Consider the following 55,746-nt stretch of genomic DNA (forward strand, 5'->3'; position numbering starts at 1 on the left):
ACGCGGCGCTCCAACAGGAGTCGATGGAGGAGCGCGGCGGACTCGGCGGTGCGACGGGCATCATCGGGAAGGCGCTGGGCGCGCTCGGCGCCACTGCGGGAGCGGTCGCGAAGAAGATGGGCTTGGACCCCAGCCGCGGCGCGGTCCACACCGAGGTCGAGATCCGCATCGAGAACGGCATCATCCCCCCGCAGATCGCCTTCCTCGCCACGGGCTTCGACGACGACCGGCTGGACCTGCGCTTCACCGAGAAGCACTTCATGTTCTACGACACGTGGCGCGCGTGGGAGCATGGAGACCGCTCAGACGACAGCTACGCGCGCGTGCAGCAGCACACGCTCGACCGCGTGCGACACATCGCCTACGCGGGGATCGCCTCCGGCGGCGGAGACGTCCTCGACGCGATTGGAAAGGTGCTCTCCGTCCTCGGTCTCGACTTCCCGTTCTCGAATGACTTCATCCGCGACTCCGTCCTCATCCGACACGTGAAGGACGACAGCACCGCCCCCTACGCGAGAGGCCGATATCCGACCCCGACGCCCAACGGAGAACGCCCCACTCGCACCGTGCCCGGAGACGTCCTCCAAGCCGCCTATTGGAAGAGCGATGACGAGGCTTGCTTCGGCGGCAGCTGCGAGCCGGATGAAATCCGATTCAAGCGCGGCCTCAAACCGAGCGGCGAGGACTCCTTCGACGACAACTGGCCGATGCGGGCCTACAACTGCCGCGGCAAGTTCTTCCAGGGAGCCACACGCTCCTCGGCGCCCGAATCCGTCTACGCGCAGTCCGAGACCGAGGGCAAAAGCTATCACTCCTACAGAGATGACGCATGCGCGGTGGTACTCAAGCAGAAACAGTGAGCCCCCCATGCGCGCCCAGGGACGGAACACCCCATGAGGCCACCTTCGGACAGGACGGGCGCGGTCACGCGCGTCATGGGGCTCGGCGGCCTGCTCTTGCTGGTGGCCACGGCAGCGACTTTGCGCGAACCGCCCCCCGCGAATCCATCGCCCGCGCCTGCCCCCGCGCGCGCGCTGGAGCCCGTGACGGCCCCCCCTCATGCGGAGGTGCTGTCGAAGCGCTTCCAAGGAGTCATCCCCGCCTATCCCCGCACGAAGCTCACCCCCATGGGCAGGATGTCCGCCAACGGCAACCCCATGGAGATGGCCTTCTTCGAGACGACGGATGCCGCGGACGACGTGCTCGAGTTCTACGCGCGGGAGTTCCGCAAGGCCGGTCACCACCTGGCCAACGAACCCGACGGAGCGGGAGGCGGCGCGGTGAGCTATTACGACGCGAAGCGGGGGGCCATCATCTCCGTCACCGCCATCGGGCTGGGAGGAGCCAAACCCCTCACCCAGGTCTTCCCGTCCATCGTCGAGGCACAGCAGGGCGTCCACCTCCAGGCCCGCGCACCGGCGTCGCTGCCACGTCCGCCCGGCGCCATGACGATGCTGCGTGTGGATGACCACACCCCGGGGCCCTCCAAGGACAGCATCACCGTCACCGAGGTGGCCCAGGGGACACCTCGAGCCCTGTCCGACTTCTATGTGAAGCAATTCGAGACGCGCGGCTACACGCTGACGGAGGCCCCCTCCTTCACCCAGGGCGTGGCGTACCTCGACTTCATCAAGCCAGGGGAACGCGTATCGCTCTCGCTCTCCCCGGTGGATACGGAAGGCGCCCCCCAGACCCTCGTCACCGTCGTCCTGGAACAAACGCCCGACAAGGAGCACGCCCCATGAACCGATGGATGACCTCCGCGTACGGCTGGCTGCGACGTCCTCGCTCGCGCGGTCAGGCCATGGCCGAATTCTCGCTGCTGCTGATGTCCATGATGCTCCTGGGGTTCGGGGTCTCTTCCTTCGCCCCGGACATGCTCGCCGTCTTCACGATGTACGTGGGCGGCTTCTACATCGTGCTCGGCTATCCCCTGGGGTGAGTCATCCAGGTGACTCACGGCTCGCTCAGGCGCGGAATCTGGATGGGGACCATGTCCAGGGAAGGCTTCGCGCCGGTCCCCGCCTGCTTCGCCACCCACGTGGTCTCCGGGTCGCGCACCGACTCCACACCGAACAAGGGCACGCGAGGCGTGGTCGTCACGACCACGGCGAGTCCCTCCTCCCGTGCGTAGGTCCGCTGGCGCGCCCTCCCCGCGAACGAACCCTCGCGCACCTGCGTCTCCTGCTCCTGGGTCAGGGTGCCTCGAAGCTCCTGTTGGTCCGCGTAGAGGTCCACGGGAATGGACAGCGGCGCATGCGGTGGCGCGGACACGGCAAGCCGCTCGACGAAGGGCCTCTCTCCCCCCACCACCCAGACCACCACCAACATGCGTGGGGTCGTCTCGTGGTCCAACTCCAACTGGTACAGCATGGCGCCATCCTCACGCTGGGACTCCCCCACCACGGCCACACGCGCGCGCACGGAGCCCTTCTTCGCGCGCAGCTCGTACTCCACCCACGTCCCCACGACGGGCTGGAGCTGGCCATAGAGCAGCGGGGCGGGCACCAACGCGCGCGCCTCCTTGAGGCGGGACGGATCCACCACCACGCCTGCGTCCACCTTGGGAGGAGCGCCCGCGTCGGCGGACTCCGCGCGCTCCACGGCGGGAGGCGACGCGGGTGGAGGCTTCAAGGGGACAGGAACCTCCGGACCGCTCTTCGGTTCAGCGCAGGCGCCGAGCATCAGCACGAAGCCGGCAACGAGCATCGGGAAGCGGGGCATGGCCAAATCCTATCTGCTCCGCCCCCCGGCCACGCAACGGGGCACGTCCCCCACGAAAAGGGAGTCCACGGATGATGAGTCTTTGGCGGGTGGGCGTGCTGCTGTCGTGCCTCGTCGCCACCTCGGCGCGCGCCCAGGAGGGAGCCTTGGGAGGGATGCTCGACCTTCCGCTCGTCATCCATGAGGGAGGCTGGGCGCGCTACGAGGGCACCTCCTCGGACGGCCCCTCGAGGTTCGTCTTCAAGGTCGGCGCCAAGGGCAGACATCGGGGTCAACGCGGACGGTGGATGCTGCTGGACGTGGAAGTCCCCTCCGTAGGACGTCTGTCCTTCCACTTCCTGGTGAAGGGCGAGCGCTTCGGCACCAAGGACATCCTGCTGATGAAGGTCTTCACGCCCGGCCAGCGGACGCGAGAGATTGCCCAGCCCTTCAAAGAGGACACCCCACCCAAACGCCAGGGCCGCTTCCTGCAGAAGCGGACGGAGACGGTCGCGGGCCGGACGATGGAGATCCTCGAGTACTCCTTCCCCTCCGGCGTCATGGCGGAGTGGTCCCAGTCCGTGCCCGGCATGGGACTCGTGCGGCTGGGCGGCGCCGACCCCTTCCACCTCGTCGACTTCGGCGTGGGCGGAGACCCGTGGAAGGAGAAGGCCCCCCCCGCGATGTTCCCCGTGGCGCCGAAGAAGCCCTGAGCCTCAGCGCGACGGGCCGCGCGAGGCCAGCCCCGCCTGGAGCAACTGACGCTTCACCTCGTCCGCGTCCTGGCCCGGCAGCCGCGTCTCCAGTCGCAGCGACGCGCCCCGCCCCGCCTGGAGCACCACACGGGGCGGCTCCCCGTCGCCACGCTGGAGGGTGAACCACTCCAAATCGCGGAAGCGGGTGCGCCGGCCCAGCGGGTCGATGAAGCCCTCCGTCGACAGGTACAGCCCTGGCACCAGGTTCAGCCCGATGCCGGCCAGCCACGCCCCCACGCCCAGACAGAAGACGCCGAACGCGGGGCGGGCCTCCGTGTGCAACAGGTGCACCCCCAGGAGCCCCAGGAGCCCCATGGCCCCGAGCACCTGCACGTAGGTGCCCACGCGTGAGCGCGAACCCAGCACGACGACCTCGCGCGCGCGGAGCAGCGACACCAGCGACGCCAGGGACAGGACCGCCAGGGCGCCCGCCGCCACGGCCACGCCCATCGACATCAGCCCGCGCTGGCCGCCGAGCACCCGCGCCTCCAGCAGGAGCCACGTCGTGCACCCGCCGAAGAACTTGAAGGACATCAACTGGAAGACGACGGGCAGCGTGGGGAAACGAGGCGTCTTCATGGGAGCCCGAGCGCACCACAACCTCCGCGCGCTTGGGAAGGGCCCCACCCTTCAGCGCTTGCGCCCGCGCCGCGCGGAGGCCGGCCCGGGGAGCGACTCGACGAGCTGCCGGTACTGCCGGGGGCTCAGCCCCGTCACCTGCTTGAACTGGCGCGACAGCGCGCTCTGGTCACAGAACCCCACCGCGAGCGCGATGGTGGCGATGGCCTGCGCCCCCTCCGACAGCCGCTCCGCCGCCGCGTCGATGCGCGTCTTCATGATGAACTGCCCGGCGGAGAGCTGGAAGATGCGCCGCATGCGCCGCTCGAACTGCGCCGCGGACATGCCCGCGCGCCGCGCCAGCGAGTCGATGCGCAGCCGCTCCGCGTAGTGCGCCTGGATGTGGTCGATGGTCGCCGCGAAGCGCTCGTCCACCAGCCCCGCGCGCCCCGGTTCGTGGATGTCCTTGGACAGACACGCCAGCCCCAGCACCTCGCCGGAGGCGTCGAACAGCGGCACCTTGCTCGTCAGGCACCAGCCTGGCTCCCGGTTGTTGAAGAGCGTCAGGTCCAGGTTGTCCACGATGGGGCGCCCCGTGCGGAACACCCGCTCGTCCTGCCGCACGTAGCGGTCCGCCATGTGCCGGGGGAACAGCTCGTGCGCGGTGCGCCCCACCGCCGCCGCCTTGCTCTCCAGGCCGCAGCGCTCCGCGCACGCCTCGCTGATGCACACGTACCGCCCCTGGATGTCCTTCACCGAGAAGACGATGTCCGGCACCCGGTCGAACAGCTCCTCCGCGAAGAGCGGATTCGCCACCCGGCCCATGAACTCCCTTCTCCAGGTCTCGAGGGTTTCGCGCGCTTTGGTGGTTTCCATTCGTCACCGCGAGGGAAAGACACAAGAAGGTCCTACTTGCTCACGAATACCTTGAACACCACGTGAAACCCACGTCGGTGTCACTCGGACGGAAGACACCGTGCCACAGCCCCCACACCCCGAGGAGTCGAAGCATGCGCCTTCCTTTCACGGATTGGTGTCGCTGTCACATCTCCCTCGCCGTCTGTCTCACGCTGTCCACCGCGGGAGCCCATGCCCGCCCGGGAGGCCCTTCGCCCGCCGGAGTCGCTCGCGTCCATGGGCAGGAGCACGCTTCTCGACGCATCCAGCCTGACGAGCGCGAGCCCGACGTCCCGCCCCAGCAACTGCGCCAGTCCCTGACGCAGCCCCCCTCCCGGCGCGCACGACTGGCCGCGTGTGACACCGCGGCCTTCGCGTCCGCCAGCGGCAGCGCGCTCGTCACGCTGGTGAAGGGCTCCACGGACGACTGCGTCAATTCGTTGTTCGGTGTCACGGGCACGCAGGCGGGCCAGGTGTTCGGCGAGGCGAAGATGGTCACCATCGCCAACGCGCTGACCAGCACCGCGGGCACCTACCCGGGCACCAACACCACGCAGGCGCTCCAGCTCATCCTCTTCCTGCGCGCCGGCTACTACGTGCAGTACTACCAACCGGACGTCGTGGGCAGCTACGGCACCGCGCTGCGCAATGCCATCCGTCCCGCGCTCGGCGCCTTCGTCGCCAACGCCCACTTCACCGACGTGAACGATGCCCACGGCGCGGTGCTCGGCGAGTTCGTCATCCTCATCGACAGCTCGTCGGAGAACGCGCGGCACCTGGGCACGTTCAAGGGACTGCTCACCCGCTTCGACGAGGCGGCGCGGGCCTCCTGGTACATGCGCAACGCCACCAACAACGTCTTCACCGGCCTGTTCCGGGGGCACTACAACGCGGACTTCGTCACGGCCGTGCAGGCCGACAGCTCCATCCTCGACACGCTGGAGTCCTTCGTCGCGCGCAACGAGTCCCTGCTGGGCACCGACGACCAGTACCTCCCGGTCAACGCCACGCGCGAGCTGGCGCGCTTCCTCCAGTACACCGGCGCGCTGCGCGACAAGACACGCCCCAAGGTGAAGGGCCTCATCGCGAGCCACGCCATGACGGGCCCCGGCGCGGGCGTCTGGGTGGGGGCGGCGGAGATGGCGGACTACTACGACGGCGCCAACTGCGCCTACTACGGCATCTGCGACTTCCGGCGCGCGCTGGAGCAGGCGGTGCTGAAGGTCAGCTACAGCTGTGGCGCCACGCTGCGGCTGCGGGCCCAGGACATGACGTCCGCGCAGCTCACCCAGAGCTGCTCCAAGCTGGCGACCCAGGAGTCCTACTTCCACGAGAAGCTGAAGACGGGGCGCGTCCCCGTCGCGGGTGACGGCAACACGTCGTTGGAGATGGTCGTCTTCGACAGCAGCACGGACTACCAGACGTATGCGGGCGCGCTGTTCGGCATCGACACCAACAACGGTGGCATGTACCTGGAGGGCGACCCGGCCGCGGCCGGCAACCAGGCGCGCTTCATCGCCTACGAGGCGGAGTGGGTGCGGCCCACGTTCCAGATATGGAACCTGGAGCACGAGTACGTCCACTACCTGGACGGCCGCTTCGACATGAAGGGCGACTTCGGCGCCAGCACCAGCCAGCCCACCATCTGGTGGATCGAAGGCCTGGCCGAATACATCTCGAAGAAGGACGACAACGCCTACGCCGTGGACCTGGGCACCAGCAAGGCGTACCGGCTCAGCCAGCTTCTGCGCAACGACTACAACAGCGGCACGGAGCGCGTCTATTACTGGGGCTATCTGGGCGTGCGCTTCATGTTCGAGCGGCACGCGAAGGAGGTGGCCACGATGCTCGGCCAGTTCCGCGCGGGCAACTACACCGGCTATCGCACCACGCTGGACGGTCTGGGGACGACGCTCGACACGGAGTTCCACGCGTGGATCGACTGTGTGTCGTCCGCGACCGACCCGGGCACCTGCGCCGGCGAGGGTCCGCTCCCGGGTCCTGGCTCCGGGACGAGCACGCCCTGCACGGACCCCAACCCCATGGCGCTGGGCAAGAACTGCTACCGGGACGCGCTGGCCCACGGCGACGTGCTCTACTTCTACCTGTGGATGCCCACCGGCACGCGCAACCTCCGCTTCCAGACGAGCGGCGGCACCGGCAACGCCGACCTCTACATCCGCGCGGGGACCTGGCCCACGACGACCACGTATGACCACCGGCCGTATCTCGCGGGGAACGACGAGACGGTGGACATCGCCTCGCCCGTCACCGGCGGCTACTACTACGTCATGCTCAAGGCACGGGCGCCCTATACGGGCGTGAAGCTGGAGTCCCGCTACGACGCGGCTCCTTGAGCAGCAGGAGCCACTTCACCTGCGGCCACCGGAGCGCCGAGAGAACCCGGCGCTCCGAACCACCCGCGGACCGGTGAGGAGTCACGCGGACGCGTGCCACTGCTCACTCCCGCTTCAGCACGCCATCCACGGTGCGCCACAGGCTCAGCGGGTTCGCCTCGCGAAGCTCCGCCGGCAGCAGCGCGTCCGGCACGTCCTGGAAGCACACCGGCCGCGCGAAGCGGCGGATGGCGCCCGTCCCCACCGCGGTGAAGCGGCCATCCGAGCTGGCCGGGAAGGGACCGCCATGCACCATCGCGGGGCAGACCTCCACACCGGTGGGCACGCCGTTCACCAGCACCCGCCCCACGCGGTCCGCCAGCACGGGCAACAACTGCGCCGCGCACTCGTGGTCCGCCGCGTCCACCATCAACGTGGCCGTGAGCTGGCCCTCCAGGCGCGAGGCCACCCGCGTCAGCTCCACCACGTCCCGGGCCCGCGTCAGCACCGCGCAGCTCCCGAACACCTCCTCGGTCAGTGCACCCTGCGACAGCACCACGCCGGCCTCCGCCTCGAACAGCGCGGCCGCGCCATGCGCCCCCGTCGACGCCCCCTGCACACACGTCCGCGTGTCCTGACGCGAGGCGAGCCGCTCCACGCCCTCGCGGAAGCGCGCGGCGATGGCGGGCGTCAACATGGGCGCGGCGGGAGCGCCACCCAGCTTCTCCACGAGGCGCGCACGGAAGGCCTCGTAGCCCGGCCCGTCCACCGCGACGAGCAACCCGGGCGACGTGCAGAACTGGCCCGCGCCCTGGAGGATGGACGCGGCCAGCGAGTCCGCCAACACCTGCGGACGCGCGGCCAGCGCCTCCGGCAACAGGAACACGGGGTTGATGGAGCCCATCTCCGCGAACACGGGGATGGGCACGGCGCGCGAGGCGGCCAGCTCCATCAACGCGCGCCCTCCCGCGCGGGAACCCGTGAAGCCCACGGCGCGGATGGCGGGGTGGCGCACCAGCGCCTGCCCCACCTCGATGCCCGCGTCGAGGAGCAGCGAGAAGACCCCCTCGGACAGTCCACAGGCGGCCACGGCCGCGCGAATCTTCAGGCCCGCCAGCTCGGACGTGGCCGGGTGCGCCGGGTGCGCCTTGGCGACGACGGGACACCCCGCGGCCAGCGCGGACGCGGTGTCGCCCCCCGCAACGGAGAAGGCGAGCGGGAAGTTGCTCGCGCCGAACACGGCCACCGGGCCCACGGCGCGCAGCATGGAGCGCAGGTCCGGGCGCGGCGCGGGGCGACGGTCGGGCAGCGCCCGGTCGATGCGCGCGTCCACCCAGCTCCCCTCCTCCAACAGCCGGGCGAAGAGCCGGAACTGGTTGGCGGCGCGGCCCAGCTCGTTCTGGATGCGCGCCGGAGGCAGGCCCGTCTCCTTCGGGGTGATGGCGAGGAACTCCGCCTCCGCGCCAGCCAACGCCTCCGCGACGTGCTCCAGGAACACGGCGCGCTGGCGCGCGGACAGGGCCGCGAAGGCCGGCGCGGCCTCCTCCGCCAGTTGGCAGGCCCGCGCCACCTCGTGCGGCAGCGCGCCATGGAAGCGCGGCTCGAGCGCCACGTTCTCCGTCGGGTTCCAGCCCGTGAAGGTCGGCCCACCGGGTTCCCCACGTCCCGCGCCAATCAGCGACAATCCCGTCCCACTCATTCCCGTGTCCTCTCCAGCGTAGGGTCCGCCCGCGTCCCGCGCACTCCCACGCGGGACGCCTCACTCGCCTCGGTGGCGCTAGAGGGCCGGCCGGTTCGCCAGCGCCTCGCGCAGCACACGCAGGCACTCCTCGCGCTCCGCGCCCACCAACTCCAGCCGGGGACCCCGCACCCGCTCGTGGCCCCAGCCCACTTCCTGCTGCACCAGCTTGATGAGCTGCACGAACTTCGTCACGGTGTCCAGCCGCAGCAGCGGCAGGAACCACCGGTACAGTTGGAAGGCGGCGTCCTTCTTTCCGGCGAGCGCCAGGTCGAACAACCGGACCGACTCCGCCGGGAAGGCATTCACCAGTCCCGCGACCCAGAAGCGCGCGCCTGCCTCCACGCCCTCGACGAGGCAGTCATCCACGCCCACGCCCAGGGCGAGCCGGTCGCCCAGCAGCGCGCGGATGGCGGTGACCCGGCGAGCGTCCGTGGAGGACTCCTTCACGGCGACGGCGTTGTCGTGCTCGGCCGCCAGCTCCGCCAGGTGCGGCGGCGTGAAGTCCGTCTTGTACGCGACGGGGTTGTTGTAGAGCAGGCCCGGCAGCTTCGTGGCGCGCAGGACGGCGGACATGTGGGCCTTCATCTCGCGCCAGTCGCTCGAATAGACATACGGCGGCAGCACCATGAGCCCGGCGCACCCGGCCTCCTCCGCCGCGCGCGCCAGCCGCACGGCCTCCGCCGTGGAGAGCGCGGCGATACCGGGGATGACGGGCGCCTTCACCGCGTCCACGCACGTGCGCATCAGCGCGACCTTCTCCTCCACGCTCAGCGTGGCGCCCTCGCCCAGCGAGCCGCACGGGATGATGCCGGTGCAGCCCTGCGAGACGAGCCACTGCACGTGCGCGCGCACCGCGCCGTGGTCCACGGACAGGTCCGCGTTGAAGGGGGTGGTGATGGCGGGAAGGACACCATTCCAAAGGGTCATGACGCTCTCGTGTGGGGTGGAGGAGAAGGAAGTCTCAGACTGCCGATGCGCGCGGGGAGGCAGGGCGGACGCACGTCCTCCCCCGTCCAGCCGAAGAGGACCTCGGCCGCCGCGCCGCAGGTGCGCCCCTGACAGGCGCCCATGCCCAGCCGCGCGTAGAGCCGCGCCTCGCGCAGGTCGCGGCATCCGTCGAGCGCCTGGAGCGGCACGTCCTCGCAGCGGCACACCAGCGTCTCCGGAGTCGCCAGTCGCCGCAGCTCCTCGCGAGGCGCATCGTGTCTCGCCAACTGGTCCGCGAAGGTCCGGACCGCGCGCCACGAGCGCTCCAGCCCGGTGGGGACGGGCTTGCCGGCGGCGACGTGCCCGACCAGCTCGCCGGTGACCAGCGCCTGGTCCACGCCGCCGATGCCCAGCAGCTCACCCACGGCGTGGACGCCCTTCACGCGCGTCTCCAGGCGCTCGTCCACGACGACCGCGCCGGAGGCCACCTCGCAGCCCAGGAGCTTCGCCAGCTCCAGGTTCGGGACGAGCCCGTAGGCGGCGCCCAGGTAGTCACAGGGCAGGGTCTCCTCGTGGCCGCGCACGGACAGGCGCACGCGCTCGACGCGCGCCTCGCCCTCGGCGGCCACCACCCACGCGTCCGTGGCGGTGGGAATCCCGACCAGCGAGGCCGCGAGCGCGGCGCCCTGGAGCAGCTTGCCCGGGTGGCGCCAGAGCTGGAGCGCGAAGCCCCAGTGCCGCGCGGCGGGAGCCTGCTCCGCGATGAAGAGGACCTCGGCGCCGTGGCGGTGGAGGGTCGCGGCGGCGGCGAGCAGCAGCGGGCCCGTGCCCGCGAGCACCACGCGCTTGCCTCGCACGGGCAACCCGTCCTTCACCAGCACCTGGAGCCCGCTGACGCCGAGCACGCCGGGAAGCGTCCAACCCGGGAACGGGAGGAAGCGCTCCCGGGCACCGGTGGCGAGCACGGCGCGGCCGTAGCGCACGGCCAGGGACGACGTGCCCTCCTCGACCAGCAGGAGCCCCGGCTCGGGCGCGGCGACGACCCGCGCACCGGGGCGGAACCTCGCGCCGGACGCGGCGAAGCGGTCGAGCCAGCGGCGCGCGAGCCGGTTCTCCCGCTTGCGCGCCTCGCCCCTCCACACCTGACCTCCCGGCTGGGATTGCGGGTCGAGCACGAGCACGCTCAGCCCCGCCTCGGCCGCGTGACAGGCGGCGGCGAGCCCGCCCGGGCCCGCGCCGACGACGACGAGGTCACAGGCCTCACGCATCGGTCACCACCTCCTGCCCCTCACGGCAAGGCACGAGGCACGTCAGCACCTCGGGCACGCCATCGACGGTGGCCCGGCACTCGAAGCAGACCCCCATCCCGCACAGCGGTCCACGTGGCCGGCCGCTCAGGTCGGCGCGGCTGACCAGCGCGTCCCCGGTGCCGAGCGCGGCGGCCACGGACGTCCCCTCCGGCACCGTGACGACGCGACCGTTGATGCGCAGGGTGACGACCTCCGACTTCGGAGCGCTCATGAGCGCAGCTCCCGGGCCTCGCGGCGACGCTCATGCATGGGCCACCTGCCTCGGCGTCCGTCCCAGGAATCGCTCGGGGAGATAGGGACGCGCGTCGATGGCGGAGGAGCGCCCCAGGAGCTGGTCCGCCACCAACCGGGCGCTGCCCGTCGCGGTGGTGATGCCCAGTCCTTCGTGACCACACGCCAGCCACAGCCAGGGCTGCTCCGGGTGGGGCCCCAGCAACGGCAGGCCATCCGGCGTCGCGGGGCGCAGACCGGTCCACGCGCGCAGGGCCTGCATGCCATCGAGCCCCGGGAGGAAGTCCGCGGCGCGGCGGAGCATGCGCTCCAGGATGGCGGCCTCCACCTCGCGTGTCCCCACGCCGGGCTGGCGCGAGGAGCCGAGCAGGAGCTGCCCGGTGACACGCGGCTGGGCGTTGAACGCGACGGAGGCCCCCTCGGTGCCGTGGGCGCTCTTGACGTATCCCAGCTCCACGAGCTGGTGCTTCACCACGGGCGCGCCGCGCCGGGTGATGAGCAGGTGTCCCTTGCGCGGGGTGATGGGGAGACCGGGACAGAGCGAGGGGCTGGCCACGCCCGCCGCGAGGACGATGTGTCGCGCGGCCAGGACGTCGCCATTCGCGAGGACGACCTCTCCGGGGCGCAGCGCCTGGGCGGGGGTGCCCGTCATCAGCCGCGCCCCACGCGCCTGGGCTCGCAGCGCGAAGGTGCGGGCGGCGAGCGGCGGATACACGACGGCGTCCCCTGGGACGCGCAGCGCCCCCACCAGCCCCGGGGCCAGCGCGGGCTCGGCCTCGTAGAGCGCGGCGGCGTCGAGCACCTCGACCCGCACTCCCGCGGCCCGGTAGTTGCTCACCTTGGAGTCGACCGCGGCCATCTCCTCGGCGTCGGCCGCGAGCCACAGCGTCCCGCACGCGTCGTACTCGACGGCGCGAGGCAGCCCCTCCGCCAGCGCCCGCCACAGCGAGACGGACCAGGACGTGAGCGCCAGCTCCGCGGCGTTGTCGTCCATGGCCACCAGGTGGCCCATGCCACACGCGGTGGTGCCCGTGCCGATGGAGCGCGCCTCGACGAGCGCGACGGACATGCCCGCCTCGCTCAACGCGTCCGCGAGCGCCGCCCCGACGATGCCTCCACCGACGATGGCGCAGTCGACGGCGCTCACCCGATGCCCCACGCGAACGGGTCCGTCGGGTCGACGAGCAGCGTGCCCTCCGCGTTCACCGAGGCCGTGCCGGTGATGGTCGGCAGGATGCGCTGCCCGTCGCGGACGTAGCGCCCCTCGAAGCGGCTGCCGATGATGCTCTCCTGCACCCAGGTCGCGCCCTCGGCCAGCGCCCCCTCCGCCGCGAGGCAGGCCAGCTTCGCGCTCGTCCCGGTGCCACAGGGGGACCGGTCATACGCGAGCCCCGGACACAGGACGAAGTTGCGCGCGTTCGCGCCCGGGGAGCCCGAGGGCGCGTACAGCTCGACGTGGTCGACCTCCGCGCCGTCGGCGCCGGTGATGTGCTGGTCGGAGAGCGCCTGCTTGATGGCGGAGGTGTAGGCCGTGAGCGCGGGGATGTTCGCCAGCTCCAGGGCGACGTGCCGCGCGCGGGAGAGGAAGAACCAGTTCCCACCCCAGGCGATGTCGCCGCGCACCTCGCCGTGGCCCGGCACGGAGACGGCCACATCGTGCGCCAGCCGGTAGCTGGGCACGTTGGCGATGCTGACGCGCCCGTCCGGGTGCAGCGTGGCCTTCACCACGCCCACGGGGGTCTCCAGCGCATGGCCCCCCGGACCGATGCGCCCCAGGTACTCCAACGTCTTCACCACGCCGATGGTGCCGTGGCCACACATGCCCAGGTAGCCCACGTTGTTGAAGAAGATGACGCCCGCCACGCTCGACGGATGGACGGGTGGGCAGAGGAGCGCGCCCACCATGACGTCCGAGCCCCGGGGCTCGCAGACGATGGCCTTGCGGAACGCATCGAACCGCTCGCGGAAGCGCTCGCGCAAGGTCGCCAGGTCCCCCTCGCCCAGCTCCGGTCCCCCCTCCGTCACGACGCGCGTGGGCTCTCCACCGGTATGACTGTCGATGACACGAATGCGGCGCATGCGAGCGACTCCCTCGACCCGGGCGTTCCAGGCTCCGACCCTAGGGACATCGGCCCCAGGGTTCTTGGGAGATTCGACCACACCCGCGTGGGAATCATGCAAATGCCAGGGAGCGAGGCCCCCTCACGACGGCAGTCTGGCGATGTTGAGGGTGACGGCCCCACAGGCGCCCTCGAACCCTTCGATGATGATGAGCAGCTGCACGCCCTTGACGAGCCCGTTGAGGGTGACCCGCGACTGGGGGGTCGTCGAGGTGTCGTCGTTGCACCCCATCACGCTGGACGTCGAGGTGAAGTGCCGGATCTCCATGACGGTGTCGAAGTTCGAGTTGATGGTGGAGAAGGTGTACTTCCCCGTCTCGGGGACCGTCCAGACGTAGGAGATGTCGCGGGAGGAGCCCGAACCACACGTCGTCCGCCACTGGTTGGACGCGGTGCAGGTCGACGGATGGGTCGCGATGGGGCTGCCCAGCGCGCGGCCCAGGTCTCCCACGAAGGTCATCTGGCTGACCTCGCTCGGCTCCCCGAGCACCTCGCTCCCAGTCCCTCCGGAGCCCTCGGGCCCCCACTCACCGAGCCCCTCCTCCTCCGGGGGCACCGGACCACAGGCCCCCGACATGACCACCGCGGCGACCGCACCCATGACAGACCCGACCGTTTTCGACATGGCGTACCCGACCCTGTTCGTGTCCCAGCGCAGCCCCGCCCGAGGTATCCGGCCGGGGCGGGCAGACACGGGAGGTTGTGCCTGCCTGCCCACAACGTTGGTTCGAGGTCATCGGGCGACCATTGCCTGCGCGGTCCGGGTCCCCATTCCGTTCCGGATACTTTCATTCTCGAAAACCAAGCCGCGCGTGGGGAGACGACCGCGGCACGTCGAAAGAGAGGATTCGCAACTTTCCCGGCGGGCCCGTGTTCGAGGGACCCATGCGAATCCACCACCTCCTCCTGATGACGACGTTGCTGTCCGCCTGCGGTCCCGCCTCCGCGCCGCGGGCCCCCTCCGCCGAGGAGGCCCCCGTCGACCAGCAGCAGTCGGAGCTGGCCGGCTGGGCCGCCGTGCGCGCGTTGCTCGTGCAGCGCGCGGCCGCCGGGGGTGTCTCGGACCTGGGGCTGATGGTGTTCGACGCCCAGGACGACCTCGTCTTCCAGCACATGGTGGGCACCTTCACGCCCACCACGCGCGTGGCCGTGGCGTCCGCGTCGAAGTTCGTCTCCGGCATCGTGCTCTTCGAGCTGGTCAAGCGCGGACAGTTGAGCCTCGACTCGACGACGGGCGCGGTGCTCGGCTGGACGGGGCCCAAGGCCTCCATCACCCTGCGCCACCTGCTCTCGTTCACCTCGGGCATGAACCCGGAGAACGTCTGCACCACCAACCCGGACATCACCCTGGCCACCTGCGTGGCCATCCTCTCCGCGCAGGCGCCCGTCGCCGCGCCCGGCACGCGCTTCGACTACGGCAGCACGCACCTGCACGTCGCCGCGCGCATGGCGGAGGTCGTCACGGGCAAGACGTGGAACACGCTGTTCAGCGACATCCTCCGCGCGCCGCTGGGGCAGGCCACCGCCGTCTCCTACTACTCGCGCCCCCGGCAGGCCCTGGGCACGCAGAACCCGCTCATCGCCGGCGGCCTGCGCGCCTCCATGTCCGAGTACGCGGACTTCCTCCGGCTCGCGTTCCACAAGGGCCAGACGCCCGCCCTCACCGTGGGCACGCCCGCGCTCTTCGACACCCAGGCGCGAGAGCCCTACGACGTCGTCATCGGCAACTCGCCCATGCAGGGCATCGGCCTGCCCTTCCACTACGGCCTCACCGCGTGGCTGGAGTGCCTGACGCCCGCGCAGGGCTGCACGCGGCTCAGCTCGCCGGGCGCCTTCGGCTTCACGCCGTGGATGGACCGCGAGAGCGGCTACTACGCCATCCTGGGCATGGAGCTGACCGTCACCGCGGGCGAGGGCGGCGTCGCGGAGTTCTCCGTCAACCTGGAGCGCGACCTGGCGCCGCTCATCCGCGACGCGCTCGCGCCCTGAGGCCGCGCCTCACGCGTCGAGCGTGCCGGACGCGAGCGAGCGCTTCGCCGTGCCCGACATGCTCTCCGCGAGCGTCTGCACCGAGCGCGTCACCTTCTGCGTCTCCTCGACGACGCGCAGCGTCTGCTGCATCTGCCCGGACAGGTCCTGGATGGCCACGGCGATCTGGGACGTGCCCGCGTCCTGCTGGGCCACCGCCGCGGAGATCTGCCGCACGCTGCTGCTCGTCTCGCTGATGATGCCGGTGAGCTTCTGCAACTGCGAACCCGACACGCGCACCGCGTCCAGGCTCACCCGCACGCGCTGCTCGCCCTGCTCGCTCACCTTCGCGGCCTCGCGCATGCTGGCGCTCACCCCGTCGAGCACCTCGCGGATGCGCTGGGTCGCCAGGATGGACTGGTCCGCCAGGCTGCGCACCTCGCGGGACACCACGCCGAACCCGCGGCCATGCTCCCCCGAGCGCGCCGCCTCGATGGCCGCGTTGACGGCGAGCATGTTGGACTGGTCCGCCAGCGCCTTCACCGTGTCCACGATGCCGGAGACCTCCCGCGTGCGCGCATCCAGCGCGAGGATGCGCCGGGCCATCTCGGACACCTCGGAACGGATGGCCTCCAGGTTGGTCAGCGTGCGGGAGATGGCGGCGCCACCGTCGCGGCCCGCCTCCTCCGCCACCACCACGGAGTTCGACAGGACGCGCGCCTTGTCCGCCGTCACCATGGACCCCTGGCGAATCTCCTGCACCGTCTGCTCCAGCTCCTTGAGCGCCGTGGCCTGACGGCTGATGCCGGCCGTCTGCTCCTCGCTCGACGTGCGCAACTGCTGCACCACCGTGGCCAGCTCCCCCGCGCCGCTGCCCATGCCCTGGGCCAGCTCCCGCACGTCGTTGCGCCGCGCCTCCAACTGCCGCATGTGCTGCGCCAGCGACCGCACCACCAGCGAGGAGCGCCGCGCGACGATGCCCACCAGCGACAGGGTGAACGCGAGGAAACCCCAGTGGACGTAGGAGTCCACCGAGTCCATCAACCCCAGCAGGGGCAGCATGCCCAGCAGCAGCACGCCCGTGAGGATGCCCAGGCCCACCACGAAGATGCGCGCGTCGGGGTTGCCTCGCCAGGCCGCGACGGCCGCCACCACGACGCAGAGGAACAGGCTGGGCAGCGACAGGCCCGAGAAGGGCTGGAGCAGCCGCAACGCCAGGCTCACGTCCACCAGCGCGAGCGCCGCCAGCAGCGACGTGGGCACGGAGAAGGCCACCGCGAAGCGATGGAACCAGACCTTGCGCCCCTCCAGGATGCTGTCGGAGATGAACCAGGCGAGCCCGGGTAGCAGGCCGTAGGCGCCCACGAGCAGGAGCTGGGTGCCCAGCGCGTCGGCGGACCAGAGCGCGGAGCACAACCCGCTGGCCCCCACCAACAGCAGGCCCGAGCTCGCGGAGAACATCGCCAGCGCCACCAGCATCCGCCGCTGGCGCTCCTGCAGGAACATGGCCGCCACCGCCACCAGCGCGATGGCCCCCAGCAACACGCCCATGACGAACGGCGCCAGGCCCTCGCGCGTCGCCTCCGTGAGCAGCGCGTGCCGCGCCCCGACCCGCGCGTCGCGCGTCACGCCAATCGTCGACCCGGTGCTCTGGATGCGCAGCAACACCCGCTTGCCCGCCGTGCCCGGAGGCAGCGGCACCAGGTGCCACCCCATGCTGTCGACGACCTCGCTCCCGCCCGGTCGCACCTTCCCGCTCGAGTGGATGCGCCGCCCGTCGAGGTAGACCTCGTACGCGTTGGCCACCGCGCCCAGGAAGAGCGCGGGCTCCAGCCACGCTCCCTCCGGCATCGGCAGGCTCAGCCACAGGAGCGTGTCGTCGCCCCGCCCCGGCGGCTCGTGCAGCGCGTCCGTGGGGGCCCAACCCGCGCCCTCGCCCGACTCACGCGCCCAGGCGGGGACGCCATCCGCGCCCACGGGTGAGTCTCCCCAACGGTAGCGCCAGCCGTCGCCGACCTCGACGCTCCCCACCTGCGCGCGCGCCAGCGGACTCCATGCGAGCAGCAAGACCAGGAGCCACTGACTCGCCCTGCCCCACCACCCGGTCCGGCCGCGCCTTGAAACATCCGAGACGAGACCAGCCGACGCCACACGACACCGAACGCGGGAGAGACCCATTGATGTGTCGGATGCTCGGGCCAACCCGGACACGAATGCAAATGGGGTCGGCTCACCCCGCGGCTCGCGCGAGATGAGACATCGACTCATGAGACCAGGCGACGGAGCGAGCCGACATGACGACCTGCGTCGATGACTTCAGTCACGGTGATGTTTCAGCAGGGATGTCTCAAGAAGATGTATCGCCGTAGCTCGCCGGAGCCTCCTGGCGCGCTCCCCCTCCGCGCGCCTCCATGAGGTCCGACATGTGGGATTTCGAGCGCCAGCCTCCTCCATGGACCTCGCTCTCCACGCAGCCGGAGAGCCCTTCGCGGCAGGTCCCCCCGGGTTGCCTTGCCCTCCCAGACTGTTTCCGGGTGAGGGGTAATTGTCCCCTACTCAAGGATTTCCGGTGAATCCGTTTTAGAACTCGAGGGCGTGAGACGATTCCCTGGGGCAGGCGTGGGAACACCGTGGAGGGAACCATGGGCATGACGGAGCTGGCGGTCCTGCTGGAGGGCGTGCGAGGGGGGGACCTCTGCGCGAGGGACGCGCTGATGGTGGCGGCCTACCAGGAGCTGCGGACCCTCGCGCGGGCGGCGGCGCTCGATGACACCCACAGCCCCCTACAACCCACGAAGTTGGTGGACGTGGCCTGGGGGCGCCTGTTCGGCGAGGGCGCGCGCCAGGAGCACCGGCGGCACTACCTCGGCGCGGCGGCCCAGGCCATGCGTCAGGTGTTGCTGGACCGGGTGCGGCTGCGCGGCGCGCTCCAGCGGGACTGGACGCGGGAGCGGGTGAGCATCCACGACACGGAGCTGGACTCGCTGTCTCATGTCGACATCGAGGTGTTGAAGCTGGAGGAGGTGCTCACGGAGCTGGAATCCTTCCAGCCCCGGCTCGCGCGCCTGCTGGAGCTTCGCTACTTCGCGGGACAGGGCCTGGCGGAGACAGCGGCGGCGCTGGGTGTGTCCATCGCCACCGTGCGGCGGGACTGGGCCTATGTGCGCGGCTGGTTGGTGGAGCGGCTGAGCCACTGAAGTCCGCCCGGAGGGGCCGTCAGCGCGGCTGCGTGGGAGACCCGCGCCGCAGCGAGAGCGACGCGAGCCCCGCCAGGAGCAGGATGGGCGCCAGCAGCACCGCGCCGAACCAGCTCAGCGCGTAGGTGATGCCGAAGAGCATCGCGGCCATGCCCCCCTCCAACGTCCCGGACAGGACGCCCACGTACTGGCGACCGCCGAGGAGATGGAGCACGCCGAACACGGCGACGAGCAGCAGCGCGCGCGACACCATGGGTGAGCGCAACACGGGGACGAGCTTCTTCATGGATGGACCTCCGGCCGGCGCGGCGACGCGGCGAGTGTCCAGAGCGGACCCTGGACCAGGGAGTACAGGAGCACGGCGTCCGCGAGCACGTTGCCCGCGGCGAAGCGCAGCCCCGTGGCGTCGTGCGTGGGGAAGGCGGCGAAGCGCAGGCTCGTGACGAGCCCCTCCAGCAGCGCCTCGTCCCCGAACGCGGCCGCGCCCACCAGCGCCAGCCCGCTCGAGCCCGCGTTGGCGTTCACCAGGGGGATGGTGGGCCCGGAGTCGATGTCCACGCGCGCCGCCACGGAGCGGGGCCACTCCCCCGCCCAGGCGAAGCCCCACAGCTCCCCCACCAGCTCCGCGCGGGCGCGCTGGTACTGCTCACGGGCGAAGTCCGCGTCGACGAGCTGGAGCATGTGCGCGGCGAGCCACAGCGTGGAGCCCTCCGGGCCATCCCGCGTCCGGCCGCGCCAGGTGAAGCTGGAGACGAGCAGCCCCGTGTCGGCGTCCACCAGGTGCTCGCGGGCCGACGCCACCCAGCGGCGGCGCAGCGCCGAGTGGTCCCGCCCGTCCACCGCGTCGGAGAGCGCGAGCGCCGCGAGCGACACCGTGTTGCAGAACGTCCAGCCCTCGTCCGGGTAGCTCTCCGCCAGCAGCAGCGGCGCGCGCTCGAGCTGGCCCACCACGCGGTCCACGCGCTCGCGCAACACGGGCGCCCACGCCTCGCGAGGCGCCACCCGCTGACGCGCGGCGAGCATCAGCGCCAGCTCGCCGTCGACGAACAGGCTCCGCCCCGCGGGGTCGAGGAAGGCGCCGTCGTGGACGTAGGGCAGGAGGAAGACGTCGTCGCGCCCCTGCTCGTCGAGCAGCGTCCGGGTGATGAGGGCATCGACGACCGCCAGGTGCTCGGCCTTCCGCTCGGGTTCGCGCAGGGCCAGGTTGGCGAAGGCGAGCGCGGAGAAGGTGCGGGACATCAGGTCCCACTCCGGATTCAGCCGGCGCATCCCGGCGGACTCGGGGCTGTCGTCACGCAGCGCCAGCGCGCGCTGGCGGGCGGCGAGCGCGGGTGCCAGCGCGCGCGGGTCCGACGGGCGGAACCAGAACTGGAGCGTCGGGACCCACACCGCCGCGGCCACCAGGACGAGGAGGACATTGCGTCGCATGCCCTGACTATCGACCGGTGAACGGGCGCCCGGGACCCGGGGCGGGTGAGTGGTCGTGGAGCCTCCGCGAGCGGTCGAACACACGCCTCATCCGGGAGGAGTCCTCCCGGACATCGGCCTGAGGCGGCCGAGCAGACAATCCCTCGCTGCATCCGTTCTCCCGGGGACGAACCCGGCGGGAGCGATGCCTCCCCCCATGGCATGGACGAAGGTCCCAACCCAATTTCAGCCCCAGGACGTCCTCGTCGGGACGTCTGCCTCTCGAGGAGGGGACGCCTGTCATGTGTGGAACACCCACGTCGCCCAGGACCGGGAACCCGAGCGAGCGAAGGATCGAGGAAGCAAGACCCCGCCATGATGCCACGCCCAGGAGCCGGAGCGCGGCGTCCCGTCCCTGTGGGGGACAGGCGGCGAGCGGCCCGCGACAGCGGGGGCCCTCCCGCGCGGAACGACGCGCCAGTTCGCACTGCGGAACACCGTCGCGAGCCCCCTGGACGTGCGCCCAGGAGGAGGACGACCTGGACCTCGAGGATGCAATCGCCTCCTGGTAGCCGGGCCTGCTAACACGGGCGCATGACCGCGCCCCGCCCCAACCCCCTGTTGTCGGATCGCGACGTGGACTTCCAGCTCGACGAGGTGCTGGACGTCTCCACACTCTGCGCCCTGCCCGCCTTCGCCGAGCACTCGCGCGAGACCTTCGGCCAGCTGCTGGACAGCACGCGCCGCTTCGCGCGCGAGGTGCTCTATCCGACGTACCGGCGGATGGACACGGAGCCTCCCGTCTTCGAGGACGGCCGCGTCCGCGTGCATCCGCTGATGCGCGAGCTGTATCCGCGCCTGGTGGAGCTGGGCATGCTCACCGCCACGCGCCCCGTCGACGTGGGCGGGCAGCAGCTTCCGCTCACCGTGCACGCGCTGTCGAGCGCCTACCTCATGGCGGCCAACCTCAGCGCGTACGCGTACCTGGGGCTCACGCACGGCGCGGCCCACCTGATGGAGGTGTTCGGCTCGCCGGAGGTGAAGGAAACCTTCATGGCCCCGCTGTACCGGGGCGAGTGGACCGGCACCATGGCCCTCACCGAGCCACAGGCGGGCAGCAGCCTGGCGGACGTGAGGACCCGCGCCACGCCCGCGCCGGATGGGACGTGGCGCATCCAGGGTTCGAAGATCTTCATCAGCGGCGCGGACCAGGACTTCACCCAGAACGTCGTCCACCTCACGCTGGCGCGCACGGACGCGCTGGAGACGGGCACCAAGGGCATCTCCCTGTTCGCGGTGCCCACGCGGCGGCCCGAGGGTGGCTCGCTGGTGGACAACGACGTGCGCGTGGCGGGCGTCATCCACAAGATTGGCTGGAAGGGCATCCCCAGCCTCGTCCTCAACTACGGCGAGTCGGGCGACTGCCGGGGGTGGATGGTGGGGCCGCCCGGGCGCGGGCTGGCGTGCATGTTCCAGATGATGAACGAGGCGCGCATCATGGTGGGCCTCAACGGCGTGGCCACCGCGTCCGTCGCCTACCACGAGGCCGTGGCGTACGCGCGCGAGCGTCCACAGGGCCGGTCCGCCGCGACGAAGGACGCCTCCCGTCCGCAGGTGCCCATCATCGAGCACGCGGACGTGCGGCGCATGTTGCTGCGACAGAAGGCCATCGTGGAGGGCGGCCTGTCGCTGCTCACCACCGCCGCGTATCAGGCCGACCTCGCCGCGCACTCGCGGGACGAGGACACGCGCCAGCGCGCGGCGCTACTGGTGGACCTGCTGACGCCCGTGGCCAAGTCCTTCCCCGCCGAGCGCGGCTTCGAGGCCAACGCGCTCGCGGTGCAGGTGTACGGCGGCTACGGCTACTCCAGCGAGTACCCGCCCGAGGCATGGCTGCGCGACCAGAAGCTCAACAGTCTCCACGAGGGCACCACCGGCATCCAGGGGCTCGACCTGCTGGGGCGCAAGGTGGTCGCCGGAGGTGGCGCGGCCCTGGCGGCGTTCGCCCAGGAGGTGGGCACCACGCTGGAGCGCGCGCGCCGCGCGGGCGTGGACCCGGCCTGGGGCGACGCGCTGGAGGCCGCGCTGCGCGAAGTCGGTGACGTGGTGACGGGGCTCGCCTCGCGGGCGCTGGCCGGGGACGTGGAGGTGATGCTGCGCCACAGCGCGGACTTCCTGGAGCTGTTCGGCATCGTCGTCGTCGCGTGGCGCTGGCTGGAGCAGGCCGCCGCCGCGAAGGAGGGCCTGGCCCGCGGCGGAGACGAGGACCGCGACTTCTACGAGGGCAAGCTGGCCACCGCCCAGTACTGGTTCGCCACGGAGCTGCCCCGCGTCCCCCACCTCCTCCAGCTCTGCCGCACCGGCGAGGACTCCTACGCCCGCATGCGACCGGACTGGTTCTGAACAGCCCCACCGGGCGCCGCGGCGGCAGCGCCCGCTCGCCTGCCCTCCACGGAAGGCGAGGCCTCGGCCCCCTTGTCGGTATGTTTCCGCTGCACAAATCGTTGGTGGTCGTAAGATGTGAGGCGTGACGGTTTCCTTCCACCTGTGTCAGCCCGGTGGGGGCGCCTCGTGTGGCGCCTGCTGCGGCCTCTACAACTTCCAGGACCACTCGCGTGAGGCGCTGACGGAGCAGCTCGCCACGCAGACGGCGCGGCTGCGGCGCACGCCATTGGACGCGGAGTCCTGGGGCGAGGCGGCGCGGGAGCTGCTCGAGCAGCGCCACGCCTCGCCCATGTTCCCCGCGGTGCGCGTGTGCCCGCTGCTCGGCTTCATCGACTTCCAGGGCAGGCAGGTGGGTTGCCTGGGGCACCCGAAGGTGACGGGCGGCGTGGACCTGCGCGACTGCGGCGTCTACCGGTCGTCGGTGTGCGAGACGTTCACCTGCCCCTCGTTCGGCTGGCTCACGGATGGCCAGGCCCGGCTGGTCCAGGCGGCGTGCGCGGACTGGTATCTGTATGGACTGGTCATCACGGACGTGGAGTTCGTGCGCGCGTGTCTGCGGCTCCTGGAGTGGGAGCTGGGCGGTCCGGCGCGGCCGGAGGAGATGATGGCCCGGCCGGAGGTGCTCGCGACGGTGCGGCGGCTGTTCGCGCTGAAGGAGACGGCGCCCCGGCGGGACAAGCGCGCGGTGGTGTTCGGCCGCTTCAGCCGCGACGTCGAGGGTGAGCCCGTGCCGCGCATGCTGGACTACGTGAAGCTGGGCGTGCGTGCGGCCCCCGAGGACGACGTCGTGTTGTGCCTCGGCTACACGCCGACGGACCCGACCGAGCTGATGGCCTCGCGGGAGCTGGTGCGCTCCCACGTGCGGGCCGTGTCACGCGCGCTCGCGGCCTGAGCCCACGACGCCCGTCCGCGCTCCGCGCCGCCCGCGCTGGAGAAGCGCGGCGACCCGGCAGGTCCCCTTCCGTTCCTCGCGAGCGCATGCGTCTTGCACAGGCCCCTGTGCACGCAGCACCAATTGGGAACGCGAGGTGAGCAGATGGGAAGGCGATGGGCGTGGGTGGGAATGCTGGGCCTCTGCGCGTGGCTGTCCGGGTGCAAGGAGCGTGAAGCACGCGACACGACGGTCGGTGGTGGACGGTCCGCCGCCAGCCTCCAGGTGGCGGGAGTCGTCGCGAGCAGTGGCGACACGGGCGTCACCACGCCCGGGGGTCCTCCCAGGGGCGCGAGCGGCGAGGTGAAGTCCCAGGGCGTCGCCGCGCCTTCGAGCGACCCCGCGGGGAGCGCACGGGTGACGCAGGCGCCGGCCGGTGGCGCGAACACCGGGAGCATGGCGGGCACGGGCGGCGCGTCGACGTCGGGCACGCCGGCCATGCCCACGCCTCCGGGCGCTCCGGCGCAGCCGGCGGGTGGACTCGGGCGGGTGATGATCGGGACGGCGGCGGTGCAGGCCCGGGACGACGAGGCGTGGTTCGAGGGCGCGGCCAAGGCGGCCCAGGCCGCCCGTCCCGAGGTCTCGACGAGTCGCGCCTTGGAGAACGTCGTCATCGCGTCCAGCGCCGTGAGCGGGCGGGTGACGCGCGTGGGGCGGGACACCATCACCGTGCGGGACAGCGAGGGCAGCGACTACGTGCTCGCGCTGGATGACCGCAGCCAGGGCCTGCGACAGGGACGGCGCGTGTCGTTGCGCGGACTCCAGGAGGGAACCCCGGTGCGCGCGGGCTTCGTGCTGATGGGCGGGCGCAGCGTCGCCCGGGAGGTGCGCATCCGCCGTTGAAGGAGGCGCCCGTCCGCCCGCTCCATGCCCGGCGCCGCTGTGGCATAACGAACCTCCCCTGATGGGAGGCGAGCGGATGGACGACGGAGGCCCGGGGCGGAGTCTCGCGCGGCGGCGAGGAGGCTGGCGCGCGGCCTGGGCCTTCGCGGCGCTGCTGGCGGGCTGTGCGCCACGGAGCGCGCCCGAGCCCGTCGTACCGCCACCGCCCAGGCTCACCGTCGCGCAGGTGGCGCGGCTCATCCCCTCGCACGTGAAGGAGCGCGAGGGCTGGGCGCAGGACGTGTTGGATGCCTTGGAGGCGGAGGAGGTCACCCCCACGCCCGTGGCGGTGTGCTCCGTGCTGGCCATCATCGAACAGGAGTCCGGCTTCCACGCGGACCCGGCGGTGCCGAACCTGCCGCGCATGGTGCGCACGCGCCTGGAGGAGCACGCGAACACGCTGGGCCCCCTGGGGCGCAAGGCGCTCGCGTCCGTGCTCTCCGGAAAGGCGCCGGGCCACAAGCGGACCTTCGATGCGCGGCTGAACGCGCTGCGCACCGAGCGGGACCTGGACCGGCTCTTCCGCGACATGCTCGCGTACTACGAGCAGGAGTACCCGGCGACGTTCGCGGCGATGAACCTGGCCAGCTCCCTGTTCTCCTCACGGAGGCTGGAGGACCTGAACCCCGTCACCACGGCGGGCTCGATGCAGGTGAGCGTCCGCTACGCGATGGAGAAGGTGGGCGAGGACGCGGACCCGGTGAAGGTGCGCGAGGCGCTGTACACGCGCGAAGGGGGCGTGCGCTTCGGCACGTCGCGGCTGATGGGCTTCGAGGCGGCCTATGCCCAGCCGCTCTTCCGCTTCGCGGACTACAACGCCGGCGTCTATGCCTCGCGCAACGCGGCGCTCCAGGCCCAGGTGAGTCAGCTCACGCGCCTCCCGCTCGTGCTGGACGGAGACCTCCAGCTCTACGACAAGCGCGGTGAGCCGCGCGCCGAGGACAGCAAGTCCCTCGAGGCCCTGCTCTCCTTCCGTCAGCGCCACGCGCCGGAGCTGAGCGAGCGGCAGGTGCGCCGGGACGTCGCCAAGGAGAAGGAGGAGTCCTTCGAGGCCACCGACACGTTCCGCGCCGTCAAGCGCGTCTACGCGAACGAGACGGGCGAGTCCCCCGCCTATGCCCAGCTCCCGCAGGTGACGTTGGAGAGCCCGAAGTTGAAGGGCGAGCGCACCACCGCGTGGTTCGCGCGCTCGGTGGACGCGCGGTTCCAGAAGTGCCAGGCCCGCCACCGCGCCGCGCAGGCGAAGTAGCGGGCCCGGGCTCACGTCACGGCGTGGTGAAGAGCGAGCTGAACGCGTCCGCGCGGGCCATGGGCAGCGCCTCGCGGGAGTGGAACGGGTCGCGCTCGATGTCGTAGCCGGGGCCGTCAAAGGCGGACACGCGCAGGTAGTAGATGCTGGCCGGCTTCAACATGCCCGGGGGCAGGCGCACCTGGGTGGCCGAGCCCGGCAGGTAGATGGAACCATCCGCGACCATGAAGTTCGCCTCCGGGTCATAGCGGAGGAACGCCACGCGGTAGGCGTGGACGGAGCCCAGGGTGGGCGGCAGCCAGGAGATGACCGGGTTGGCGGACCCCACCTCGCGCTGGGTGTTGGCGGGCACACCGTCGATGGCCAGCGAACGCGGCGGCGACACGACGGGCTGGACGGGGCTCGCGATGTAGTTGTTGAACTCGTCCCACGTCGCGATGCTGCCGGTCAGGCTGACGCGCTGCCCCGAGCCGTTCGGCAACGTCTCCAGCAGGCGGAACGAGTAGCTGCCCATGCCCACCACGCCCCAGGTCGACGGGAACGGATTTCCGAACTGCAGCCGCTGCGTGAAGTTGAACGACGTGGCGCGCGGCAACTGCAGGGTGAGCAGCTCACCCGAGTAGCCGATCCACCCGTCGTTCGTGCCATGCGCGGAGGGGATGGCGTAGAAGATGGGGATGGACGGGGTCGCGAGCGGGTGCGTGGCCGTGGCCCAGCTCGTATAGGCCGGCAGGCGCCATTCGAGCGGGAACTCGGTCCGGCGCGTCGGCTGCATCACGCCCGCCAGCGGCAGGGGGGTGACGCCATCCGCGGTGAAGTCGAAGGCGCCCACCTCCACCGCGCGGTCCACGGCGGTGTACCCCAGCGAGATGCCATCCGGCGTCGTTCCCGCGAGGTACTGGCTGTGCTGGGAGACGTAGAGTCGGTCGCCCTTGCTCGCCTCGAAGACGGGGATGTTGCCCGTGCTCGACCACAGCTCGGCGTCGTTGGTGAGGATGCGCGTCTCACCGTCGGAGATGCCGTCGAGCAGGCTCACGGCGCCATACAGGTCCACCTGTGCGGACGCGAGCTGGAGGCTGGAACCAAAGAGGCTCGACGAGTTCGTCCACGGCGCCATGTTCACCAGGTTCAACTGGAGCGGCGTGAAGGCGAGGTCCGAGTAGACGGCGTCCGGACGTCCCAGCTTGTTGATGCCCAGGTCCACGTGGCGCGCGTTCGAGACGATGTACGTCGACCCCGTGCGCAGGTAGTACGGCCCGGAGGGTACACCCGTGAACTGCCACCCACCCGGCACCGCGGAGCCGAGCAGCAGGGTGAACGTCGCGCCGTGCGGGATGTAGAGCTCGGGCGGGTTCGCGGACAGGTCCTCCACCCGCTCGGAGATTCCCACCGACGTGAAGAAGCGCGTCGTGTCGGTCACCAGCACCGCGTCGCTCGGGATGCCCGCGTCTCCAGGCGTGCCCGCGTCATCAGGCGTCCCCGCGTCCGAGCACCCCTCGGCCAGCGACTCCCCCATCCAGGTGCCATTGCCTGGCGACTCGGAGCGCGGCCCGCCCTGCGAAGGACTCCCGGTGAACTCCTGCGTCTCCTGCGTGGGCGCGCCACAGCCCACCAGCGTCATCGCACACGTCGACCCGACCAACACAGACCACTTCAGCCAATTCATTCCATCCCCCATCCATTTGAAAGGCGCGAAAACCTATCCAGGGGCTCTGACGTTGCCCGAAGAGGTAGGACTGGCATCCACCCGTCAGGACATACACGTCCGCCCTGGCGACTCCGCCATCCGGGGGGAGATACGGAACGGACCGCGGACCCTGGCTGTCCGGAGCGCGCGAAAGCGCCGGTCAGCGGGTCCGTGGTGAAGGTGATGTCAGGGATTGCGCCCACCCGGGCCCGACAGGGTCGAAGCCTGTCGGGCCGGGGGCGCGAGACGCGCGGGCCTCAGCGCTCGGTGGGCGCGGGCGCGAAGCGCTTGTCGGAGATCTTCATCTCCGTGACGGTGCCGTACTTGCGAGCCATCTCCCGGATGGCGGACGCCTTGCCGATGAGGACGAAGGTGAGGTCCTCGGACGGCGGCAGGACGCGCTGGATGACCGTGCCGATGGCCTGACGCGTGGTGCCATCCACCGCCGCGGCAAAGCCATCCACGTCGCTGGAGTCCAGACCATAGAAGGCGAGCTCGGACAGCTTGTCCGCCACCTGCTGACCGGTCTCCAGGCGCGGCGGGAACTGCCCCAGGACATACGCCTTGGCGGACTCCAGCGTGGCGTCATCCAGGCCCGCCTGCCGGTAGCGCGCGTACACGTCCAACGCCATGTCGATGGCCTTGTCCGTCTTCTCCGTCTGGGTGAAGGAGGAGATGACGAAGGCGCCCGGCTTCGACTCCGGCGAGAAGTAGGAGCGCGCGCCGTAGGTGAGGCCGGACTTCACGCGCAGCTCGGTGTTGAGCAGCGAGGTGAAGCGCCCGCCGAGCACCGTCCCCGCGAGGTTGGCGGCGACGCGGTCCGGGTCGTTCCGGGCGATGGCGGTGTTGCCGATGAGGAAGTACGTCTGGGTGGCGTCCGGCTTGTCCACCAGCAGGACGCGCCGGCCCTTGCTCACGGCGGTGGTGGCCACCTGCGGCGCGGGGCTGGCGGCGCGCGCCATGCCGCCGAGCGCCGTCTGCAGCTTCGCGGCGAGCGCCTTGGCGTCGAAGTCACCGACGACGGAGAGGATGAGGCGGTCCGCGCCGAGCTGGTTCTTCGCGTACCCGAGCACGTCCTCGCGGCCGAGACCGGGCAGCGACGCCTCGGTGCCGTCCACGGCGGTGCCGTAGGGGTGGCCGGCGAAGTGGAACGCGTCGAAGTAGGTGTTGACGAGCGCGCGCGGGTCACCGTCCTTGGCGGCGGTGATTTCGGACGTCATGCGCGCGCGCGTCTTCTCCAGCTCCTCCTGCGTGAAGCGCGGACGCAGGAGCATGTCCGACAGCAGCTCCACCATGAGCGCGCTGTCCTTGGACATGAACTGGCCGGCGACGGTGAGCGCCTCCAGTCCGGAGTGCACCTGCAGCGAGCCGCCCACGCCGTCCACCGCCTCGGCGAACTGACGCGCGTCACGCGCGCCGGCGCCCTTCTGGAGCAGCTCGCCGGTGAGCGCGGACAGGCCCTCCTTGCCGGCGGGGTCCGCGAGCGCGCCACCGCGCAGCCACGCGCTGAACGAGATGAGCGGCACCTCGCGGCGCTCCACGAGGATGAGCTTCGCGCCGTTCTTCAGGGTGACCGTCGTCGCCTTGGGGAGCGTGACGCCCTGGCGCCCCGAGGGCTTGGCCGCGGTGGGCTTGATGGCCGGACTCTCCGCCGCGGAGGCGGAGGCGGACGCGAACAACATGGTGGCGAGCACCGACTTCCAGGTGAGCGGAGCAATCATCGCGTGGCCTCCTTGTGGGCGGCGGGGGTGGCGGCCGGGGCTTCGCCGGGAACGAGCCAACCGACGGTCCGCCGCTCGGTGGCGAAGATGCGGGCGGCGACCTTGCGCACGTCCTCGCGGGTGACGCGCTCGTAGCGAGCGGGCGCGTCGAAGAGCTGGCGGAAGTCACCGCGGAAGGTCTCGTTGGAGCCCAGCGCGTAGCCACGGCCGTTGTTGGTCTCCAGCGAGCGCCAGAAGTTGGCGAGGGTGATGTTGCGCGCCTTGCGCAGCTCGGCGTCGGTGATGCCGTCCTTCGCCACGCGGGCCAGCTCCTCGGTGAGCAGCGCCTCCACGCGGGACAGGTCGCCACCCGGCGGCAGGTCCGCGGTCACCCAGACGAGGGACGGGTCGAAGCCGCCGGTGAACATCGTCGTCGCGCGCAGGGCCACGCGCTCCTCCTCGACGAGGCGGCGGTGCAGGCGCGAGGAGTCGCCCTCGCCCAGCACGCTCAGGAGCAGCGTGAGCGCCTCGGCGTCGGGGTCCTTGGCGGAGAGGCCGTGATAGGCGAGCTGGAGCAGCGGCGACTGGGAGACCTTCTTCACCACGACGCGGCGCTCGCCCTGTTGCACGGGCTCCTGCGTGCGCACGGGCTCCGGCGCGGGCTGGGAGGGGATGGGCTCGAGGTACTTCTCCACCAGCGCGAAGACCTCCGCCGGGGTGACGGCGCCGGTGACGACGAGCGTGCCGTTGTTGGGCGCGTAGTACGTCTTGAAGTAGCGCTGGAGGTCCTCCATGCGCCACGACTCGATGTCCGACGGCCAGCCGATGACGGGGAACTGGTACGGGTGCGCGACGAACGCGGTCGCCTGCACCTGCTCCGCGAGCGCGCCCATGTTGTTGTTGTCCACGCTGGAGCGGCGCTCCGAGTAGACGACGCCGCGCTCGGACTCGATGATCTTCGGGTCGAACGCCAGGTGCTGGAGCCGGTCCGCCTCGAGCTGGAAGATGACGTCGAGCGCGGAGCGCGGGAACCAGTCCATGTAGACGGTGACGTCCTCGGAGGTGAACGCGTTGTTGGAGCCGCCGTTGGCCTCCATGACGCGGTCGAACTCACCCGGGCCGAACTTCTTCGCGCCGTTGAACATCATGTGCTCGAAGAAGTGGGACAGGCCGGTGATGCCGGGGTACTCGTTCCGGCTGCCCACGCGGAACCAGTTGTACAGCGCGACATTGGGGATGTCGTGGTCGGGCCAGACGATGACCTTGAGCCCGTTCTTGAAGGTCCGGCTCTCGACGTTGGCGCCGAGCTTGGACGAAGACGTGGCGGCGGCCTTGGAGGCGGCCTTCGACTGCGCCTGCGCGCCGGCGGCCGGGGCCACCAGCAGCGCCGCGCACGACGTCCAGAGGAGTGTCTGACGGAACATCCGTGCTCCTGACGTGAGGAAAGACGCCCGCGAACGGGCGGGGGAGCACGATATTCCAGTTTCTCGAAGGGGCGCCTACCGGGAAGGGCGGGTCCGGCTCAGGCGCCGAGCACGCCCCGGAGCACGTCCTGGAAGTAGTTGATGCTGCCGACGTGTGTCGAGTGGTGCTTCGCCGACTGGCGGAGCCGCTCGACGACGGCCTCGAACTCCGCCTGGCTGACGTCGCGCAGGGACAGGTAGAGCCGGGCGGCGCCCTGGAGGTACGAGAAGAGCGGGTTGCGGTCCGTCCCGTCGGGCCGGCGGAGCAGGTGGCGGTAGAGCCGCTCGAACTCCTGGTCCGTCTCCGTGTTGCGGATGGCGCGGCAGTACCCGGCGGCCGTGGCCTCGATGAGGATGAAGAACGGGTGGTACTCGGGCGGAGGCGAGGGGGTGAAGCTGGGGGGCTTCGCGGTCCCCGTCCACAGCTTGGAGATGGGCTGGAGGGTGACGTGCGCCGTGAGGTCGCCGTCGCGCACCAGGGCGCGCGGCCCCACGGGGAGGATGTGCTTCTCGTCCTGCCACTCCGCGGCGACGAACAACCGCTCCGGAGCGCCCACCTTCACGCCCGCCTTCTCCAGCTCCGCCACTGCATTCGCGTCCATCTCGGTCCACTCCTCCGGAGCACACTGTCTACCCCGCTCCGGGCGCGCGGTGCACCCCGGTTCGGGCGCGGCCGTCCGCCCGGCTCCCCTCCACGGCGCCAATCCCAACCACCACCAGCAGGAGGCTCACGCGCGAAAAAGCAAAGGGCCCTGGACGTGGAATCCAGGGCCCTTCGAGCTTTGCATCGCTGTGCCCAGGGGCGGAATCGAACCACCGACACGGGGATTTTCAGTCCCCTGCTCTACCGACTGAGCTACCTGGGCGTACGGGTCACCGCGAGAAGCCGCGCTCTCATATCGGGCCCGTCCCCGGGCCGTCAAGCACGCATTTCTCACCCCGTCCACGCCTCATCACGCGGCCCGAGGCATCGCCTCCGCGTCCCAGGTCGTCAGACCCGCGGTGAGCCGGCGCTTGAGCTTCGCCCGGAGCCCCTGTTCGATCTGCCGGATGCGCACCGCCGTCACCCCGAAGCGGCGAGCCAGCAGCTCCGCGCTCACGCCGTCCTCCACCAGCATCCGCTCCTGGACGAGCGCCCGCTCCCGGGCATCCAGCTCCGGCCAGGCCTCCTCGACGCTCGCCCGTAGGCGGGCGACCCACTCCGAGCGCTCCACCAGGTCCTCCTGCGACGCGCCCGAGGACTCGAGCACGTCCAGCCTCGTCACCTCTCCGTCCTGGGTCACCGGCGCGTCGAGCGAGACATCCCGAATCAGCGACTCCGTCGCGCGCATCACGTCCTCCTCACGCTTGCCCAGCGACTCCGCCAGCCGGCGCTCCACCTCGGGATGCCCCTCGCCCCAGCGGGCCTCCAGCCGCGCCCGCTCCCGGCGGAGCTGGAACACCACCCACGGCGCCCGCCCGCCGCCCATGCTCCAGTTGCGGCCCACGTACGCCCGGATGCGCGCGCGGATCCACTGGCTGGCGTACACCGCGAACGGCACCCCGCGCTCCTCGAAGCGCCTCGCGGCCTCCATCAGGCCCACGTTGCCCTCGGACACCAGTTCGTCCAGCGACAGCCCGGTCCAGCGGTATTTCCACGCCAGCCGCTGCACCAGCTCCAGGTGCTCTCGCACTCGCGCCTCCACCACCTCGCCCGGCACCTCAAGCTCAGGGGACTCACAGGACACGCTCATCGAGACGGCTTCCATGGACCTCCTCCAAATCTCCGCGACTGACCTGACCACCGCTCGCGGACACCCAGAGAGATAAGCCACCCCCATCCATTAAAAAATTAGGTAGTTTGAGCGCGATAGTTCGATAATCTCGATGGTTATGAGCTGGCTGAACTACCACCACCTCCTGTATTTCTGGACGGTTGCGCGAGCGGGCAGCATCGCCAAGGCGGGCGAGGAGCTGCACCTGGCGCAGCCCACCATCAGCAGCCAGTTGAAGCTCCTGGAGGAGTCGCTGGGCCACAAGCTCTTCGAGCGGCAGGGGCGCAAGCTGGTGCTCACGGACGTGGGCCGCACGGTGATGCGGTACGCGGACGAGATCTTCCGCATGGGCAACGAGCTGAAGAACGTGGTGGCGGGCATGCCCTCGGGTCAGCAGCTGCGGCTGAACGTGGGCATCCTCGACGTCATCCCGAAGCTGGTGGCCGAGCAGTTGCTCAAACCCGCGCTGGAGGCCGGGCCCTCCTTGCGCATCATCTGCCGCGAGGGGCCGCTGCCCCAGTTGCTCGCGTCGCTGGCGTTGCACGAGCTGGACGTGGTGCTCGCGGACGCGCCCAGCTCCGAGCCGGTCAGCGTCCGCTCCTTCAACCACCTGCTCGGCAAGTGCGGCGTGTCCTTCTTCGCGGCGGAGAACCTGCGACACCTGAAGAAGGACTTCCCCCGCTCGCTGGACGGCGCGCCCATGCTGCTGCCCTCGGACGAGTCCTCCGTGCGCCGCTCGCTGGACCTGTGGTTCGAGCGTCAGCGATTGCGCCCGCTCATCGCCGGAGACTTCGACGACAGCGCGCTGCTCCAGGCCTTCGGACAGAGCGGGCACGGCGTCTTCGCCATGCCCTCCGTCATCGAGTCGCAGATGGAGCGGCAGTTCAACTGCTCCGTCATCGGCCGCACCGACGAAATCGAGACGTGCTTCTACGCCATCACCGTCGAGCGACGCCTGCGTCACCCCGCGGTCGTCGCCATCGCCGAGGCGGCCCGGTCGCAGATCTTCAGCATGTGAACGTGAGCCCCCTCGCCACGCGGGCGGCGGCGGGCGCTCCCGGCGCTACTCGGCGTCGGGCGTTCCCCCATCCAGCTCGGCGGGCAGCGGCGTCGCGGGGCCCGGAGGATCGTCCGTCACGGTCTGGACGGGCTCCCGGACCTGGTCGGGGCCCTGGAGGGGTTCTTGTTGCTCCGCCCCAGCCGGCTGCGTGGTCTTGCACGCCAACGGGACGACAGCGAGAGCCAGGACGACGAACACGACGCGACGCATGAAGCCTCCTCTCCGGGTTCGGGCGAGGCATTCGGGACGCACGCCTCGCGCACCAAGGTGGAGACGCATCACGCCCTCCACCACCCGGGGGGCGACGGTCCGGACGAGGGCTCGGCGGGGCCTCCGTCCTCCGGACACGCGAGCCTCCGGCCAGGAAGCGCTTCCGGGGCATGTGCACCGTTGCGTTGGGAACACCCGCCGCCAGGAGGAGGAGCCCCGGGCCATGTTGGATGTCGTGGACGTCGGCAAGAAGTCGCTCGCCATGTATCGGGGCGTCGCCCCCGATGCGCAGTTGGATGAACTGCTCCACCGCGCCGAGCACCTGCGCGGCGCGCGCTGCATGCACCTCAACGCCACCTCCTACGGAGGAGGCGTCTCGGAAATCCTGCGCTCGCTGGTGCCCCTCTACAACGACCTGGGCATCGCGACGGACTGGAAGATCATCCACGGCGACGACACCTTCTTCCAGGTCACCAAGCGCATCCACAACGGCCTCCAGGGCGCTCCCGGCGCGCTGACCGAGTCCGAGAAGGCCATCTACCTGGCCAACGCGCAGCTCAACGCGCGCCGGCTCGTGTCCGACTCCGAGGACTACGACTTCATCTTCGTCCACGACCCGCAGCCGGCCGTCCTCGCCGCCATCAGCGACCTGCGCGACGCGCGCTGGATATGGCGCTGCCACATCGACACGTCCCATCCCAATCCCAGCTACTGGGAGTTCCTCGCCCCCTACCTGCGCGAGTACGACGCCGCCATCTTCACCCTGCCGGAGTTCATCCCGCCGTCGCTGCCCATCCGCGAGGTGCGCGTCCACGCGCCCGCCATCGACCCGGTCAGCCCCAAGAACCATCCCCTGCCCACGCAGCTCGCGCGCGACGTGCTGGAGTGGATTGGCATCCGCACCCACCGGCCCCTCGTGTGTCAGGTCAGCCGCTTCGACCGATGGAAGGACCCGCTCGGCGTCGTCCATGCCTACCAGCGCGTGCGCCCCCACGTCCCGGACCTGCAACTGGCCCTGGTGGGCTCGCTCGCCCTCGACGACCCCGAGGGCTGGGAGGTCTACGAGGAGCTGCGCGCGGCCACCGCGCACGACGGCCTCATCCACGTCCTCACCAACCTCGTCGGCGTGGGGAACATCGAGGTCAACGCGCTGCAGAGCCTCTCCGATGTCGTCGTCCAGAAGTCGCTGCGCGAGGGCTTCGGGCTCGTGGTCTCCGAGGCACTCTGGAAGGGCACGCCCGTCGTCGGCGGACACGCCGGGGGCATCCCCCTGCAACTCCCGGAGGGCATCGGAGGACTGCTCGTGGACACGGAGGAGGAGTGCGCCGAGGCCCTGCTCCGGCTCTTGCGTCAGCCCGAGGAGGCGCGGCTGCTCGGCGAGCGCGGACGGGAGCACGTGCGCGAGCACTTCCTCATGCCCCGGCTGCTGCTGGACCACCTGCGGCTGCTCGACACGCTCTCCACTTCGCGGCCCCTTCCTCCCCGCGGCATCGTCCCCACGTCCCTCCTGGGACTGACCGGAGCGTGACATGACCGCGCGCCGCCTCGCCCCCTGCCTCCTCGCGACCTGGGTCCTGGTGTCGATGGTCGCGCTCACGCCGTCCGCGCCCCGGGCGGCCGAAGCGGCCACCCCCGTCGTCGCCACGTGCGAGCTGGAGGGTGTGGTGGACAGCGGCTCCGGCGCCTATCTGGCGGACTGTGTCCGCCGCGCGGAGGCGATGGAGGCCTCGGCGCTCCTGGTCCGGCTCGACACACCCGGGGGGTCGCTGGAGGCGACGCGCACCATCGTGCGCGCGTTCCTCGGGGCCTCCGTTCCCGTGCTCGTGTGGGTGGGGCCCTCGGGGGCGCGCGCGGGGAGCGCGGGCGTCTTCATCACCCTGGCCTCGAACCTGGCCGCGATGGCGCCTGGGACCCATATCGGTGCCGCGCATCCGGTCGTCGGTCCTGCGGGAGAAGACCCGGAGGCCGTGGGGGGAGCGCAGCGGGCTCGCAAGCTGGAGAACGACACGGTGGCCTTCGCGGAGAGCATCGCGCGGCAGCGGGGCCGCAACGCGGAATGGGCCGCGTCCGCCGTGCGCGACAGCGTCAGCGTCCCCGCGGACACCGCGCGCCAGCTGCGGGTGGTGGAGCAGGTGGCGTCCAGCGAGGCGGAGTTCCTGGACCAGGCCCAGGGGCACACCGTGCGGCTCGCCAACGGGGACTCGGTCCGCCTGTCCACCGCCGGAGCGCGGCTGGAGGCGCTCTCGCCGAGCGCGTCGCAGCGCGTGGTCCATGCGCTCGCGCATCCGTCGCTCGTCTACCTGTTGTTCCTCATGGCCGCGCTGGGGCTCCTGGTGGAGCTGGCGCATCCGGGAGGGCTCGTCCCGGGATTGATGGGGGCCGTGGCGCTGGTGCTCGCGCTGGTCGCGTCGTCCGCGCTGCCGGTCCATGCGGGGGCGCTGCTGTTGCTCCTGCTCGGCGCGGGGCTCATCTTCGCGGAGCTGTTCGTCACCAGCGGCTTGCTGGGGGCCGCGGGGGTGGTGCTGCTGGCGCTGGGCGGGTTGTTCCTGGTGGACCGCTTCGACCCGGGCTGGTTCGTGGACCGCTCGTTCCGCGTGTCGTGGGCGTGGGTGGTGCCCACCACCGCGGTGCTCGGCGGGGCGGCGGCCTACGTCGTGTGGCGGAGCGCGCAGACGCGCCGGTTGCCCCAGCGCGGCGGGGACGCCGGGCTCGTGGGCGAGAAGGGCACCACCGTGGCGCCGGTGTCGCCCGAGGGCGGCGAGGTCTTCGTCCACGGGGAGCACTGGCGCGCGACCGCGCCCTCGCCCATCCGACGGGGCGCGCAGGTGGTGGTGCGCCGCGTGGAAGGACTCACCCTCTTCGTCGACGAGGTGAAGACATGACGGACCTGGTCGGGTTGCTCGGCTTCCTGATTCCCGTGGGCATCGTGCTCCTGTTGTTCCTCTCCGGCGTGCGCATCGTCAACGAGTACCAGAACGGCGTGGTGTTCCGACTCGGGCGCTACGTGGGGCTCAAGCGCGCGGGCTTCCGGTGGCTCATCCCGTTCGTGGAGCGGATGGTCATCATCGACCTGCGCACCGTGGCGAGGGACGTGCCGCCCCAGGACGTCATCACCCGCGACAACGTCAGCGTGAAGGTCAGCGCCGTCGTCTACTTCCGCGTCATCCAGGCCGACAAGGCCGTGCTCCAGGTGGAGGACTATTTGTATGCCACGAGCCAACTGGCGCAGACCACGCTGCGCGCCATCCTCGGGCAGGTGGAGCTGGACCAACTGCTCAGCGAGCGCGACCGCGTCAACCGCGACATCCAGCGGGTGCTCGACGCGCACACCGGCCCGTGGGGCATCAAGGTCTCCAACGTGGAGGTGAAGCACATCGACCTGCCGCTGGAGATGCAGCGGGCGATTGCCCGACAGGCCGAAGCGGAGCGCGAGCGGCGGGCGAAGATCATCGCCGCCGAGGGCGAACACCAGGCCGCGGAGAAGCTCGCCATGGCGGCGGAGGTCCTCAGCCAGAACCCCGCCACGCTCCAACTGCGCTACCTCCAGACGCTGGTGGAGATCACCACTGGCGGCAACCACACCATCCTCCCCATCCCGCTCGACATCCTCCGCGCCGTGGGCGCCATGCGCGGCGGAGTCGACACGTCCGAGGAACACCGGGGGAACGGACACCCCCACGACGAGGATGACCGCCCGGGGAGCGGGTTGTCGTAAGCTTTGAGGGCCAACCCCACACGAGGTGCGCCGTCACATGATGCCGCATCCCCCTCTGCGGTCATCATCGAGACGACGGTGCACACGACCTCCCTCGTATACGGTCGGGCTCGTGCTCGTCCTGGCATGCAAGTCTCCGCGGCTCTACTTCCTCGACAGTGAACTCGCGACCCTGGATGGCCGCGACATCCTCCGGGTAGCCCCCGGCCCCTGGGACCATCGAGACGTTCCCACCGTCCAAGCAGACGCAACCCTCCTGCCAGATGACTTGCTCATCCCCGCCCTCAAGGCACTCATGAGGCTCCCGGGTGCATCGGAGTCCTGCGACCCGGTCACGCGCCGCCCTCGAGCGGATGTGACGGAGTACTGCCTCGCTGTCTATCGGACACCCGAGGACTGGCGAGTGTCCTGGCCCATCCGGAATCTCTCGGGAGAACGCAGGGCGTGCAACCCACCGTTCGGTGGCGTCGAGGACGCTGACTTCGGCAGGGACCTTCCCATCTTCGGCTTCGCGCACAACCATCCCTGCGGTACGCCCATGAGCAGTTCTGACTTGAGGGTGGCTCCCGCGATGAAGTCCCCCGAAGGACACTGGTCGATGGTGGAGTATGCGGTCACTCCCAACGGCTGACCCGCACACGATTCAGCCGGACGACCGATTGCGGCCTGGGCCTGGCTCGCGACGGGCCCCATCGCGACGCCCCGCATCTACAAATGGAACCTCGCGGGTGAGGTGTATCAATGGGACGACCACAAGAACCGCTGGCACTTCAAGGCAACCTGCCAGCCACAGCGCCCCAGCAACCTCTCGAACGCGCTTCCTCCGCCTCGCTGCGAACCCGACATGGACGACTGGACGGAAGGTCCTCGGGAGTGACGCCATGCTGAAACCCCTCCACCTCCTCCTGCTCACATCGCTCATGGCCGATGGAGGCACACCCGCTCCCAAGCCCGCCCCACCTTCCGATGCAGGAACGTCCGCGTCCGCCACGGACTCGATTCGGTGGCCCAAGGACCTCCGGCCACTCGCGACGCTCGACGGCCCCGCGGTGCTGGCGGCGCATGCGGCGCTCCAACAGGTGTTGTCTCGCTTTCCAAAGGAGCGCTCGACACAATGTGAGTCCTCCGCCAAATCCCTGGACGTCGTCGTCGGGCTGGAGGACGGCGTGTACTTCGTGCGTGTCGACCGCCGCCCGGACCGCTGTGGCTGGCCCCCTGGCGCCAGTCTGGAGTTCGACTGGTTCGAACTCTACGCCGTCACCCCCGAAGGACGGATTCTCGCCAGACACCCCTCCATGCCGTAGTCCCGCGTCACCCCAGCGGCGGGGAGCGTGAGTCGCGGAAGAGCTCTTCCCGCTCCAGCCGGATGGCCAGTCGACTCAGCCGCAGCGAGGCCAACGCCAACAGCGCCACGGCCCCCAGCAACAACACGCCCAACGCGAACGACATCACCGGCAGCGCCTCCGGGATGTCGAGCTGCCGCTTCGCCAGATACAGCAGCGACGTCACCACGAAGGACAACAGCGCCGTGTACGCGAGCGCGATGGCCCTCGCGAGGATGGCGTGCCGCCGGTCCAGGATGGCCACCTCCTGCCCCAACAGCTCCCGCCGCGAACTCCCCTCGGGCAACTGACGCGCCTCGCGCAACATGTCCCGCATCCGCGTCGTCATCCGCGCAATCTGGTTGTCCAACCCCGTCGCCACGATGCCGCACGCCGACACCATCACCGCCGGCGTCACCGCCGTCCCAATCAACCGGATGGACGACAGGTCCAGGCCTTCCGAGCCGCCATTCATCCCCCCTCTGTTCCACCCCCACCCCACCCAACGCAACACCACCACTGTCATACCTCATCACACATTCATGACAGCCCTGGTGTCATGACATCCCGACACCTCCGTCAGGAGGGGCACCGTGACAGTCGAATTGGCATGAAGACACTGACTACTTGACAGCATCCGTGTCGAGTCCTACTGTCTGGTTCGTGAGCACGCGGAAGACACAGAGCGAGTGGAAGCTGGCGGAGTTGGCGTCCGAGGTGGGCGTCTCGCCACGCACGGTGCGCTACTACGTCCAGCGGGGGCTGTTGCCCGCGCCGCCCTTCCGGGGGCCGGACACCGTGTATGGCGAGGAGCACCTCATCCGGCTCAAGGCCATCCGGGTCCTGCAGGCGCGGTTCCTCCCCCTGGACGCCATCCAGGTGGAGCTGACGCGCCTGTCGCTCGAGGAGCTGCGCAAGCTCGGTGAGTCGGAGGTCACCCCGACGCCACCGGCGGTCGCGCCGCCCCCGTCGGAAGAGTCGCCGCCGATGGCACCGCCAGCGGTCGGCCCGCGTCCCACGGTCATGGCGCGCTACCAGCGCTGGGAGCTCATCCCCGGCCTGGAGCTGCATGTGTCGGATTCAGCGGATGCGAAGGTCCGGGCGCTCGCCGAGCGTGTGCGAGCCCTCATCGAAGAGTTCCAGGAAAAGGAGAAGCCATGAGCAACGAGCACGAGCAAGGGGGGTTGTTCACGCGCGAGGGCAAGCAGGTTCCGCTCCAGGGCGTCGAGGTCACGGGAGAGCTGCTGGGAGGCCATGCGCGCGTGCGCGTGCGCCAGCGCTACCGCAACGACGAGAAGAAGCCGGTGGAGGCCGTCTACACCTTCCCCCTGCCCTCCGACGGGACCCTGTCCGCCTTCTCCATGACGTGCGCCGGCCGCCGCATCGAGGGCATCGTCAAGGAGCGCGAGGAGGCCTTCCAGACGTACGACGACGCGCTCACCGCGGGCCACGGCGCCGCGCTGCTGGACCAGGAGCGCCGCAACGTCTTCACCGCCCAGGTGGGCAACCTGCTGCCCGGTGAGGAGACCGTCATCGAGGTGGAGTTCCTCCAGTCCGTCACCGCCGAGGAGGGCAGCGTGCGGTGGATGCTCCCCACGCTCGTCGCCCCGCGCTACATCCCCGGCACCCCCTCCGGAGACCGCACCGCGCACGGCGCCGCCGACCCCACCGCCCAGGTGCCCGACGCGGACCGCATCTCTCCGCCCGTCGGCGACGTGAGCTACGGCCTGCGCATGGACCTGCTCGTCGACCTGGGCCGCGAGGTCGTCGTGGAGAGCCCGTCCCACGCCATCACCCTCACCCGCGAGAGCGGCACCCGCTTGCGCGTGGGCTTCTCGCGCGGCGAGGTGGCCCTGGACCGGGACCTGGTCCTCAACCTGCGCAGCCCCGACACGAGCGCCGTGTTCACCCCGTTCGTCACCCACAGGAAGGGCACCGGGCCCGGCACCTTCGCGCTCACCGTCATCCCCGACCTGCTCGCCATGGCCTCCGCGCCGCCCAAGCAGGAGGTCATCTTCATGGTGGACGTCTCCGGCTCCATGGCCGGTGACAGCCTGCCCCAGGCCCAGGCCGCGCTGCGGCTGTGCCTGCGCCACCTGCGCGAGGGCGACCGCTTCAACGTCCTCGCCTTCCAGAGCGACTTCAAGACCTTCAAGCCCAACCCCGTGCCCTACACCCAGGGCATGCTGGAGGCCGCGGACAAGTGGGTGGCCGCGCTCGACGCCGACGGAGGCACGGAGCTGCTCGGGCCCATGAAGGCCGCCGTCCGCGCCGCCCCCAACGGCGTCATCGTGCTGCTCACCGACGGTCAGGTGGGCAACGAGGACGAAATCCTCCAGGCCGTGCTCGCCGAGCGCAAGTCGGCGCGCGTGTACTCGTTCGGCATCGGCACCAACGTCAGCGACGTGCTCCTGCGCGACATGGCGAAGCAGACCGGCGGCGCGGTGGAGTTCATCCACCCGGGCGAGCGCATCGACGACAAGGTCGTGGCCCAGTTCTCCCGCGCGCTCGCGCCCCGCGTCACCCAGTTGCAGGCCTTCTTCAAGGACGTCGAGGGCACGGAGCTCGCCCCCGGCGAGCTGCCGGACCTGGTGGACGGCGTGCCCTGGACGCTGCTCGGCCGCTACGTCACGCCGGGCATGGGCAAGGTGACGCTGCGCGGCCGCTCGGGCAACGAGGACTTCGCGCTCACCATCCCGCTGGAGCTGCCCGCCGAGTCGGACCGGCCCGCCGTGGAGAAGTTGTGGGCCGCCGAGCGCATCCGCGGCTGGGAGGCCGCGGACCTCACCGGCCGCCGCGCCGAGTCCATGAAGAAGCGCATCGTGGAGCTGGCCGTCGCCCACCAGATCGTCACCCGCCACACCTCGTTCGTCGTCGTCGAGGAGCGCACCGGTGACCGCCGCGCCTCGGGGCAGCCCGAGACGCGCGTCGTCCCCGTCAACGCGCCGGCCGGCTGGGCCATGTTCCAGACGGAAGAGGAGCAGTCCTCGCCGAAGGACCTCGGCCAGGGGGCCAGCTCCGGTGGAGGGCTCCGCCGGTCGCGCAACGCCACCACGGGTTCGTTCCCGGTGGTGCCCGCCCCCGCGCCCGCATCGATCGCGCCGCCGCCCCCGCCTCCGGGCTCGATGTCCGCCCCCGTGTCCCGGCCCCAGGCGCCGATGAAGCGCATCAGCCCTCCTGCTCCCGCGGCGCAGGCCCCCGTCACGGCCTCGAAGAAGAAGGGCGGCCTGCTGGGTGGCCTGTTCGGCGGTGGCGGCTCCAAGGCCCAGAAGGAGTACGCCCGGAGCGAGTCGCGCGTCGACATGTCGAGCATCGACATGATGTCGGACGACAGCGTCGACATGGAGTCCCCCGCCGCCGACGGGGCCTTCTACGCCGAGGAGCGGGAGGTGGCCCCGCAGGACACGCTCTCCCACGGCGCCGGCGCCGTCGAGGCGCTGCTCGCGCGTCAGCTCGCCAACGGCCTGTGGGATGCCCCCAAGGACCAGGGTCCCGAGCCGGTGCGACAGGCCCGCGCCACCGCCCTGGCGCTGCTGGAGCTGCTGCGCGAGGGCATCACCAGCAGCCACGCCCTGCATGGCGCGCAGGTGAAGAAGGCCGTCGAGGCGCTGCTGACCCTCGCCAGCCAGTTGTCCTCCACGCCGGACGTCGCGGAGCTGGCCCTGGGCATCGCGTGGCTGGTGGCCGCGGGGCCCAGGACCCGCGGGCGCATCGAGCAGGCCGCGAAGCCCCTGGCCGGGCTCAACGGCCGGCTGGGCAATGAAGTCGCGCTGCGCCAGCACGTGGATACGCTCGCCACGCGTTGACGAGCCGCGTCGCGCGACTGCCGACCCCGGTCCATCCCACGCGAGGAGGGCCCGGGGTCGCATAGAGTGGTGGAGGTCATGACATTTGCCAGCCTCCTCCTCGTCTCGTTCACCCACGTCGTGCTCGCCACGCAGCCCGTGACTCCTTCGGAGCCGCCGCTCGCGCCGACTCCTGGGACACCACCACCCCTGGTCGCGTCCCCCGAGAGTTGCGCGCCCGGGACGGAGACCCGCTACGCGCAAGGCTTCGACGCGCTCATCGAAGGTGAAGACGAGGCCGCGCTCCGGGCCTTCGAGCAGGTGCAGGACGTCTGTCCCCAACACCCGTTCGCCGCCGAGATGGCGCGACTGGCGCAAGCGCGCCTCCAACCCGGCGCGAAGCTCGCGGGCGCCGCCGCTGCGAGCCTCTCACGAGAGGCGCCTTCCAGCGGCGCGCGCGCGGCGCTGACCGTCGTCCAGAGCCTGCACGGCATCACCCAAGGCGCCCTGCTGTGCTCCATCGCGGACTGCAACGCGCAGGGAGTCGCGGGCGCGGTGCTCGCCGGAGGCACCGCGGGAGCCGTCAGCGCGCTGCTCCTCTCGACCGGTGGCGTGACGCCGGGACAGGCCGCGGTGGTCAACTCCAGCACGGTGTGGGGCTTCTGGCTGGGCGTCTCCCTCTTCAACGCCATGGACCTTCTGGACAACGAGGCCACGGCCATGACGATGGCGAGCGCGGCGGCCTTCACCGGGGTCGGCATCGGGCTGGCGGTCGGCGTGTCTCCGTCCGCGGGCCAGGTGGCCATGGCGAACTCGGGAGGCCTGTGGGCCGCCGTGCTCACGGCGCTCATCCTCGAGACGGGAACCGTGGACAACTCGACGTTCTTCGCCGCCGAGCTGGGCGCCACCTCCGCGGGCCTGCTGAGCCTCGCCATCCTGTCGCGCATGGTGGAGGCCTCTCGTGGACGCATGCTCATCATCGACGGCGGTGGCTTCCTGGGAGGCCTCACGGGCGCGGCGTTCGGGCTGCTCATCGGGGGCGGCCAGGGCGATGGGGACGGGGTGCTCATCAGCGCCAGCGTGGGCGTGGTGGTCGGGCTCGGGTTGGCGGTCCACCTGACGCGGGACTTCGACGCGCCAGGCGCGCCGGAGGTCGCGTTCACGCCCTCGCTCATGGGCCGCGACGGCGCGGGGTTCGCGATGTTCGGTCGGTTCTAATCCCGCTCCCTCCTTCCTGGTGGTCGCCGCCACCTTCCTCATCGACTTCGTCCACATCGAGGACCGACGCAAGGACAAGGACGACTGACCCCGCGCCGGCCCCGACGTCACCCCCGCTTCTTCAATCCATACATGGACATCAGGACCCCTTCGAAGGTCTTCGCGGGCAGCACCGTCTTCGCCACCACCGCCGCGCGCTGCGCGAGCTTCCCCACCGAGACGCGCACGGGCATGGAGGGAGCCTCCATCAATGACAGCACACAGCGCGCCACGTCCTCGGGCGGCACGCCTTCGCGCTCCTCCTTCTCGATGATGCCCAGCACCGTCTCGAAGGCCGCATGGTACGCGGAGCCCTCGCCAGAGCCCGCCGCGCGGACGCGGTTGTCCGTCAGCCGGGTGCGCACGTCACCGGGCTGCACCAGCGCGGCCTGGATGCCGAAGGGCTCCAGCTCCTGGCGCAGGCTCTCCGTCAGTCCCTCCAGCGCGAACTTGCTCGCGCTGTAGAAGCCCTGGAAGGGCAGCCCCACGACGCCGCCCAGCGAGCCGATGTTGATGATGCGCCCGGAGCGCCGCTCCCGCATGCCCGGCAGCACGGCCCTGCAGACGCGCAGCACGCCCAGCACGTTGGTGTCGAGCTGCTTCCAGGCCTCCTCGACGGACGTGTCCTCGAGGGCTCCCGCCAAGGCATGGCCGGCGTTGTTCACCACCCCGTCGACGCGGCCCTCGCGCTCCAGCACCGTCGCCACGGCGCGCCGCACGGAGTCCTCTTGCGTGACGTCCAGCTCCAGCATCGCGTAGCGCGCGGGCTGACCGGCCCTCGCCTGACGGCTGGTGCCGTAGACGGTGTGGCCGCGCGCCGACAGCAGTTCGGCGCAGGCCTCACCAATCCCCGAGGAGGCTCCCGTGACGAGGACGACGCTTCTTTCCTGGGACGTGCTCATGCGCGCCCCATGATTCCGCGTCCGCCGCACTCACACCACGAGAACCCGCGCGTCGGGGCCCCGCGGACTACACCTGCTCGCGAACGGGGGGCGGCATCCGCTCGCGCCCCTCGTCGTCGCGCGGGACGCCGTCCCACGGCTGCTCGGGCCGGTAGCGTTGCACCTCGCGCACCATGAAGATCGCCGCCGCGGACAACACGCCCAGGTCATCCAGCCAGCCCAACACGGGGATGAAGTCCGGTACCGCGTCCACGGGCGACAGGAAGTAGACCACCGCCATCACCCCGGCCAGCTTGCGCCAGAGCGACACGCGAGGGTCCCTCACGTACCGGAAGAAGCGGGTGCCCATGCCACGAAGACCTGCGATGTTCATACCCACCTCTACGCACGAGGACCCCGGGTGATTGCACCCGGGCGACACCCCGAGCGTATGCCGTCCGCACGCTCGGAGGACAGCCGGGCTCAATCCGGACTGTCCTCCAGCACGCCCGCACGGCCGACGACCTCCAACCGAGCCCTGTCACCCGGCCGCAACGGCAGCTCGGGCACGCCACGCACCACCAGCTCCAGGCCACCACACGCCACGGTGAACTCGGCCGTGGGGCCCTGGAACTCGCGCGTGAGCACCTCCGCGCGCAGGGCCCCGCCCACGGCCACCGCGTCCGTGTCCGGCACCAGCCGCAGGGCCTCCGGCCGCAGCGACAGCAGCACCTTCCCCCGGGCCTGACCCGCCACCGGCAGGTTGCCCAGCATCGTGCGCGCGCCCCCGCCGAACCCCACGCCGGGCAGCAGGTTGGTGCCACCCAGGAAGTACGCGACGAAGGCGGTGCGCGGCGTGGAGTAGACGGCCTCCGGCGACCCCACCTGGTCCACCTTCCCCACGCGCATCACCGCCAGCCGGTCCGCGAAGGCCATGGCCTCCGACTGGTCGTGCGTCACGAGCAGCACCGTCGCGCCGAGCGACTTGAGCACGCGCCGCACCTCCCCAAGCGTGGACGTGCGCAGCGCGCTGTCCAGGCTGGAGAAGGGCTCGTCGAGCAACAGCACGCGTGGCCCCGGCGCCAGCGCGCGCGCCAACGCCACGCGCTGCTGCTGGCCGCCCGACAGCGCGTGAGGCATCCGCGCGCCGAACTCGCCCAGGCCGAACAGCGTCAGCATGGAGCGCGCCTTCGCCTCCGCGTCGCGGCGCGGCAGGTGCGACAGGCCGAACGTCACGTTGTCCAGGACGGACAGGTGCGGGAAGAGGGCGTAGTCCTGGAACACCATGCCCACGCTGCGCTGCTCCGGCGGGACGAAGGTGCCCGGCCCCACCAGCACGCGGCCATCGAGGGTGATGGTGCCCGCGTCGGGGCGCTCGAAGCCGGCCAGGAGCCGCAGCGTCGTCGTCTTGCCGCAGCCGGACGGGCCCAGCAGCGCCACCACCTCGCCGGCCTCGACCGACAGCGACAGGCCATCCACGGCGGGAGTACCACCAGCGGCGTAACGAAGGGACAGTGCGTCGAGCGAGAGCAGGGGCATGGCGAAGGCGCCGCGCACCCTATCGCGTTCCCGCCCGACGCGAAGCCCTCCGCTTCCGTCACTTCCAGGGCGGCCGGGCGGCCATCAGCTTCGCCACGTCCACCGTGCCCTCCGCGTCGACGATGCCGTCCACGAGGAGGCTGGCGAGCTCCGTCGCGTGGGCCGCCCACCGCGCGTCGAAGACCTCCGGTCCCCAGGCCGCTCCCTGGGACGGCTTGCGCTCCGCCGTCTTCGGCTTGCCGTAGATGAGGTGGTCGTTGGAGACGATGAGACCCGCGGTGAGGGGCCCCATCACCTCCACCGAGTCGTCGTTGTACCGGCCATGGAGCGCATGCTCCACCGCCAGCCCTCCGAGGATGGTCACCCAGCCCGAGGTGTCCATCGCGCGGCAGCGCACCTGCCCCAGCACCACCAGCTTCGTCTCCGCGTCGTTCGTCAGCACCCCGTCGACCGGCAGGTCACCCACCACCACGAGCGAGGCCACGAACGCCAACGAGGAGCTGCCCGAGTTCCCCAGCACCTGGATGAGGTCGTCGAACGTCCGGGGCGACTTCTCGCTCAACACCTGCTTCAGGTGGCCCGGAGAGTAGGGAGGCCCCACGGGGAACTCGTCCAGGGCCTGGGCGGTGGAGGAGACAGCATCGGCGGCGAGCGGTGGAAGCACGGACTCCGGCAGGGACATGTCTGGGTTTGGACTCGCCCTCGTCGCGACGACACAAGACAGACGAATCCGTCTCACATCCCAGGAGCGGACTCATCGAGACAAGACATCCCAGGGATGTCTCAACCTCGCGGCGTCTCGTTCTCCTGGGACACCAACAGGCCCACGCCCAGCGCGGAGACAGCCATCAGCACCAGGGCGGGCAGCGCGGCCTCGGCGAAGCGGCCCTCGGCGGTGGCGCTCCACACCTGCGTGGCCAACGTGCGGAAGCCGATGGGCGCGAGCAGCAGCGTGGCCGGCAACTCCTTCATCGCGGTGAGGAAGACGAGCGCCGCGCCCGCGAGCAAGCCGGGGCGCAGCAGCGGCGCGGTGACCCGCCGGAACACCGCCGACGGAGACTGCCCCAGCGACGCGGCGGCTTCCGACAGGTGCGGGTTGAGCTGGAGCAGCGTCGAGCGCACCGTCCCCACCGCCTGCGGCAGGAAGCGGACGACGTAGGCCAGCACCAGCATGGCCAGGGTGCCGTAGAGGAACGGCAGCGCCTGCACGCCCAGGAACACGAGCGACAACGCGAGGACGATGGGGGGCAGCGCATAGCCCGCGTAGGACGCCCGCTCGAGCACGAGCGAGAGGCGCCCCGGGTAGCGCACCGAGAGGAACGCCAGCGGCAGCGCGCACAGCACGGACGCCACCGCGCCCAGCACCGACGCGAGCACGGAGCCGACCGCCGGCTCCAGCACCGCGTCCCCCTCCCCCGCCAGGCCCCGCACGCCCCAGTAGACGAGCACGCCCACCGGCAGCACCACGCCCGCCAACACCACCGCGCCGCACAGGAGCAGCGCCGGCACGCGCCAACGCCCCAGGGACACCGGAGAGGACACCCGCGCGGCGCCCTTCGCGCTGCGGTGATAACCGGCCTTGCCGCGCAGCCGCGTCTCCACGAACAGCACCGCCGCCGTCACCAGCACGAGGGCCAGCCCGAGCAACGCGGCGTAGGTCCGGTCATACGCGCCCTCGTACTGGACGTAGATGGCCCGCGAGAAGGCGTCGTACTGGAGCAGCGCCACCGCGCCGAAGTCCGACAACACATACAGCCCCACCAGCAGCGCGCCGGAGACGAAGGCGGGGCGCAGCAACGGCGCCGTCACCTTCCAGAAGGCTCGCGTGGGACCCAGGCCCAGGCTGCGCGCGCCCTCCAACCACGCCGGGTCCTGCGACAACAGCCCGGAGCGCAGCGCGAGGAAGAGGTAGGGATACGTCGACACCGTCAGCGCCAGCAGCGCGCCGGGAAAGCCATACACGGGCGGCACCGGCAGGCCCCAGCGGGACAGGGGCTCCTCCAGCACGCCGCCCGCGCCGAACGTCGCCAGCAGCACGTAGCCGCCGACGAACGTGGGCACCGCGAGCGGGACGCACAGGAGCACCGTCCACACGCGCCGGCCCGGCAGGTCGGTGCGCGTGGTGAGCCACGCGAGCGGCAGGGCCACGACAGCGGCACAGCCCGTCACCGACACCGCGAGCCCGAGCGTGCGCCACAACAGGCCCCACGTCCTGTCCCTCAGGAGCAGGGCCCAGGCGTGCGCATCGGCCTCGGCCGCGCGCACGCCCAGGTACACGGCGGGCAACACCGCGAGCGCGGCCACCGCCACGCCCGCCACCCACAATCCAACCGGAGCCCGCCGTGTCACGTCCGACCTCTCAGAGGACGCCGGTGTCCTGGAGCAGCGTCACCGTGCCGCGCAGGTCGTCGAGCTTCGACAGGTCGAGGTCCGGCGAGCCCACCTTCGTCAGCTCCAGCAGCGCGGGGGCCGTCTTCACGCCCGACACCAGCGGGTACTCATGCGTCTCCTGGGAGAAGTACGTCTGCGCGTCCGTCTCCAGCAGGTACGCGGCGAACTTGCGCGCCGCCTCCACCTTCTTCGTGTTCTTCAGGATGGCCACGCCCGCCACGTTCACCAGCGCGCCCGGGTCACCCGCGGCGACGAAGTGGTTGGCCACCGTCAGGTCCGGCTGGGTCTTCTTCGCGGCGTACAGGTAGTAGTGATTGACGAAGCCCGCGTCGATTTCCCCGCGGCCCAGCGCCTCGATGACGGCGGCGTTGTTCTTGTACACGCGCGGCTCGTTGGCCTTCACGCCCGCCAGCCACTGCTTCGCGGCCTCCTCGCCCTCGAGCAGGCGCAGCGCGGTGACGAACGCCTGGAAGGAGGCGTTGGTGGGCGCCCAGCCCAGGCGGCCCTTCCACTTCGCATCCGTGAAGCCGCGGATGCTCTTGGGCAGCGCCTCCGGCTTCAGCTTCTTCGTGCTGTACGCCACCACGCGCGCGCGGCCGCTGGTGCCCACCCACTGCCCGGTGGGCGAACGGAAGCGCGCGTCCACCTTGTCCAGCGTCTCCTTCGGCAGCGCCTGGAGGTGGCCCGCGCTGGAGAGCGCGCCGAGCGCGCCCGCATCCTGGGCGAAGAACACGTCCGCGGGCGTCTTGTCGCCCTCCTCGAGCAGCGTGGCGGCCAACTGCGGCGTCTCGCCGTAGCGCACCTTCACCTCGATGCCGGTCTTCTCGGTGAACTTCTTGAGCAGGGGGCCGACGAGCTTCTCGTTGCGGCCGGAGTAGACAGTCAGGGTCTCCGCCGCGAGCGCGGGCGAGGACAAGGTCAGGGTCAGGATCAGCGCGAGCAGTCGCTTCATGGGCGGGCACCCTAGTGGACGCCATCGCACGGTTCCACCCATTGCGGTCCCGCGCGTCATGCGGTCCGGCAGGGCCCGTGGCATACCGTGGATTGCGGCAACTCCCCGACGCATCGGAGGTCATCGACGTGCATCGACTCCTTCTCTCCGTTCTCGTGTTCTCGACGTCCGCAGCGCTCGCGCAAGCGCCGACACCCGCCACGCCCGCGACGAAGGGCGCGGCCGCGACTCCAGCGACGCCGCGCCCCGCTGTCGCCCCGGGGACGAGCGACCCCATGAAGCTCGCGATGGAGCTCACGCAGGCGGCGCTCCAGGCCACCCCGGCGGCGAAGCCCGAGGACGTGCGCACACCGGAGGCCCTGCTGACGGCGCTCTACGACGTCATCAGCGGCCCCGCCGGAAAGGCGCGGGATTGGCCTCGCTTCCGCTCCCTGTTCTATCCGGGCGCGAGGATGGTGCCCATCCACCGCGCGAAGCCAGGCGGCCCTCCCGGCATCTTCTCCATCACCCCCGAGGATTACGTGGCCTGGGGTGAGGCGTATTTCCAGAAGCATGGCTTCTACGAGAAGGAGACACACCACCAGGTCGCGGGCTACGGAGACCTGCTCAACGTGCTGAGCGCGTACGAGTCGCGAGACAAGCCGGACGCCAGCCCGTTCGCCCGGGGCGTCAACAACATCCAGCTCGTCTTCGACGGCCAGCGCTGGTGGGTGCTGCACATCTCCTGGATGGACGAGAAGGCGGCGGGCACGCCCGTGCCGGCGACCTTCGTCCGGAAGTAGGCCGGCCCCGATGCCTGGAACCACGCTGGACGCGCTGGTGGTCGGCAACTACTGCCACGACGTGCTGGTCCAGGAGACGGGCGAGGTGCACACGCTCGGCGGGTCCGCGGCGTACATCTCCAACGTGTTCGAGGCCGTGGGCGTGAGTCACACGGTGGTGGCCGTGGCCGGCGAGGACTTCGCCTACGCCGACCGCGTCCGCCACCCGCCACGCATCGTCCCGGGTACACGCACCACGTGCTTCCGAGCGGACTTCCACGAGGGCACGCGGGTGCTGCGCGTGGACGCTCGCGCCGAGCCCATCCGTTCCGAAGACATCTCGTGCGACGCGCGCGTGGCCATCGCCTGTGGCGTCATGGGTGAGGTGTTGCCGGAGACGCTCGTCGCGCTGTCACGCCGGGCGCATCACGTCATCGCGGACACGCAGAGCCTGCTGCGCGCGCTGGACGCGGAGGGACGCGTGCAGAACGTCCCGCTCGCGCGGACGCCCTTCGCGGACCTGCTTGGACATCTGCACGTGCTCAAGGCCAGCGAGGAGGAGGCGCGCGCGCTGGACCTCGACGCGGTACGGGCACGCACGTGTCTCGTCATCACCCGGGGCGAGCGGGGCTGCTCGGTGCTCACCGCCGACGCGACGCTCGAAGTGCCCTCCGTCCGCGTCGAGGAGGTGGACCCGACAGGCGCGGGAGACTGCCATCTCGCGGGCTTCGCCCTCGGCCTGCTACGTGGCTGGTCGCTCGCGCGCTGCGCCGAGCTGGCCAACTGGTTTGGCGCGCAGGCGGTGACGCAGGTGGGTGTGCCCCGGCTCGACCTGACGCGACTCCCTCCTGAGCTGCGCTGACGCCGCGCAGGCCGACCTCCAGGCCCGCGGCTCCGGGCACCTACGCGGGGACGACAGAATCCATCCGAGGAGGCCACCGCCATCCGGACACTCCGGCTGACGCGGCTCCCTCCCGTGCTGTGCTGACGCATCCACGCGCGCCCACTCCAGGCCCCGTGGTTCCGGCGCCTACGTGGGGACGACAGAATCCATCCGAGGGTGCCACCGCCATTCAGACTTCTGGCTGACGCGGCTCCCTCCCGTGCTGTGCTGACGCATCCACGCGCGCCCACTCCGGGCCCGAGGTTTCGGCGCCTACGTCCCGCGCGAAGGAGTCAATCCGAAGGTGCCTCCACCCTCCGGACGCCACCTCAGCTCACCACCGCCCCGGGCGCGGGTGACCTCCGCGCGGCCCCTGCGACCCTGACGGCAGGAAGAAGCCCCTCCTCCCACGCGGGGAAGAGGGGCCGGGACTTCACGTCAGTCCATCAGCTCAGGCCTGCGGCTCCTCGGAGCCACCGCCCTCGTCGCCACCACCCTCGTCGCCACTGTCGGTGGCCGGGGCCTCGGCGCTGGCCTCGGGCTCGGTCGCGGCCGGAGCCTCGGCGCTGGCCTCGACCTCGCCGCCCTCGGCGGGAGGCGTCGTCTCGGACTCCTCCGACTCCTCGCCCTCCGGCAGCTTGGAGAGGGCCATCACCTTCTCCTGGTTGTTCTCCAGGGCAATCAGCCGCACGCCCTGCGTGTTGCGGCCGATGACGGAGATCTCCTTCACCTTCATGCGGATGAGCATCCCGCCGTTGGTGACGAGCATCACCTCGTCCGTCTCCTTCACCTGCACCAGACCCACCACCTTGCCGTTCCGCTCGGTGGTCTTGATGTCGATGATGCCCTTGCCGCCACGGCCCTGCTGCCGGTACTCGGCCTCCTCCGTCCGCTTGCCGTAGCCGTTCTCCGTCACGGTGAGGACCGCGGTGTCCTTCTCCACCACGTCCGCGCCCACCACCTCGTCGCCCTCCTCCAGCGTGATTCCCTTCACGCCGAAGGCCTGACGGCCCATGGAGCGGACCTCCGTCTCCGGGAAGCGGATGCTCATGCCGGACGCCGTGGACAGCAGCATGTCCTTCGAGCCGTCCGTGATCATCACCGCCACCAGCTCGTCGCCCTCCTCGATGCCCAGCGCGATGATGCCGCTGGAGCGGACGTTGGCGAACGCGCTCAGGTCCGTGCGCTTCACCACGCCCTTCTTCGTCACGAAGAAGACGTAGCGGTCCTCCGGGAAGTCCCGCGTCACCAACACCTGCGCCAGCCGCTCACCCTCACCGAACTGCACCAGGTTCACCATGGCCTTGCCGCGCGACGTGCGGCTGGCCTGCGGAATCTGGTGCACCTTGAGCGAGTACAGCTTGCCCTTGGTGGTGATGGGCATCAGGTACGCGTGGGTGCTGGCCACGAAGAGCTTGCTGACGAAGTCGTCTTCCTTCGTCGCCGCGCCCGTCTTGCCACGCCCACCGCGCTTCTGCGCCCGGTACTCCGACAGCGGCGAACGCTTCACGTAGCCGGTGTGCGACAGCGTGACCACCATCGTCTCCTCGGCGATGAGGTCCTCGCTGGTGATTTCGTCCACCGCGCCGATGATTTCCGTCCGGCGCTTGTCGCCGTAGCGCTCGCGAATCTCCACCAGCTCCGTCTTGATGACGTTGAGCAGGCTGCGCTCGCTGGCGAGGATGTCCTGGAGGCGCGCCACGTCGCGCACCAGGCCCACCAGCTCGCGGAACAGCTCCTCGCGCTGCAGGCCGGTGAGGCGCTGCAGGCGCATCTCGAGGATGTTCTGCGCCTGCTCCTGGCTGAAGCCGGAGCCCTCGTACTTGTGCGCCAGCCCCTGGTACGCCGGCTCCTCGTTGCGCGCGCGCGAGACGAGCAGCTCCATCTGCGCCTTCGCCTTCGCGTAGTCGATGCGCTCCAGCTTCGCGAAGCGCTCGTGCTCGTAGAGCGCGGGCGACAGGATGTTCATCAGGCCCCAGCGCGCCTCGTCCGGGTCCTTCGACGCGCGGATGAGGGAGACGACCAGGTCGATGAGGTCCTGCGCGACGAGCAGGCCCTCGACGATGTGCATGCGCGCCATCGCCTTGCGCAGCTCGTAGCGGCTGCGCCGGGTCACCACGTCGCGACGGTGAGAGATGAAGCGGTCCAGCAGCTCCTTCAGGTTCAGCGTGCGCGGCTGCCCACCGTCGATGGCCAGCATCACCGCGCCGAAGGTCGTCTCCAACTGCGTGGACGCATACAGGTTGTTGAGCACCACCTGCGAAATCGCGTCGCGCTTCAGCTCGATGACGACGCGCATGCCCTGACGGTCGGACTCGTCACGGATGTCGCTGATGCCCTCCAGCTTCTTCTCGCGGACCAGCTCGGCGATCTTCTCGATGAGCCGCGCCTTGTTCACCTGGTACGGAATCTCCGTGAAGATGATGGACTCGCGGTCCCCCTTCTTCGACGTCTCGATCTCCGACCGGGCGCGCACCGTCATCTGCCCGCGGCCCGTCTCGTAGGCGCGGAGGATGCCCTCGCGGCCCGTGATGAAGGCGCCGGTGGGGAAGTCCGGACCGGTGATGAACTCCATCAGGTCGCGCACCGTCGAGGACGGATTGTCGATGAGGTGCAGCGTGCCGTTGATGACCTCCGTCATGTTGTGCGGCGGGATGTTGGTGGTCATGCCCACCGCGATGCCGCTGCTGCCGTTGACCAGGAGGTTGGGGAAGCGCGCCGGCAACACGAGCGGCTCCTCGAGGGAGTCGTCGTAGTTGGGACCGAAGTCGACGGTCTCCTTGTCGATGTCCGCCAGCAGCTCCTCGGCCAGGCGGTCCATGCGCGCTTCCGTGTAGCGCATGGCGGCGGGCATGTCGCCGTCCACCGAACCGAAGTTGCCCTGACCGTCCACCAGCAGGTAGCGCAGGCTCCACGGCTGCGCCAGGCGCACCATGGCGTCGTACACGGACGAGTCGCCGTGCGGGTGGTACTTACCGATGACGTCACCCACCACGCGCGCCGACTTCTTGTAGGGGCGGTTGTGGTAGTTCGCCAGGTCGTTCATCGCGAACAACACGCGGCGATGCACGGGCTTGAGGCCGTCGCGGACGTCGGGCAGCGCGCGCCCGATGATGACGGACATCGAATAGTCGAGATACGAGCGGCGCATCTCGTCTTCGATGTTCACGGGAATCAGCTCTCCCGCGCCGTCTGGAGGCGGCGGCGGGGAGGGCGGTGCCGGCTTGTCGGTGGTGTCGTCAGCCATGAGCTCTGGAAGTGGTCGCGGAGGGGCCCCGCGAAGGGCCGCCGTCCAGTGAGGGAGCGTTCGTAACCCCCGGATTTCCCTACGTCAACAGGGGAAACGAGGGGGCGACGCCTTGAAGGTCGGAGGGCTCCGGAAAGGGCTGCTCCGGGGCGGAAAACCGCCCCGTATTGAACGCTCGGAGCGCCATTTTTCAGCCCCGGAAACGGTGCGGAAGAACGCGCCCCGGAAGGGCTCACGCGGAGCGTGTGGCGCCGCCCGGTCGCAGGGGGGTCGCCAGCCGGTCGGCCTCCTGTCCCACGGGCCCCTCCGGGTCCTTCTGGCGGGCCTTCTCGAAGGCCTCCAGCGCCCCCTCGCGGTCGCCCTTGAGCTTGAGCGCCACGCCCACGTTGAGGTGCGCCGAGGCGAGGTCGCGGTCCATGTCCACGGCCTGGCGGAACAGGGCCAGGGCCTGGTCCACGTCGCCCGACAGGAGGGCCTCCTTGCCGTCGTGGACGCGCTTCTCCGCGTCGTTCACCAGCTCCACCTGGAAGACGCTGCGGCCCACCACGTTGGCGATGAGCGCGCGGAGGATGCCGCCCCAGTAGAAGGTCAGCCCCTCCGCCGCGACGACGGCGGCCAGCGGCAGGTCCGGCAGCAGCTGCTTGCCCCGGAACTTGAAGCGCACGCGCGTGTAGCGGCCCTTGTTGGCCCAGTGCTTGACCTCGCCCTGGAGCTTGCGCAGCCCCTCTTCCAACTGCCTCGGGTCGATTTCGAAGGGCAGCACGCGACCAGGGCCGTCACCCGCGGGCAGCGCCTTGGGCGCCCCCACGTCGGGCGCCTCGTCGAAGACGGGCTCGGCCTCCAGGACCACGGGCGGCGCAGCGGGCCTCGCCTTCTTCGACGCGGGGCGGGGCGCGGACGGCCGCTTCCGGGCGGCGGGCTTCTTCACCTTCGCTGCGGACTTGCGAGACGTGCTCTTGGCCATGTCTCCACCATAAACGAGCCACGGCGCAGACGCTTGCGTCCGAGGACTTCCCGGGATTGTCCGGGAGCTTCTCCATGCGCGCGCGACGGGACTTCACACGGGGCCCGTCCCCCGGGCGGAGGACCTCGGCCATGATGCGGGCCTCCCCCAGAAAGGACGCTCGTCCCCCATGAAGCGCGCACGGCCCGCCCTCCTCTCCGCCCTGCTCCTCGCCGCGCCCCTCGTCCACGCCGCCGGAGGCGACGACCTCGCCACCGAGCCGCGCTGGCCCCGCATCCGGAAGGAGCGCATCCAGAAGCTGCTGCCCCAGGCCATGACGCGCGCCAACGTGGACGCCTGGGTGGTGTTCTGCCGGGAGAACGACAACGACCCGCTGGCCATCCACGTCGGCGGGGAGAACGCGGGCGGCGCGGCGGCCTTCCTCTTCCTGCGGCAGGGCGACACGGTGCGCTCGTTCGCGCTGTCCCCGGCCAGCGAGGCCACCGCGCTGCGGGAGGTGGCGCCGGTGGACGAGGTGG

50 protein-coding genes and 1 tRNA gene (2 of these 51 cut by a window edge) are annotated in these 55,746 nt (G+C 70.8%); 22 read left to right on the plus strand and 29 right to left on the minus strand.

From position 1 onward, the window contains the following. The 3 genes in view from LZ198_RS24995 to LZ198_RS25005 are tightly spaced (at most 33 nt apart) and all read left to right on the plus strand, a layout consistent with a single transcriptional unit that may run on beyond the window. Positions 1-860 carry the 3' portion of a TadE/TadG family type IV pilus assembly protein gene (locus LZ198_RS24995; protein ID WP_253974550.1) on the plus strand. Its footprint begins 340 nt before the window's first position, so 860 of the gene's 1,200 nt are visible here — the last part of the coding sequence; the start codon falls outside the window, past its left edge; the stop codon is at positions 858-860. Between the two features lie 33 nt (positions 861-893). Then, complete coding sequence (locus LZ198_RS25000) at positions 894-1,745, plus strand: hypothetical protein (protein WP_253974551.1); 852 nt, start codon at positions 894-896, stop codon at positions 1,743-1,745. Next, positions 1,742-1,942, plus strand: a complete 201-nt coding sequence (locus tag LZ198_RS25005) for a hypothetical protein (RefSeq protein WP_253974552.1) — start codon at positions 1,742-1,744, stop codon at positions 1,940-1,942. The genes LZ198_RS25000 and LZ198_RS25005 overlap by 4 nt, the downstream gene beginning before the upstream one ends. A gap of 14 nt (positions 1,943-1,956) precedes the next feature. Here LZ198_RS25005 and LZ198_RS25010 read toward each other — a convergent pair whose 3' ends face one another. After that, the gene (locus LZ198_RS25010) at positions 1,957-2,724 is read right to left on the minus strand and encodes a hypothetical protein (protein WP_253974553.1); all 768 of its coding nucleotides are present in this window, start codon (positions 2,722-2,724) and stop codon (positions 1,957-1,959) included. Between the two features lie 71 nt (positions 2,725-2,795). Between LZ198_RS25010 and LZ198_RS25015 the strand changes: the two genes are divergently transcribed. Then, the gene (locus LZ198_RS25015; protein WP_253974554.1) at positions 2,796-3,416 is read left to right on the plus strand and encodes a hypothetical protein; all 621 of its coding nucleotides are present in this window, start codon (positions 2,796-2,798) and stop codon (positions 3,414-3,416) included. 3 nt (positions 3,417-3,419) lie between these two features. On the opposite strand, the gene LZ198_RS25020 is transcribed toward LZ198_RS25015, so the two are convergent. Further along, positions 3,420-4,037, minus strand: coding sequence for a hypothetical protein (locus LZ198_RS25020; RefSeq protein ID WP_253974555.1), 618 nt, complete (start codon positions 4,035-4,037; stop codon positions 3,420-3,422). A 51-nt stretch (positions 4,038-4,088) separates the two neighbouring features. After that, complete coding sequence (locus tag LZ198_RS25025; protein ID WP_253974556.1) at positions 4,089-4,841, minus strand: AraC family transcriptional regulator; 753 nt, start codon at positions 4,839-4,841, stop codon at positions 4,089-4,091. Positions 4,842-5,026: 185 nt separating this feature from the next. Here LZ198_RS25025 and LZ198_RS25030 point away from each other — a divergent pair, with 185 nt between their 5' ends. After that, a complete protein-coding gene (locus LZ198_RS25030; RefSeq protein ID WP_253974557.1) occupies positions 5,027-7,270 on the plus strand; it encodes a M9 family metallopeptidase in 2,244 nt (747 codons plus the stop codon). A 103-nt stretch (positions 7,271-7,373) separates the two neighbouring features. Here LZ198_RS25030 and LZ198_RS25035 read toward each other — a convergent pair whose 3' ends face one another. From LZ198_RS25035 to LZ198_RS25065, 7 genes are all read right to left on the minus strand, one after another. Beyond that, complete coding sequence (locus tag LZ198_RS25035; RefSeq protein ID WP_253974558.1) at positions 7,374-8,948, minus strand: aldehyde dehydrogenase (NADP(+)); 1,575 nt, start codon at positions 8,946-8,948, stop codon at positions 7,374-7,376. Between the two features lie 78 nt (positions 8,949-9,026). Next, positions 9,027-9,917, minus strand: coding sequence for a dihydrodipicolinate synthase family protein (locus LZ198_RS25040; protein WP_253974559.1), 891 nt, complete (start codon positions 9,915-9,917; stop codon positions 9,027-9,029). Then, entirely contained in the window at positions 9,914-11,185 is a 1,272-nt protein-coding gene (locus LZ198_RS25045) for an NAD(P)/FAD-dependent oxidoreductase (RefSeq protein ID WP_253974560.1), read from the minus strand. Before LZ198_RS25045 ends, LZ198_RS25040 begins: the two co-directional genes overlap by 4 nt. Continuing rightward, positions 11,178-11,438 (minus strand): (2Fe-2S)-binding protein, encoded by a 261-nt coding sequence (locus LZ198_RS25050; RefSeq protein ID WP_253974561.1) that lies wholly within the window; start codon positions 11,436-11,438, stop codon positions 11,178-11,180. The genes LZ198_RS25045 and LZ198_RS25050 overlap by 8 nt, the downstream gene beginning before the upstream one ends. 30 nt (positions 11,439-11,468) lie before the next feature. Beyond that, complete coding sequence (locus LZ198_RS25055) at positions 11,469-12,605, minus strand: NAD(P)/FAD-dependent oxidoreductase (RefSeq protein WP_253974562.1); 1,137 nt, start codon at positions 12,603-12,605, stop codon at positions 11,469-11,471. Then, positions 12,602-13,537 carry a proline racemase family protein gene (locus tag LZ198_RS25060; protein WP_253974563.1) on the minus strand — a complete coding sequence of 312 codons (936 nt, stop codon included), beginning with the start codon at positions 13,535-13,537 and terminating at the stop codon, positions 12,602-12,604. Before LZ198_RS25060 ends, LZ198_RS25055 begins: the two co-directional genes overlap by 4 nt. A gap of 123 nt (positions 13,538-13,660) precedes the next feature. Further along, a complete protein-coding gene (locus LZ198_RS25065; RefSeq protein WP_253974564.1) occupies positions 13,661-14,179 on the minus strand; it encodes a hypothetical protein in 519 nt (172 codons plus the stop codon). A gap of 284 nt (positions 14,180-14,463) precedes the next feature. Here LZ198_RS25065 and LZ198_RS25070 point away from each other — a divergent pair, with 284 nt between their 5' ends. Beyond that, entirely contained in the window at positions 14,464-15,567 is a 1,104-nt protein-coding gene (locus LZ198_RS25070; protein WP_253974565.1) for a serine hydrolase domain-containing protein, read from the plus strand. A 9-nt stretch (positions 15,568-15,576) separates the two neighbouring features. Here LZ198_RS25070 and LZ198_RS25075 read toward each other — a convergent pair whose 3' ends face one another. Continuing rightward, positions 15,577-17,613, minus strand: a complete 2,037-nt coding sequence (locus LZ198_RS25075; RefSeq protein WP_253974566.1) for a methyl-accepting chemotaxis protein — start codon at positions 17,611-17,613, stop codon at positions 15,577-15,579. Between the two features lie 575 nt (positions 17,614-18,188). Between LZ198_RS25075 and LZ198_RS25080 the strand changes: the two genes are divergently transcribed. Continuing rightward, positions 18,189-18,743 carry an ECF-type sigma factor gene (locus LZ198_RS25080; RefSeq protein ID WP_253974567.1) on the plus strand — a complete coding sequence of 185 codons (555 nt, stop codon included), beginning with the start codon at positions 18,189-18,191 and terminating at the stop codon, positions 18,741-18,743. A 19-nt stretch (positions 18,744-18,762) separates the two neighbouring features. On the opposite strand, the gene LZ198_RS25085 is transcribed toward LZ198_RS25080, so the two are convergent. Continuing rightward, positions 18,763-19,029, minus strand: a complete 267-nt coding sequence (locus tag LZ198_RS25085; RefSeq protein WP_253974568.1) for a hypothetical protein — start codon at positions 19,027-19,029, stop codon at positions 18,763-18,765. Continuing rightward, positions 19,026-20,171, minus strand: coding sequence for a linalool dehydratase/isomerase domain-containing protein (locus LZ198_RS25090; protein WP_253974569.1), 1,146 nt, complete (start codon positions 20,169-20,171; stop codon positions 19,026-19,028). The genes LZ198_RS25085 and LZ198_RS25090 overlap by 4 nt, the downstream gene beginning before the upstream one ends. 573 nt (positions 20,172-20,744) lie before the next feature. Here LZ198_RS25090 and LZ198_RS25095 point away from each other — a divergent pair. The 4 genes from LZ198_RS25095 (at position 20,745) to LZ198_RS25110 (ending at position 25,657) form a co-directional block, all read left to right on the plus strand. Continuing rightward, complete coding sequence (locus LZ198_RS25095) at positions 20,745-22,553, plus strand: acyl-CoA dehydrogenase (RefSeq protein ID WP_253974570.1); 1,809 nt, start codon at positions 20,745-20,747, stop codon at positions 22,551-22,553. Positions 22,554-22,677: 124 nt separating this feature from the next. Beyond that, positions 22,678-23,487 carry a hypothetical protein gene (locus LZ198_RS25100; RefSeq protein ID WP_253974571.1) on the plus strand — a complete coding sequence of 270 codons (810 nt, stop codon included), beginning with the start codon at positions 22,678-22,680 and terminating at the stop codon, positions 23,485-23,487. A gap of 144 nt (positions 23,488-23,631) precedes the next feature. Continuing rightward, the gene (locus tag LZ198_RS25105; protein WP_253974572.1) at positions 23,632-24,369 is read left to right on the plus strand and encodes a hypothetical protein; all 738 of its coding nucleotides are present in this window, start codon (positions 23,632-23,634) and stop codon (positions 24,367-24,369) included. Between the two features lie 76 nt (positions 24,370-24,445). After that, entirely contained in the window at positions 24,446-25,657 is a 1,212-nt protein-coding gene (locus LZ198_RS25110) for a DUF1615 family protein (protein ID WP_253974573.1), read from the plus strand. Between the two features lie 16 nt (positions 25,658-25,673). Here the strand turns inward: LZ198_RS25110 and LZ198_RS25115 are convergent, their stop codons facing one another. From LZ198_RS25115 to LZ198_RS25140, 6 genes are all read right to left on the minus strand, one after another. After that, complete coding sequence (locus LZ198_RS25115) at positions 25,674-27,323, minus strand: hypothetical protein (RefSeq protein WP_253974574.1); 1,650 nt, start codon at positions 27,321-27,323, stop codon at positions 25,674-25,676. Between the two features lie 278 nt (positions 27,324-27,601). After that, positions 27,602-29,026 (minus strand): M16 family metallopeptidase, encoded by a 1,425-nt coding sequence (locus LZ198_RS25120; protein WP_407667462.1) that lies wholly within the window; start codon positions 29,024-29,026, stop codon positions 27,602-27,604. A gap of 35 nt (positions 29,027-29,061) precedes the next feature. After that, on the minus strand, positions 29,062-30,468 hold the full coding sequence (locus LZ198_RS25125) for a M16 family metallopeptidase (protein ID WP_253974576.1): 1,407 nt from the start codon (positions 30,466-30,468) through the stop codon (positions 29,062-29,064). Positions 30,469-30,566: 98 nt separating this feature from the next. Beyond that, positions 30,567-31,109 (minus strand): hypothetical protein, encoded by a 543-nt coding sequence (locus tag LZ198_RS25130; RefSeq protein WP_253974577.1) that lies wholly within the window; start codon positions 31,107-31,109, stop codon positions 30,567-30,569. A 191-nt stretch (positions 31,110-31,300) separates the two neighbouring features. Continuing rightward, positions 31,301-31,373: transfer RNA gene (locus tag LZ198_RS25135), tRNA-Phe, on the minus strand. An 87-nt stretch (positions 31,374-31,460) separates the two neighbouring features. Next, positions 31,461-32,255, minus strand: a complete 795-nt coding sequence (locus LZ198_RS25140) for a sigma-70 family RNA polymerase sigma factor (protein ID WP_253974578.1) — start codon at positions 32,253-32,255, stop codon at positions 31,461-31,463. Positions 32,256-32,379: 124 nt separating this feature from the next. Here LZ198_RS25140 and nhaR point away from each other — a divergent pair, with 124 nt between their 5' ends. After that, positions 32,380-33,279: a transcriptional activator NhaR gene (gene nhaR, locus LZ198_RS25145; RefSeq protein ID WP_253974606.1), complete on the plus strand. Its 900-nt coding sequence runs from the start codon at positions 32,380-32,382 to the stop codon at positions 33,277-33,279. 45 nt (positions 33,280-33,324) lie between these two features. Here nhaR and LZ198_RS25150 read toward each other — a convergent pair whose 3' ends face one another. Further along, on the minus strand, positions 33,325-33,531 hold the full coding sequence (locus LZ198_RS25150) for a hypothetical protein (RefSeq protein WP_253974579.1): 207 nt from the start codon (positions 33,529-33,531) through the stop codon (positions 33,325-33,327). Positions 33,532-33,754: 223 nt separating this feature from the next. Between LZ198_RS25150 and LZ198_RS25155 the strand changes: the two genes are divergently transcribed. From LZ198_RS25155 to LZ198_RS25170, 4 genes are all read left to right on the plus strand, one after another. Next, positions 33,755-35,059, plus strand: a complete 1,305-nt coding sequence (locus LZ198_RS25155; RefSeq protein ID WP_253974580.1) for a glycosyltransferase — start codon at positions 33,755-33,757, stop codon at positions 35,057-35,059. Positions 35,060-35,114: 55 nt separating this feature from the next. Then, positions 35,115-36,413, plus strand: coding sequence for an NfeD family protein (locus LZ198_RS25160; protein WP_253974607.1), 1,299 nt, complete (start codon positions 35,115-35,117; stop codon positions 36,411-36,413). Next, a complete protein-coding gene (locus LZ198_RS25165; protein WP_253974581.1) occupies positions 36,410-37,246 on the plus strand; it encodes a slipin family protein in 837 nt (278 codons plus the stop codon). Before LZ198_RS25160 ends, LZ198_RS25165 begins: the two co-directional genes overlap by 4 nt. An 881-nt stretch (positions 37,247-38,127) precedes the next feature. Then, positions 38,128-38,550, plus strand: a complete 423-nt coding sequence (locus tag LZ198_RS25170; RefSeq protein ID WP_253974582.1) for a hypothetical protein — start codon at positions 38,128-38,130, stop codon at positions 38,548-38,550. A gap of 7 nt (positions 38,551-38,557) precedes the next feature. Here LZ198_RS25170 and LZ198_RS25175 read toward each other — a convergent pair whose 3' ends face one another. Then, positions 38,558-39,043: a DUF2721 domain-containing protein gene (locus tag LZ198_RS25175; RefSeq protein ID WP_253974583.1), complete on the minus strand. Its 486-nt coding sequence runs from the start codon at positions 39,041-39,043 to the stop codon at positions 38,558-38,560. Between the two features lie 188 nt (positions 39,044-39,231). Here LZ198_RS25175 and LZ198_RS25180 point away from each other — a divergent pair, with 188 nt between their 5' ends. The 3 genes from LZ198_RS25180 (at position 39,232) to LZ198_RS25190 (ending at position 43,571) form a co-directional block, all read left to right on the plus strand. After that, positions 39,232-39,729 carry a MerR family transcriptional regulator gene (locus tag LZ198_RS25180; protein WP_253974608.1) on the plus strand — a complete coding sequence of 166 codons (498 nt, stop codon included), beginning with the start codon at positions 39,232-39,234 and terminating at the stop codon, positions 39,727-39,729. Then, on the plus strand, positions 39,726-42,374 hold the full coding sequence (locus tag LZ198_RS25185) for a VIT domain-containing protein (protein ID WP_253974584.1): 2,649 nt from the start codon (positions 39,726-39,728) through the stop codon (positions 42,372-42,374). Before LZ198_RS25180 ends, LZ198_RS25185 begins: the two co-directional genes overlap by 4 nt. 78 nt (positions 42,375-42,452) lie before the next feature. Beyond that, positions 42,453-43,571, plus strand: a complete 1,119-nt coding sequence (locus LZ198_RS25190) for a hypothetical protein (protein WP_253974585.1) — start codon at positions 42,453-42,455, stop codon at positions 43,569-43,571. 107 nt (positions 43,572-43,678) lie between these two features. Here LZ198_RS25190 and LZ198_RS25195 read toward each other — a convergent pair whose 3' ends face one another. The 6 genes from LZ198_RS25195 to LZ198_RS25220 all read right to left on the minus strand — a co-directional run bounded on the left by LZ198_RS25195 (position 43,679) and on the right by LZ198_RS25220 (position 49,373). After that, entirely contained in the window at positions 43,679-44,512 is an 834-nt protein-coding gene (locus LZ198_RS25195) for an SDR family oxidoreductase (RefSeq protein WP_253974586.1), read from the minus strand. A 67-nt stretch (positions 44,513-44,579) separates the two neighbouring features. Continuing rightward, on the minus strand, positions 44,580-44,885 hold the full coding sequence (locus tag LZ198_RS25200) for a YkvA family protein (protein WP_253974587.1): 306 nt from the start codon (positions 44,883-44,885) through the stop codon (positions 44,580-44,582). An 89-nt stretch (positions 44,886-44,974) separates the two neighbouring features. Continuing rightward, entirely contained in the window at positions 44,975-46,030 is a 1,056-nt protein-coding gene (locus tag LZ198_RS25205; protein ID WP_253974609.1) for an ABC transporter ATP-binding protein, read from the minus strand. A 58-nt stretch (positions 46,031-46,088) separates the two neighbouring features. After that, entirely contained in the window at positions 46,089-46,712 is a 624-nt protein-coding gene (locus LZ198_RS25210) for a hypothetical protein (RefSeq protein ID WP_253974588.1), read from the minus strand. 101 nt (positions 46,713-46,813) lie between these two features. After that, on the minus strand, positions 46,814-48,349 hold the full coding sequence (locus tag LZ198_RS25215) for an ABC transporter permease (RefSeq protein ID WP_253974589.1): 1,536 nt from the start codon (positions 48,347-48,349) through the stop codon (positions 46,814-46,816). A 40-nt stretch (positions 48,350-48,389) separates the two neighbouring features. Next, a complete protein-coding gene (locus LZ198_RS25220) occupies positions 48,390-49,373 on the minus strand; it encodes an iron ABC transporter substrate-binding protein (RefSeq protein WP_253974590.1) in 984 nt (327 codons plus the stop codon). Positions 49,374-49,648: 275 nt separating this feature from the next. On the opposite strand from LZ198_RS25220, the gene LZ198_RS25225 reads away from it, so the two are divergent. Beyond that, positions 49,649-50,155, plus strand: coding sequence for a nuclear transport factor 2 family protein (locus tag LZ198_RS25225; protein ID WP_253974591.1), 507 nt, complete (start codon positions 49,649-49,651; stop codon positions 50,153-50,155). A 10-nt stretch (positions 50,156-50,165) separates the two neighbouring features. After that, the gene (locus LZ198_RS25230) at positions 50,166-50,996 is read left to right on the plus strand and encodes a PfkB family carbohydrate kinase (RefSeq protein WP_253974592.1); all 831 of its coding nucleotides are present in this window, start codon (positions 50,166-50,168) and stop codon (positions 50,994-50,996) included. Positions 50,997-51,468: 472 nt separating this feature from the next. On the opposite strand, the gene gyrA is transcribed toward LZ198_RS25230, so the two are convergent. Together gyrA and LZ198_RS25240 are read right to left on the minus strand one after the other, a co-directional pair. Continuing rightward, the gene (gene gyrA, locus LZ198_RS25235) at positions 51,469-54,264 is read right to left on the minus strand and encodes a DNA gyrase subunit A (protein ID WP_253974593.1); all 2,796 of its coding nucleotides are present in this window, start codon (positions 54,262-54,264) and stop codon (positions 51,469-51,471) included. Positions 54,265-54,496: 232 nt separating this feature from the next. Further along, entirely contained in the window at positions 54,497-55,228 is a 732-nt protein-coding gene (locus tag LZ198_RS25240; RefSeq protein ID WP_253974594.1) for a tetratricopeptide repeat protein, read from the minus strand. 169 nt (positions 55,229-55,397) lie between these two features. On the opposite strand from LZ198_RS25240, the gene LZ198_RS25245 reads away from it, so the two are divergent. Further along, positions 55,398-55,746 carry the 5' portion of a M24 family metallopeptidase gene (locus LZ198_RS25245; protein ID WP_253974595.1) on the plus strand. The gene runs 1,010 nt beyond the window's last position, so the window shows 349 of its 1,359 coding nt (coding positions 1-349); the start codon lies at positions 55,398-55,400; the stop codon falls past the right edge of the window.

This window comes from Myxococcus dinghuensis (assembly GCF_024198235.1).
Classification (GTDB): Bacteria; Myxococcota; Myxococcia; order Myxococcales; family Myxococcaceae; genus Myxococcus; species Myxococcus dinghuensis.

Excerpts from the sequence above, each read along its gene's own strand:
- LZ198_RS25000 (WP_253974551.1), top strand. The coding sequence starts at position 894 with ATGAGGCCACCTTCGGACAGGACGGGCGCGGTCACGCGCGTCATGGGG.
- LZ198_RS25005 (WP_253974552.1), top strand. The coding sequence starts at position 1,742 with ATGAACCGATGGATGACCTCCGCGTACGGCTGGCTGCGACGTCCTCGC.
- LZ198_RS25010 (WP_253974553.1), bottom strand. The coding sequence starts at position 2,724 with ATGCCCCGCTTCCCGATGCTCGTTGCCGGCTTCGTGCTGATGCTCGGC.
- LZ198_RS25015 (WP_253974554.1), top strand. The coding sequence starts at position 2,796 with ATGATGAGTCTTTGGCGGGTGGGCGTGCTGCTGTCGTGCCTCGTCGCC.
- LZ198_RS25020 (WP_253974555.1), bottom strand. The coding sequence starts at position 4,037 with ATGAAGACGCCTCGTTTCCCCACGCTGCCCGTCGTCTTCCAGTTGATG.
- LZ198_RS25025 (WP_253974556.1), bottom strand. The coding sequence starts at position 4,841 with ATGGGCCGGGTGGCGAATCCGCTCTTCGCGGAGGAGCTGTTCGACCGG.
- LZ198_RS25030 (WP_253974557.1), top strand. The coding sequence starts at position 5,027 with ATGCGCCTTCCTTTCACGGATTGGTGTCGCTGTCACATCTCCCTCGCC.
- LZ198_RS25035 (WP_253974558.1), bottom strand. The coding sequence starts at position 8,948 with ATGAGTGGGACGGGATTGTCGCTGATTGGCGCGGGACGTGGGGAACCC.
- LZ198_RS25040 (WP_253974559.1), bottom strand. The coding sequence starts at position 9,917 with ATGACCCTTTGGAATGGTGTCCTTCCCGCCATCACCACCCCCTTCAAC.
- LZ198_RS25045 (WP_253974560.1), bottom strand. The coding sequence starts at position 11,185 with ATGCGTGAGGCCTGTGACCTCGTCGTCGTCGGCGCGGGCCCGGGCGGG.
- LZ198_RS25050 (WP_253974561.1), bottom strand. The coding sequence starts at position 11,438 with ATGAGCGCTCCGAAGTCGGAGGTCGTCACCCTGCGCATCAACGGTCGC.
- LZ198_RS25060 (WP_253974563.1), bottom strand. The coding sequence starts at position 13,537 with ATGCGCCGCATTCGTGTCATCGACAGTCATACCGGTGGAGAGCCCACG.
- LZ198_RS25065 (WP_253974564.1), bottom strand. The coding sequence starts at position 14,179 with ATGGGTGCGGTCGCCGCGGTGGTCATGTCGGGGGCCTGTGGTCCGGTG.
- LZ198_RS25070 (WP_253974565.1), top strand. The coding sequence starts at position 14,464 with ATGCGAATCCACCACCTCCTCCTGATGACGACGTTGCTGTCCGCCTGC.
- LZ198_RS25080 (WP_253974567.1), top strand. The coding sequence starts at position 18,189 with ATGGGCATGACGGAGCTGGCGGTCCTGCTGGAGGGCGTGCGAGGGGGG.
- LZ198_RS25085 (WP_253974568.1), bottom strand. The coding sequence starts at position 19,029 with ATGAAGAAGCTCGTCCCCGTGTTGCGCTCACCCATGGTGTCGCGCGCG.
- LZ198_RS25090 (WP_253974569.1), bottom strand. The coding sequence starts at position 20,171 with ATGCGACGCAATGTCCTCCTCGTCCTGGTGGCCGCGGCGGTGTGGGTC.
- LZ198_RS25095 (WP_253974570.1), top strand. The coding sequence starts at position 20,745 with ATGACCGCGCCCCGCCCCAACCCCCTGTTGTCGGATCGCGACGTGGAC.
- LZ198_RS25105 (WP_253974572.1), top strand. The coding sequence starts at position 23,632 with ATGGGAAGGCGATGGGCGTGGGTGGGAATGCTGGGCCTCTGCGCGTGG.
- LZ198_RS25110 (WP_253974573.1), top strand. The coding sequence starts at position 24,446 with ATGGACGACGGAGGCCCGGGGCGGAGTCTCGCGCGGCGGCGAGGAGGC.
- LZ198_RS25115 (WP_253974574.1), bottom strand. The coding sequence starts at position 27,323 with ATGAATTGGCTGAAGTGGTCTGTGTTGGTCGGGTCGACGTGTGCGATG.
- LZ198_RS25120 (WP_407667462.1), bottom strand. The coding sequence starts at position 29,026 with ATGTTGTTCGCGTCCGCCTCCGCCTCCGCGGCGGAGAGTCCGGCCATC.
- LZ198_RS25125 (WP_253974576.1), bottom strand. The coding sequence starts at position 30,468 with ATGTTCCGTCAGACACTCCTCTGGACGTCGTGCGCGGCGCTGCTGGTG.
- LZ198_RS25130 (WP_253974577.1), bottom strand. The coding sequence starts at position 31,109 with ATGGACGCGAATGCAGTGGCGGAGCTGGAGAAGGCGGGCGTGAAGGTG.
- LZ198_RS25140 (WP_253974578.1), bottom strand. The coding sequence starts at position 32,255 with ATGGAAGCCGTCTCGATGAGCGTGTCCTGTGAGTCCCCTGAGCTTGAG.
- nhaR (WP_253974606.1), top strand. The coding sequence starts at position 32,380 with ATGAGCTGGCTGAACTACCACCACCTCCTGTATTTCTGGACGGTTGCG.
- LZ198_RS25150 (WP_253974579.1), bottom strand. The coding sequence starts at position 33,531 with ATGCGTCGCGTCGTGTTCGTCGTCCTGGCTCTCGCTGTCGTCCCGTTG.
- LZ198_RS25155 (WP_253974580.1), top strand. The coding sequence starts at position 33,755 with ATGTTGGATGTCGTGGACGTCGGCAAGAAGTCGCTCGCCATGTATCGG.
- LZ198_RS25160 (WP_253974607.1), top strand. The coding sequence starts at position 35,115 with ATGGTCGCGCTCACGCCGTCCGCGCCCCGGGCGGCCGAAGCGGCCACC.
- LZ198_RS25165 (WP_253974581.1), top strand. The coding sequence starts at position 36,410 with ATGACGGACCTGGTCGGGTTGCTCGGCTTCCTGATTCCCGTGGGCATC.
- LZ198_RS25170 (WP_253974582.1), top strand. The coding sequence starts at position 38,128 with ATGCTGAAACCCCTCCACCTCCTCCTGCTCACATCGCTCATGGCCGAT.
- LZ198_RS25175 (WP_253974583.1), bottom strand. The coding sequence starts at position 39,043 with ATGAATGGCGGCTCGGAAGGCCTGGACCTGTCGTCCATCCGGTTGATT.
- LZ198_RS25185 (WP_253974584.1), top strand. The coding sequence starts at position 39,726 with ATGAGCAACGAGCACGAGCAAGGGGGGTTGTTCACGCGCGAGGGCAAG.
- LZ198_RS25190 (WP_253974585.1), top strand. The coding sequence starts at position 42,453 with ATGACATTTGCCAGCCTCCTCCTCGTCTCGTTCACCCACGTCGTGCTC.
- LZ198_RS25195 (WP_253974586.1), bottom strand. The coding sequence starts at position 44,512 with ATGAGCACGTCCCAGGAAAGAAGCGTCGTCCTCGTCACGGGAGCCTCC.
- LZ198_RS25200 (WP_253974587.1), bottom strand. The coding sequence starts at position 44,885 with ATGAACATCGCAGGTCTTCGTGGCATGGGCACCCGCTTCTTCCGGTAC.
- LZ198_RS25205 (WP_253974609.1), bottom strand. The coding sequence starts at position 46,030 with ATGCCCCTGCTCTCGCTCGACGCACTGTCCCTTCGTTACGCCGCTGGT.
- LZ198_RS25210 (WP_253974588.1), bottom strand. The coding sequence starts at position 46,712 with ATGTCCCTGCCGGAGTCCGTGCTTCCACCGCTCGCCGCCGATGCTGTC.
- LZ198_RS25220 (WP_253974590.1), bottom strand. The coding sequence starts at position 49,373 with ATGAAGCGACTGCTCGCGCTGATCCTGACCCTGACCTTGTCCTCGCCC.
- LZ198_RS25225 (WP_253974591.1), top strand. The coding sequence starts at position 49,649 with ATGAAGCTCGCGATGGAGCTCACGCAGGCGGCGCTCCAGGCCACCCCG.
- LZ198_RS25230 (WP_253974592.1), top strand. The coding sequence starts at position 50,166 with ATGCCTGGAACCACGCTGGACGCGCTGGTGGTCGGCAACTACTGCCAC.
- gyrA (WP_253974593.1), bottom strand. The coding sequence starts at position 54,264 with ATGGCTGACGACACCACCGACAAGCCGGCACCGCCCTCCCCGCCGCCG.
- LZ198_RS25240 (WP_253974594.1), bottom strand. The coding sequence starts at position 55,228 with ATGGCCAAGAGCACGTCTCGCAAGTCCGCAGCGAAGGTGAAGAAGCCC.